Origin of the sequence: Pseudomonas sp. Ps21-P2 (assembly GCF_039672565.1) — a bacterium.
Lineage (GTDB): Bacteria > Pseudomonadota > Gammaproteobacteria > Pseudomonadales > Pseudomonadaceae > Aquipseudomonas.
In genome coordinates this window covers 286602-344272 of the sequence record NZ_JBDFPL010000002.1, presented here as the reverse complement: position 1 = coordinate 344272, position 57671 = coordinate 286602, and the positions used below count along the sequence as shown (strand labels likewise).

At 60.6% G+C, this 57671-nt stretch carries 50 protein-coding genes, 2 tRNA genes and 1 pseudogene (2 of these 53 cut by a window edge); 35 read left to right on the top strand and 18 right to left on the bottom strand.

The annotated features are described in order from the left end of the window. The 12 genes from ABEH28_RS05460 to ABEH28_RS05405 form a co-directional block, all read left to right on the top strand. A protein-coding gene (locus ABEH28_RS05460) for an NAD(P)H-hydrate dehydratase (protein WP_346629339.1) crosses the window boundary here: on the top strand, positions 1 to 48 show its end. The gene continues 1449 nt to the left of window position 1, outside the view; only the last 48 of its 1497 coding nucleotides appear in the window; the start codon falls outside the window, past its left edge; its stop codon occupies positions 46 to 48. After that, complete coding sequence (gene tsaE, locus ABEH28_RS05455; RefSeq protein WP_346629338.1) at positions 36 to 506, top strand: tRNA (adenosine(37)-N6)-threonylcarbamoyltransferase complex ATPase subunit type 1 TsaE; 471 nt, start codon at positions 36 to 38, stop codon at positions 504 to 506. Before ABEH28_RS05460 ends, tsaE begins: the two co-directional genes overlap by 13 nt. A gap of 13 nt (positions 507 to 519) precedes the next feature. Next, positions 520 to 1959: an N-acetylmuramoyl-L-alanine amidase gene (locus tag ABEH28_RS05450; RefSeq protein ID WP_346629337.1), complete on the top strand. Its 1440-nt coding sequence runs from the start codon at positions 520 to 522 to the stop codon at positions 1957 to 1959. Positions 1960 to 2009: 50 nt separating this feature from the next. Next, positions 2010 to 3941: a DNA mismatch repair endonuclease MutL gene (gene mutL, locus ABEH28_RS05445; protein WP_346629539.1), complete on the top strand. Its 1932-nt coding sequence runs from the start codon at positions 2010 to 2012 to the stop codon at positions 3939 to 3941. Next, complete coding sequence (miaA, locus tag ABEH28_RS05440; protein ID WP_346629336.1) at positions 3941 to 4912, top strand: tRNA (adenosine(37)-N6)-dimethylallyltransferase MiaA; 972 nt, start codon at positions 3941 to 3943, stop codon at positions 4910 to 4912. Before mutL ends, miaA begins: the two co-directional genes overlap by 1 nt. Before the next feature lie 105 nt (positions 4913 to 5017). Then, positions 5018 to 5278 carry an RNA chaperone Hfq gene (gene hfq / locus ABEH28_RS05435; protein ID WP_019691505.1) on the top strand — a complete coding sequence of 87 codons (261 nt, stop codon included), beginning with the start codon at positions 5018 to 5020 and terminating at the stop codon, positions 5276 to 5278. 12 nt (positions 5279 to 5290) lie between these two features. Continuing rightward, the gene (gene hflX, locus ABEH28_RS05430) at positions 5291 to 6592 is read left to right on the top strand and encodes a ribosome rescue GTPase HflX (protein ID WP_346629335.1); all 1302 of its coding nucleotides are present in this window, start codon (positions 5291 to 5293) and stop codon (positions 6590 to 6592) included. Positions 6593 to 6688: 96 nt separating this feature from the next. Next, a complete protein-coding gene (gene hflK / locus ABEH28_RS05425; protein WP_192171092.1) occupies positions 6689 to 7870 on the top strand; it encodes an FtsH protease activity modulator HflK in 1182 nt (393 codons plus the stop codon). Beyond that, entirely contained in the window at positions 7870 to 8739 is an 870-nt protein-coding gene (hflC, locus tag ABEH28_RS05420; protein WP_122533818.1) for a protease modulator HflC, read from the top strand. The genes hflK and hflC overlap by 1 nt, the downstream gene beginning before the upstream one ends. Before the next feature lie 290 nt (positions 8740 to 9029). Continuing rightward, entirely contained in the window at positions 9030 to 10217 is a 1188-nt protein-coding gene (locus ABEH28_RS05415) for an ATP phosphoribosyltransferase regulatory subunit (RefSeq protein ID WP_346629334.1), read from the top strand. A 54-nt stretch (positions 10218 to 10271) separates the two neighbouring features. After that, the gene (locus ABEH28_RS05410) at positions 10272 to 11564 is read left to right on the top strand and encodes an adenylosuccinate synthase (RefSeq protein WP_122533816.1); all 1293 of its coding nucleotides are present in this window, start codon (positions 10272 to 10274) and stop codon (positions 11562 to 11564) included. A 161-nt stretch (positions 11565 to 11725) separates the two neighbouring features. Beyond that, complete coding sequence (locus tag ABEH28_RS05405) at positions 11726 to 13660, top strand: methyl-accepting chemotaxis protein (RefSeq protein WP_346629333.1); 1935 nt, start codon at positions 11726 to 11728, stop codon at positions 13658 to 13660. A gap of 74 nt (positions 13661 to 13734) precedes the next feature. Here the strand turns inward: ABEH28_RS05405 and ABEH28_RS05400 are convergent. Further along, positions 13735 to 13821: transfer RNA gene (locus ABEH28_RS05400), tRNA-Leu, on the bottom strand. Between the two features lie 195 nt (positions 13822 to 14016). Continuing rightward, positions 14017 to 14103 (bottom strand) — tRNA-Leu (locus ABEH28_RS05395). A 213-nt stretch (positions 14104 to 14316) separates the two neighbouring features. Between ABEH28_RS05395 and rnr the strand changes: the two genes are divergently transcribed. The 11 genes from rnr (at position 14317) to ABEH28_RS05340 (ending at position 31070) form a co-directional block, all read left to right on the top strand. Then, positions 14317 to 16935, top strand: a complete 2619-nt coding sequence (rnr, locus tag ABEH28_RS05390) for a ribonuclease R (protein ID WP_346629332.1) — start codon at positions 14317 to 14319, stop codon at positions 16933 to 16935. After that, the gene (rlmB, locus tag ABEH28_RS05385; protein ID WP_346629331.1) at positions 16932 to 17681 is read left to right on the top strand and encodes a 23S rRNA (guanosine(2251)-2'-O)-methyltransferase RlmB; all 750 of its coding nucleotides are present in this window, start codon (positions 16932 to 16934) and stop codon (positions 17679 to 17681) included. The genes rnr and rlmB overlap by 4 nt, the downstream gene beginning before the upstream one ends. A 258-nt stretch (positions 17682 to 17939) precedes the next feature. Further along, positions 17940 to 18362, top strand: coding sequence for a 30S ribosomal protein S6 (rpsF, locus tag ABEH28_RS05380; protein WP_065987796.1), 423 nt, complete (start codon positions 17940 to 17942; stop codon positions 18360 to 18362). A gap of 28 nt (positions 18363 to 18390) precedes the next feature. Then, complete coding sequence (rpsR, locus tag ABEH28_RS05375; protein WP_037015707.1) at positions 18391 to 18621, top strand: 30S ribosomal protein S18; 231 nt, start codon at positions 18391 to 18393, stop codon at positions 18619 to 18621. Positions 18622 to 18659: 38 nt separating this feature from the next. Next, complete coding sequence (locus ABEH28_RS05370; RefSeq protein WP_346629330.1) at positions 18660 to 19556, top strand: hypothetical protein; 897 nt, start codon at positions 18660 to 18662, stop codon at positions 19554 to 19556. A gap of 19 nt (positions 19557 to 19575) precedes the next feature. Beyond that, on the top strand, positions 19576 to 20022 hold the full coding sequence (gene rplI, locus ABEH28_RS05365; protein ID WP_065987794.1) for a 50S ribosomal protein L9: 447 nt from the start codon (positions 19576 to 19578) through the stop codon (positions 20020 to 20022). A 149-nt stretch (positions 20023 to 20171) separates the two neighbouring features. Further along, the gene (gene dnaB / locus ABEH28_RS05360; RefSeq protein ID WP_065987793.1) at positions 20172 to 21569 is read left to right on the top strand and encodes a replicative DNA helicase; all 1398 of its coding nucleotides are present in this window, start codon (positions 20172 to 20174) and stop codon (positions 21567 to 21569) included. Between the two features lie 127 nt (positions 21570 to 21696). After that, the gene (locus tag ABEH28_RS05355; protein WP_346629329.1) at positions 21697 to 23997 is read left to right on the top strand and encodes a YgiQ family radical SAM protein; all 2301 of its coding nucleotides are present in this window, start codon (positions 21697 to 21699) and stop codon (positions 23995 to 23997) included. Positions 23998 to 24244: 247 nt separating this feature from the next. Beyond that, complete coding sequence (locus ABEH28_RS05350; protein WP_346629328.1) at positions 24245 to 27538, top strand: transglutaminase family protein; 3294 nt, start codon at positions 24245 to 24247, stop codon at positions 27536 to 27538. A 134-nt stretch (positions 27539 to 27672) separates the two neighbouring features. Further along, a complete protein-coding gene (locus tag ABEH28_RS05345) occupies positions 27673 to 30174 on the top strand; it encodes a circularly permuted type 2 ATP-grasp protein (RefSeq protein ID WP_346629327.1) in 2502 nt (833 codons plus the stop codon). Further along, positions 30174 to 31070 carry a transglutaminase family protein gene (locus ABEH28_RS05340; RefSeq protein WP_192171084.1) on the top strand — a complete coding sequence of 299 codons (897 nt, stop codon included), beginning with the start codon at positions 30174 to 30176 and terminating at the stop codon, positions 31068 to 31070. Before ABEH28_RS05345 ends, ABEH28_RS05340 begins: the two co-directional genes overlap by 1 nt. A 147-nt stretch (positions 31071 to 31217) precedes the next feature. Here ABEH28_RS05340 and ABEH28_RS05335 read toward each other — a convergent pair whose 3' ends face one another. Together ABEH28_RS05335 and ABEH28_RS05330 are read right to left on the bottom strand one after the other, a co-directional pair. Beyond that, positions 31218 to 31448: a hypothetical protein gene (locus ABEH28_RS05335; protein WP_346626834.1), complete on the bottom strand. Its 231-nt coding sequence runs from the start codon at positions 31446 to 31448 to the stop codon at positions 31218 to 31220. Positions 31449 to 31558: 110 nt separating this feature from the next. Next, complete coding sequence (locus ABEH28_RS05330; RefSeq protein WP_346629326.1) at positions 31559 to 31687, bottom strand: hypothetical protein; 129 nt, start codon at positions 31685 to 31687, stop codon at positions 31559 to 31561. A 186-nt stretch (positions 31688 to 31873) separates the two neighbouring features. Between ABEH28_RS05330 and azu the strand changes: the two genes are divergently transcribed. Further along, positions 31874 to 32320 (top strand): azurin, encoded by a 447-nt coding sequence (azu, locus tag ABEH28_RS05325; RefSeq protein WP_346629325.1) that lies wholly within the window; start codon positions 31874 to 31876, stop codon positions 32318 to 32320. Here the strand turns inward: azu and ABEH28_RS05320 are convergent, their stop codons facing one another. The 4 genes from ABEH28_RS05320 to ABEH28_RS05305 all read right to left on the bottom strand — a co-directional run bounded on the left by ABEH28_RS05320 (position 32321) and on the right by ABEH28_RS05305 (position 36795). Beyond that, complete coding sequence (locus tag ABEH28_RS05320; RefSeq protein WP_346629324.1) at positions 32321 to 33349, bottom strand: DUF1338 domain-containing protein; 1029 nt, start codon at positions 33347 to 33349, stop codon at positions 32321 to 32323. A gap of 151 nt (positions 33350 to 33500) precedes the next feature. Further along, positions 33501 to 34328: an ammonia-dependent NAD(+) synthetase gene (gene nadE / locus ABEH28_RS05315; protein ID WP_192171080.1), complete on the bottom strand. Its 828-nt coding sequence runs from the start codon at positions 34326 to 34328 to the stop codon at positions 33501 to 33503. Between the two features lie 60 nt (positions 34329 to 34388). Beyond that, positions 34389 to 35588 (bottom strand): nicotinate phosphoribosyltransferase, encoded by a 1200-nt coding sequence (gene pncB / locus ABEH28_RS05310; protein WP_192171079.1) that lies wholly within the window; start codon positions 35586 to 35588, stop codon positions 34389 to 34391. A 301-nt stretch (positions 35589 to 35889) separates the two neighbouring features. Next, on the bottom strand, positions 35890 to 36795 hold the full coding sequence (locus tag ABEH28_RS05305; RefSeq protein WP_282367779.1) for a LysR substrate-binding domain-containing protein: 906 nt from the start codon (positions 36793 to 36795) through the stop codon (positions 35890 to 35892). 156 nt (positions 36796 to 36951) lie between these two features. On the opposite strand from ABEH28_RS05305, the gene ABEH28_RS05300 reads away from it, so the two are divergent. The 8 genes from ABEH28_RS05300 (at position 36952) to ABEH28_RS05265 (ending at position 46914) form a co-directional block, all read left to right on the top strand. After that, a complete protein-coding gene (locus ABEH28_RS05300; protein ID WP_346629323.1) occupies positions 36952 to 38442 on the top strand; it encodes an aldehyde dehydrogenase family protein in 1491 nt (496 codons plus the stop codon). A gap of 169 nt (positions 38443 to 38611) precedes the next feature. Next, complete coding sequence (locus ABEH28_RS05295) at positions 38612 to 39895, top strand: FAD-binding oxidoreductase (protein ID WP_192171076.1); 1284 nt, start codon at positions 38612 to 38614, stop codon at positions 39893 to 39895. Positions 39896 to 40251: 356 nt separating this feature from the next. Next, positions 40252 to 41388 (top strand): ABC transporter substrate-binding protein, encoded by a 1137-nt coding sequence (locus ABEH28_RS05290; RefSeq protein WP_192171075.1) that lies wholly within the window; start codon positions 40252 to 40254, stop codon positions 41386 to 41388. Positions 41389 to 41572: 184 nt separating this feature from the next. Beyond that, positions 41573 to 42487, top strand: coding sequence for a branched-chain amino acid ABC transporter permease (locus ABEH28_RS05285; RefSeq protein WP_037015668.1), 915 nt, complete (start codon positions 41573 to 41575; stop codon positions 42485 to 42487). A gap of 2 nt (positions 42488 to 42489) precedes the next feature. After that, a complete protein-coding gene (livM, locus tag ABEH28_RS05280) occupies positions 42490 to 43785 on the top strand; it encodes a high-affinity branched-chain amino acid ABC transporter permease LivM (RefSeq protein ID WP_192171074.1) in 1296 nt (431 codons plus the stop codon). Continuing rightward, positions 43785 to 44660: an ATP-binding cassette domain-containing protein gene (locus tag ABEH28_RS05275; RefSeq protein WP_192171073.1), complete on the top strand. Its 876-nt coding sequence runs from the start codon at positions 43785 to 43787 to the stop codon at positions 44658 to 44660. Before livM ends, ABEH28_RS05275 begins: the two co-directional genes overlap by 1 nt. Beyond that, positions 44657 to 45373, top strand: a complete 717-nt coding sequence (locus tag ABEH28_RS05270; RefSeq protein ID WP_065987777.1) for an ABC transporter ATP-binding protein — start codon at positions 44657 to 44659, stop codon at positions 45371 to 45373. The genes ABEH28_RS05275 and ABEH28_RS05270 overlap by 4 nt, the downstream gene beginning before the upstream one ends. Positions 45374 to 46143: 770 nt before the next feature. Then, entirely contained in the window at positions 46144 to 46914 is a 771-nt protein-coding gene (locus ABEH28_RS05265; protein ID WP_192171072.1) for an SDR family oxidoreductase, read from the top strand. 335 nt (positions 46915 to 47249) lie between these two features. Here the strand turns inward: ABEH28_RS05265 and ABEH28_RS05260 are convergent, their stop codons facing one another. From ABEH28_RS05260 to ABEH28_RS05230, 7 genes are all read right to left on the bottom strand, one after another. After that, positions 47250 to 48386, bottom strand: a complete 1137-nt coding sequence (locus tag ABEH28_RS05260) for an AGE family epimerase/isomerase (protein ID WP_346629322.1) — start codon at positions 48384 to 48386, stop codon at positions 47250 to 47252. A gap of 276 nt (positions 48387 to 48662) precedes the next feature. Beyond that, positions 48663 to 49235: a HupE/UreJ family protein gene (locus tag ABEH28_RS05255; RefSeq protein ID WP_346629321.1), complete on the bottom strand. Its 573-nt coding sequence runs from the start codon at positions 49233 to 49235 to the stop codon at positions 48663 to 48665. Between the two features lie 33 nt (positions 49236 to 49268). Continuing rightward, entirely contained in the window at positions 49269 to 49883 is a 615-nt protein-coding gene (gene ureG, locus ABEH28_RS05250; RefSeq protein ID WP_037015648.1) for an urease accessory protein UreG, read from the bottom strand. A 58-nt stretch (positions 49884 to 49941) separates the two neighbouring features. Continuing rightward, entirely contained in the window at positions 49942 to 50616 is a 675-nt protein-coding gene (locus ABEH28_RS05245) for an urease accessory protein UreF (RefSeq protein WP_346629320.1), read from the bottom strand. Next, the gene (gene ureE, locus ABEH28_RS05240) at positions 50613 to 51113 is read right to left on the bottom strand and encodes an urease accessory protein UreE (RefSeq protein WP_192171068.1); all 501 of its coding nucleotides are present in this window, start codon (positions 51111 to 51113) and stop codon (positions 50613 to 50615) included. The genes ABEH28_RS05245 and ureE overlap by 4 nt, the downstream gene beginning before the upstream one ends. 208 nt (positions 51114 to 51321) lie before the next feature. Further along, positions 51322 to 51954, bottom strand: a complete 633-nt coding sequence (locus tag ABEH28_RS05235; protein ID WP_192171470.1) for a TetR family transcriptional regulator — start codon at positions 51952 to 51954, stop codon at positions 51322 to 51324. 250 nt (positions 51955 to 52204) lie between these two features. Next, entirely contained in the window at positions 52205 to 52426 is a 222-nt protein-coding gene (locus ABEH28_RS05230) for a hypothetical protein (RefSeq protein WP_122533791.1), read from the bottom strand. A gap of 315 nt (positions 52427 to 52741) precedes the next feature. Here ABEH28_RS05230 and ABEH28_RS05225 point away from each other — a divergent pair, with 315 nt between their 5' ends. Then, on the top strand, positions 52742 to 54811 hold the full coding sequence (locus ABEH28_RS05225; RefSeq protein WP_346629319.1) for an AsmA family protein: 2070 nt from the start codon (positions 52742 to 52744) through the stop codon (positions 54809 to 54811). Between the two features lie 330 nt (positions 54812 to 55141). Here the strand turns inward: ABEH28_RS05225 and ABEH28_RS05220 are convergent, their stop codons facing one another. Next, positions 55142 to 55675 (bottom strand): ferritin-like domain-containing protein, encoded by a 534-nt coding sequence (locus tag ABEH28_RS05220; protein ID WP_065987767.1) that lies wholly within the window; start codon positions 55673 to 55675, stop codon positions 55142 to 55144. 289 nt (positions 55676 to 55964) lie between these two features. Next, on the bottom strand, positions 55965 to 56303 hold the full coding sequence (osmE, locus tag ABEH28_RS05215; RefSeq protein WP_346629318.1) for an osmotically-inducible lipoprotein OsmE: 339 nt from the start codon (positions 56301 to 56303) through the stop codon (positions 55965 to 55967). Between the two features lie 174 nt (positions 56304 to 56477). Here osmE and ABEH28_RS05210 point away from each other — a divergent pair. Both ABEH28_RS05210 and ABEH28_RS05205 read left to right on the top strand, forming a co-directional pair. Beyond that, positions 56478 to 56677: pseudogene (locus ABEH28_RS05210) on the top strand (triacylglycerol lipase); the annotation flags it as partial. 58 nt (positions 56678 to 56735) lie between these two features. Next, entirely contained in the window at positions 56736 to 56972 is a 237-nt protein-coding gene (locus ABEH28_RS05205) for a hypothetical protein (RefSeq protein WP_037015625.1), read from the top strand. A gap of 26 nt (positions 56973 to 56998) precedes the next feature. Here ABEH28_RS05205 and ABEH28_RS05200 read toward each other — a convergent pair whose 3' ends face one another. Then, positions 56999 to 57671: the 3' portion of a DMT family transporter gene (locus ABEH28_RS05200; protein ID WP_346629317.1), read on the bottom strand. The gene runs 212 nt beyond the window's last position; the window shows 673 of its 885 coding nt (coding positions 213-885); its start codon lies off the right edge, out of view; the stop codon is at positions 56999 to 57001.

Here is a 57671-nt window from a genome sequence, read left to right as displayed (position 1 = left end):
CCTGTTATTCGCCAGCTTCTGGAGGAGCACCAACCGTGTCTGAGCTAACCCTGGAGCTCATGGGTGAACAGGCCATGACCCACTTCGGCGCACGTATTGCCCAAGTGACTGAAAGCAATGGGATTATTTTTCTGGAGGGCGACCTGGGGGCGGGCAAGACCACGCTGTCCCGAGGGATCATCCGAGGTCTCGGCCATACTGGCGCGGTTAAAAGTCCGACGTTTACGCTGGTAGAACCTTACGAAATTGGGAGAAACCGCGCGTATCACTTTGATCTCTACCGACTTGTTGATCCAGAAGAGCTAGAATTCCTCGGCATCCGGGACTATTTCGAAGGCAATGCCCTTTGTCTCATCGAATGGCCCAATCTTGGTGCAGGCTTTTTGCCAAAGCCTGACCTGATCATTACCATAAGGCCGCTCGATCAAGGTCGAGCGCTGACGCTGAGCCCTAAAAGCTCCCGTGGTGAGCAGTGGTGTGCCGCTTTGGCGCCGTCGTTTAAATAGAAATTCATTAGATATGGGGTTTGGTATGCGCATGCGCGCGCTGGTTACTGTGATTGGACTGCTGCTGGCGACACTGGCTGTCGACGCGTTGGCCGCTTCACAGGTACGAAGTGTCCGCTTATGGCGTGCTCCGGATAACACTCGGCTGGTTTTCGATCTGTCTGGCCCCGTTCAGCACAGCGTCTTCACGCTGCAGTCCCCTGATCGTTTGGTCATTGATATCAATGGCGCCACCCTGGGTGGGCCGCTGAACGTGCCGACAGCCAACACGCCGATCACCAGCATGCGCTCGGCGCAGCGCACGCCTGACGACCTGCGCGTGGTCATCGACCTGAAAAAGGCGGTAACACCAAAGAGTTTCACCCTCGCGCCGAACCAGCAATACGGCAACCGTCTGGTCGTCGACCTGTACGACAACGCTGCCGATGCCAATCCGCCGCCATCGGTTGCCGATACCCCGGCCACCGCTGCTCCGGCGACGCCTGCGGTCCCGGTCAGCCCGTCCAAGCCTGAAATCAAACTCACCCCTGTGCCGAATGGCAAGCGTGACATCGTCGTCGTCATCGATGCCGGTCACGGCGGCGAAGACCCAGGCGCGTCCGGCGGCCGCGGTGAGAAAGAAAAGAACGTCGTGCTCGCGATTGCCAAGGAGCTGCAGCGCCAGATCAACGGCGAGAAGGGCTATCGCGCCGAGCTGACGCGTACGGGCGACTACTTCATCCCGCTGCGTAAGCGCACGGAAATCGCACGCGCCAAGGGCGCTGATCTGTTCGTCTCCATTCACGCCGACGCGGCGCCTTCCTCGGCGGCGTTCGGGGCTTCGGTGTTTGCTTTGTCCGAGCGCGGCGCGACTTCTGAGACCGCACGCTGGCTGGCGGACAGTGAAAACCGTTCCGACTTGATCGGGGGCGCCGGGGCCGTGAGCCTTGATGACAAAGACCGCATGCTCGCCGGCGTACTGCTTGATCTGTCGATGACCGCGTCGCTGACCTCAAGCCTGAACGTTGGCCAGAAGGTTCTGACCAACATCGGCCGCGTGACCTCGTTGCACAAATCCCGCGTCGAGCAGGCCGGCTTCATGGTGCTGAAGTCGCCGGACATTCCGTCGATTCTGGTCGAGACCGGCTTTATCTCCAACGCGGCGGAAGCGAACAAGCTGGAAGGTGCAAGCCACCAGCAAGCGTTGGCGCGTTCCATCACCGCCGGCGTGAAGCAATTCTTCCAGCAGAATCCGCCGCAAGGTACGTATATCGCCTGGCTGCGGGACAACGGCAAACTCGCGATGGGTGCGCGCGAGCACACGGTCCGTCCCGGCGAATCGCTGAGCATGATCGCGGCGCGCTACGACATGACCATGCCGATGCTTCGCACCGCCAATCATCTGAGTTTTGACGAATTAAAAGTCGGCCAGCAACTGAGAATCCCCAGCGCAGAACTGGCAGGTGAGCCGTGACTGACCTGTTGCTCGGTGATCAGGAACTGGATGTCAGCGTAAGCGCGGATTTGCCTGCGGCAGAAGCCGCGCGTATCCAGCTGCTCAGCCCACGGCTTGCCAACCAGATTGCTGCGGGCGAGGTCGTCGAGCGACCGGCATCAGTAATCAAGGAACTGCTCGAAAACAGCCTCGATTCCGGCGCGCGTCGTATCGATGTCGACGTTGAGCAGGCCGGCATCAAGCTGCTGCGTGTTCGCGACGACGGTGGCGGCATTTCTTCGGATGACCTGCCCCTGGCGCTGGCCCGACATGCCACCAGCAAGATCCGCGAGCTGGAAGACCTTGAGCGCGTCATGAGCCTTGGTTTCCGGGGTGAGGCGCTGGCCTCGATCAGCTCCGTGGCCCGTCTGACCCTGACGTCGCGCACCCGCGATGCTGATCAGGCGTGGCAGGTCGAGACCGAAGGCCGCGACATGGCTTCTCGCGTTCAGCCTGCTGCGCACCCTGTCGGCACCTCCGTGGAAGTGCGCGACCTGTTCTTCAACACTCCTGCGCGGCGCAAGTTTCTCAAGGCTGAGAAGACCGAGTTCGATCATCTCCAGGAAGTCATCAAGCGCATGGCGCTGGCGCGGTTTGACGTGGCCTTTCATTTGCGCCACAACGGCAAGACGGTCCTGAGCCTGCACGAGGCGCGGGATGACGTATCGCGTGCGCGGCGGGTGTCGGCTATTTGCGGTCCCGGGTTTCTGGAACAGGCGCTGCCGATCGAGGTCGAGCGCAATGGGCTGAGGTTATGGGGTTGGGTCGGACTGCCGACGTTCTCCCGCAGTCAGGCCGATCTGCAGTATTTCTTCGTCAACGGCCGCGCGGTCCGCGACAAACTGGTTGCCCACGCGGTGCGTCAGGCTTATCGCGACGTATTGTTCAACGGCCGGCATCCGACCTTCGTGCTGTTTTTTGAAGTCGATCCGGCGGTCGTCGACGTCAACGTTCACCCGACCAAGCATGAAGTGCGGTTCCGAGACGGGCGCATGGTTCACGATTTCCTCTACGGAACGCTGCATCGGGCGCTCGGCGATGTACGGCCTGAGGATCAGCTTGCAGGTACGACCTCGGTCACCGCGCTGGTGAGACCAAGCGGGCCGGATGCCGGCGAGTTCGGGCCCCAGGGCGAAATGCGCCTGGCCAATAACGTGCTCGAGACGCCGCAGGGTCAGGCCTGGAACCCGCCCGCCGGAGCCGCCCCCGGCTCTGGCAGCGGCGCAGGTTATCAGTATCAGTACACGCCGCGGCCGTCGTCGGTGCTTCCGGCTGAAGAGGCGCGTGCCGCTTACAGCGAATTCTTTGCCCCGCTGCCCGGCGCACAGGCTCCGGTGGGTGCAGGCAGCGTCGCGTTGCCCGACTCCCAAGGCGATGTGCCGCCGCTGGGTTATGCCCTCGCTCAGCTCAAGGGCATTTATATCCTCGCGGAAAACGCCCACGGCCTGGTGCTGGTGGACATGCACGCCGCCCATGAGCGGATCATGTATGAACGTTTGAAGATCGCCATGGCCAGCGAAGGCCTGAGCGGTCAGCCGCTGCTGGTGCCGGAGTCCATCGCGGTCAGCCAGCGAGAGGCCGACTGCGCCGAAGAGCATATGACGACCTTCCAGCAACTGGGCTTCGAATTACAGCGCCTGGGGCCAGAGACGCTCGCGATACGGCAGATACCTGCACTGCTCAAGCAGGCTGAGGCGAATCGACTGGTGCACGACGTGCTGGGCGATCTGATGGAGTACGGCACCAGCGACCGCGTTCAGGCGCACATGAATGAACTGCTGGGCACCATGGCGTGCCACGGCGCGATTCGCGCCAACCGGCGTCTGGCCATTCCGGAAATGAACGGCCTGCTGCGTGACATGGAAAACACCGAGCGCAGCGGTCAATGCAACCACGGACGGCCCACCTGGACCCAGCTGGGTCTGGATGATCTGGACAAACTATTCCTGCGCGGTCGCTGATGAGTGCTCTTCCTCCGGCCATCTTTCTGATGGGGCCGACCGCCGCCGGGAAAACCGATCTCGCCATCGAGCTGACCAAGGTGCTTCCGTGTGAGCTGATCAGCGTGGATTCCGCGCTGGTGTATCGCGGCATGGACATCGGCACCGCCAAGCCATCAAAGGCACTTCTGGAAAAGTATCCGCACCGGCTCATCGATATTCTCGACCCCGGCCAAAGCTACTCTGCGGCGGATTTTCGAACCGATGCCTTGCAGGCGATGGGGGAAATTACCGCCCGGGGAAAAATTCCCCTGCTGGTGGGCGGCACGATGTTGTATTTCAAGGCTCTACTGGAAGGCCTGGCCGATATGCCGGCGGCTGACGCCGAGATTCGTGCGCAGATTGAGGCGCAAGCGGCCAGTCAGGGTTGGCAGGCACTGCATGATGAGCTGGCGAGCGTCGATCCGGTGTCGGCAGCGAGAATTCACCCCAACGATCCTCAGCGGCTGGTTCGTGCGCTGGAAGTCTTTCGGGTGAGCGGAATGAGCATGACCGCGCACCGTGAACAACAAAGTGCGCAAAGTGCTCAAGCGAGCGCTTCGGGGCGTCATCAATTGCCCTATACTGTCGCAAATCTCGCGATCGCACCGACGGATCGCAAGGTGCTCCACGACCGAATTGCTGTGCGTTTCAGGCAAATGCTTGATGAAGGATTCGTTGAAGAAGTCGTAGCGCTACGTTCGAGGGGTGATCTGCACTCGAATTTACCGTCTATAAGAGCTGTAGGGTATCGCCAGGTCTGGGATCATCTGGACGGCAAGCTGACTCGGGATGAGATGCGGGAGCGCGGCATCATTGCCACGCGCCAGCTGGCCAAGAGGCAGTTCACCTGGTTGCGCAGCTGGCAGGATTTGCACTGGTTGGACAGCCTGGCTAGCGACAATCTGTCACGCGCCTTGAAATACCTGGGGTCGGTCTCCATATTGAGCTGAGTCCTTGCAATAGCCGTCTATCCTTGGGGGATAGCCTTCGGGAGGTAGCGGCCCAAGCCAACGTTTTCGAAATTTATTCTATTGATCCTTAAAGGAGTGCGGCACATGTCAAAAGGGCATTCGCTACAAGACCCTTACCTGAACACTTTGCGTAAAGAAAAGGTTGGGGTTTCGATCTATCTGGTAAACGGCATCAAGCTGCAAGGCACTATCGAATCTTTTGACCAGTTCGTTATTTTGCTGAAGAACACTGTCAGCCAAATGGTCTACAAACACGCCATCTCGACTGTCGTTCCTGTCCGCCCGATTCGTCTGCCTAGCGCTACCGAATCCGAGCAGGCTGACGCCGAGCCAGGTAACGCCTGATAGGAGTCTGCTTTGTTCTTTGAGCGCCACAGTGGTGGTGAGCGGGCGATCCTCGTTCACTTGGATGGTCAGGACCCTGAGGCGCGCGAAGATCCGCAGGAGTTCAGGGAACTGGCGCTGTCGGCCGGTGCCGATATTGTCTCGTTCGTCAACGTGCCAAGACATCGACCTACGGCCAAGTATCTGGTGGGCAGCGGCAAGGTCGAGGAATTACGCGACCTGGTCAAAACCGAAAAATCAGATATCGTCATCTTCAATCATGTCCTTACCCCCAGTCAGGAACGTAACCTCGAACGTGTTTTCGAGTGTCGCGTGCTTGACCGTACGGGCCTGATTCTCGACATCTTCGCCCAACGGGCGCGCACCCACGAAGGCAAGCTGCAGGTCGAACTGGCCCAGCTTGAACACATGAGTACGCGGCTGGTCCGTGGCTGGACTCACCTTGAGCGTCAGGGCGGCGGTATCGGTCTGCGCGGCCCGGGTGAAACCCAGCTTGAAACGGACCGACGTCTGTTGCGCGTGCGCTTGCGTCAGATCAAGGGCCGGCTTGAAAAAGTCCGCAGTCAGCGTGATCAGGCTCGTCGTGGCCGGTCCCGCGCCGATATCCCTACGGTGTCGATCGTCGGCTATACCAACGCCGGCAAGTCAACGCTGTTCAATGCGGTGACTGACTCCGACGTCTACGCGGCGGATCAACTGTTCGCGACCCTCGACCCGACCCTGCGCCGCCTTGAAGTCAAAGACCTCGGGCCGATTGTGCTGGCCGATACGGTGGGTTTTATCCGCCATTTGCCGCACAAGCTGGTCGAGGCCTTTCGGGCTACGCTCGAAGAATCGAGCAACTCCGATCTGCTGCTGCATGTGATCGACGCTCACGAGCCCGATCGCCTTGAGCAGATCGAGCAGGTCATGGTGGTGCTGGGCGAGATTGGCGCCCAGGACTTGCCGATGCTCGAGGTCTATAACAAACTCGATCTGCTCGAAGGGGTGGAGCCGCAGATTCAACGCGATGCTAATGGCAAGCCGCAGCGGGTCTGGGTTTCTGCCCGTGACGGACGCGGTCTGGATTTGCTCAGGCAAGCCATCGCCGAAGTATTGGGCAATGATCTCTTTGTGGGGACGTTGCGCCTGACGCAGGAGTTCGCCCGGTTGCGTGCCCAGTTTTTCAACTTGGGCGCGGTGCAGAGCGAAGAACACGACGAAGAAGGCCAGAGTCTTCTGGCTGTTCGGTTACCCCGAGTTGAATTCAATCGCCTGGTGAGTCGCGAAGGACTGCAGCCGCTCGAATTCATCGAGCAACACACTTTGCAATAAAAGCCTGACAAAGCGGTTGTACCGCTTTGACGGGCATTCTGTAGCATTGGTCGGCGCGCCGCGGGCGCGTCTTTGCTTTATCAGATGGAGAGCGCTATGGCTTGGAATGAGCCGGGTGGCAACTCGAATAATCAGGATCCTTGGGGTGGTAAGCGCAAGGGCGGCGACCGCAAGGGGCCACCGGATCTCGACGAGGCCTTCCGTAAGCTGCAGGAAAGCCTGAATGGGTTGTTCGGTGGTGGCAAGAAACGCAGTGGCGATGGCGGCGGCAGCGGCGGTGGATCGAGCAAGGGCGGTGGCCTTGGCCTGCTCGGCATCGGTCTGGTCGTGCTGCTCGCCATCTGGCTGTACAACGCAATCTATGTGGTCGACGAGCAGGAGCAGGCCGTTGTGCTGCGCTTCGGCAAGTACTACGAAACCGTCGGGCCGGGTCTGAACATCTATTTCCCGCCGTTCGATCGCAAGTACCTCGAAAACGTGACGCGCGAACGTGCGTACAGCAAGCAGGGCCAGATGCTTACCGAAGACGAGAACATTGTCGAAGTGCCACTGACCGTGCAGTACAAAATTACCAATCTGCAGGATTTCGTGCTGAACGTTGATCAGCCTGAAGTCAGCCTGCAGCATGCGACCGAAAGTGCCTTGCGCCATGTGGTCGGTTCAACCGCCATGGATCAGGTGCTGACTGAAGGTCGTGAGTTGATGGCCAGCGAAATCAAGGAGCGGCTGCAGCGCTTCCTCGATACCTATCGCACCGGCATCACCGTGACTCAGGTCAACGTGCAGAGCGCTGCGGCGCCACGCGAAGTTCAGGAAGCGTTCGATGACGTGATCCGCGCCCGTGAAGACGAGCAGCGCTCACGCAACCAGGCTGAAACCTACGCCAACGGTGTGATTCCGGAAGCGCGCGGTCAGGCTCAGCGTATCGTCGAAGACGCCAACGGTTATCGCGATGAAGTGGTCTCTCGGGCCAAGGGTGAGGCAGATCGCTTTACCAAGCTTGTCGCCGAGTACCGCAAGGCACCGGAAGTCACGCGTGAGCGTCTGTATCTGGACACCATGCAGGAAGTCTTCAGCAACACCAGCAAGGTACTCGTGACCGGCGACAAAGGTCAGAACAACCTGCTTTACCTGCCGTTGGACAAAATGATCGATAGCAGCCGTAACGGTTCCAATTCGTCTACCGCCGGCGGCGCTGCTGCTGCACCGGCAGACCCGGGCTCACGGGCAGCGGACATGCAACAGCAGCGTGACACGCGCACTAGGGAGACTCGCTGATGAGCAATAAATCTCTGGTTGCCCTGATTGTCTGCGTCGTGTTGGCCGTGGTCGCATGGAACAGCTTCTACATCGTCGCTCAGACCGAGCGCGCGGTGCTCCTGCAGTTCGGTCGCGTGGTTCAGGCGGATGTTTCGCCAGGTCTGCATGTGAAGATTCCTTACGTGAATCAGGTGCGCAAGTTCGATGGTCGCTTGATGACCCTCGATGCGCCGACTCAGCGTTTCCTGACGCTCGAAAAGAAAGCCGTGATGGTTGATGCCTATGCCAAGTGGCGTGTGAAGGACGCTGAGCGTTTCTACACCGCGACATCCGGCCTGAAGCAGATCGCCGATGAGCGCCTTTCCCGTCGTCTCGAGTCTGGTTTGCGCGACCAGTTCGGCAAGCGCACCCTGCACGAGGTGGTTTCAGGTGAGCGTGACGCGTTGATGGCTGACATCACTGCGTCGCTTAACACCATGGCCGGCAAAGAGCTGGGCATCGAAGTGGTCGATGTTCGGGTCAAGGCCATCGATTTGCCGAAGGAAGTGAACCGCAGCGTGTTCGAGCGCATGAGCACCGAGCGTGAGCGTGAAGCCCGCGAGCATCGCGCCAAGGGTAACGAGCTGGCTGAAGGCATCCGTGCCGACGCCGATCGTCAGCGCCGCGTTCTGTTGGCTGAAGCGTATCGCGAGTCTGAAGAGGCCCGCGGTGATGGTGATGCTCAGGCGTCCGCCATTTACTCCAAAGCCTACGGTCAGGATCAGGAGTTCTATGCGTTCTACCGTAGCCTGCGTGCCTACCGTGAAAGCTTCGCCAACAAAAGCGACGTGATGGTGCTTGACCCAGGCAGCGAGTTTTTCCGCTATCTGCAAAAGTCCAAGCCGTAATCGCATCAACACTTGATCACTCCGCCGGGCGGCAAAACTGCCCGTCGGGGTGATCGCGCGACAAAACGTGTGTATGATGCGGCAGCCGGGAAATTCCCGGCTTTTTTGCGTCTGCACGATTGATTGGCCGTGGCGTGTTCCGTGCGCGGCAGTTTTTTCGAGGACAGTGTTCACGCTATTGCGGCGCATCAGGCAGGGGAGGTTTCCTTGTCCTGCGCCCGTAGAACGCTGTCTGCTTCACTCAAGGCTTGCCCAAGGGCCGGCCGCCCGGATCATAGGGGAAAGGCGTAATGGCAACGGTTGACCGCTGGCTGCTGCCGGATGGCATCGAAGAAGTACTGCCGCCGGAAGCTGCGCGTATTGAAGTCGCGCGTCGTCAGGTGCTGGATCTGTGTCAGAGCTGGGGCTACGAGTTTGTCGTCACCCCGCACATCGAATACCTCGAATCGCTGCTCACCGGTGCGGGCCAGGATCTGGATCTGCGCACCTTTAAAGTCGTCGACCCGCAATCGGGTCGGCAGATGGGGTTCCGCGCGGACATCACGCCGCAGGTCGCCCGCATCGACGCACACACTTTGCGCCGTGAAGGCCCGAGCCGTCTCTGCTACGCAGGCAGCGTGCTGCATGCCCAGCCGCGTGCGTTGTCGTCCTCGCGCAGCCCGATCCAGCTGGGTGCCGAGCTGTACGGCGATGCGAGCCCAAGCAGCGACGTCGAAGTCATCAGCCTCATGTTGGCGATGCTGCAACTGGCTGACGTGCCGGACGTCCATATGGACCTGGGCCATGTCGGGATTTACCGCGGTCTCGCCCGCGCTGCCGGGTTGTCCGGCGAAGTAGAACAACAGCTGTTTGATGCACTTCAGCGCAAAGCCATCGACGAGGTCATTGCGTTGACCGAAGGTCTGTCGGCGGATCTGGCCAGCATGCTGCGCGCGCTGGTGGATCTGTGTGGCGACCGTAGCGTGTTGGCGCAGGCTCGCGACCGTCTGGCGAATGCGCCGGCGCCGGTCATCGAAGCGCTGGATGATCTGCAGGAAATCGCCGAACGTCTGTCGGCCCGGTTTCCTGAGCTACCGTTGTATTTTGACCTCGGCGAGTTGCGCGGCTACCACTACCACACCGGTGTGGTGTTTGCGGTGTTCGTGCCGGGTGTTGGCCAGTCGATCGCCCAGGGTGGTCGGTATGATGACATTGGTGCCGACTTCGGTCGCGCCCGCCCGGCGACGGGGTTTTCCACCGATCTGAAAACCCTGGTGACACGCGGTCAGGCGCAGATCGAGCTACCGTCAGGCGGTATCTGGATGCCGGACAGCACTGATGCGGTGCTGTGGCAGAAGGTCTGTCAGCTGCGCGCAGAAGGTCAGCGTGTGGTTCAGGCCTTGCCAGGCCAACCGGTTTCAGCGGCGCAAGACGCCGACTGCGATCGGCAATTGATTCAGCAGGGCGAGCGTTGGCAGGTAATGCCGCTGGCCTCTTGAGTTTCCCCGCCGGCCGCTGCCGGTACCAAGTTTGCGCGAATGAGGACAAGTGTTATGGGTAAGAATGTCGTAGTCCTGGGCACCCAATGGGGTGATGAGGGCAAAGGCAAGATCGTTGATCTGCTGACCGAACATGCAACCGCGGTAGTGCGCTATCAAGGCGGCCACAACGCTGGCCACACGCTGGTGATCGACGGCGAGAAAACCGTCCTGCACCTGATTCCGTCCGGCGTTCTGCGCGAAGGCGTGCAGTGCCTGATCGGCAACGGTGTGGTTGTTGCGCCTGATGCACTCATGCGCGAAATCACCAAGCTGGAAGAGAAAGGCATTCCGGTGCGCGAGCGTCTGCGCATCAGCCCGTCCTGCCCGCTGATCCTGTCCTATCACGTGGCCCTTGATCAGGCCCGTGAAAAAGCCCGTGGCGAGCACAAGATCGGCACGACCGGTCGTGGCATCGGCCCGGCTTACGAAGACAAGGTTGCGCGTCGTGGCCTGCGCATTGGTGATCTGTTCCACCGCGAACGCTTCGCCGCCAAGCTGGGCGAGCTGCTGGATTACCACAACTTCGTTCTGGTGAATTACTACAAAGAGCCGGCCATCGACTTCCAGAAGACACTCGACGAGTGCATGGAATACGCCGAGCTGCTCAAGCCGATGATGCTCGACGTGACCGCTACGCTGCACGAAATGCGTCGCGCCGGCAAAGACATCATGTTCGAAGGTGCCCAGGGTTCGTTGCTGGACATCGACCACGGTACCTACCCGTACGTCACCAGCTCGAACACCACTGCCGGCGGCATCGCCACCGGTTCGGGCATGGGTCCGATGTACCTGGATTACATCCTGGGCATCACCAAGGCCTACACCACTCGCGTGGGTTCGGGTCCGTTCCCGACTGAGCTGTTCGACGACGTCGGCGCATTTCTGGCCAAGCGTGGCCACGAGTTCGGTGCAACCACCGGCCGTGCCCGCCGCTGTGGCTGGTTCGACGCCGTTATCCTGCGCCGCGCCATCGACGTCAACAGCATCTCGGGCATCTGCCTGACCAAGCTGGACGTGCTTGACGGTCTCGAGACCATCAACATCTGCGTGGGCTACAAGAACGAGAACGGTGCAGTGATCGACGCCCCGACCGACGCTGACAGCTACATCGGCCTGGAGCCAGTGTACGAAGAAGTGCCGGGCTGGTCCGAGTCGACCCTGGGTGCCAAGACCCTGGAAGAGCTGCCTGCCAACGCTCGCGCCTACATCAAGCGCCTTGAAGAACTGGTTGGCGCACCGATCGACATTATTTCGACGGGCCCTGATCGCAACGAGACGATCGTTCTGCGTCACCCGTTCGATTGATAAGTCGTTGAAACATAAACAAAGGGTCGCTTCGGCGGCCCTTTGTTTTACCCGTTGGCTTGCACCTCAATCAAACCCGCCACTGCGGCACGACCCTTGCTGTGATTCCACGTGTTACGCGATGCCATCATTTTAATGGCGTGTGTTGTGGGGGATTTCCTGTGTCGGCTGTTACTTCTCTTCTACGCAGCCGCTTGCTGCGGCCCGTATTCATTGCTCTTGGTATTGCCCTTGTGGTGCAGGTGCTGGTTGCCGTCGCCCTCACTCGGAGCACCGTTACTGCGCTCGAGGCTGAACTGGCGGCGCGGCTGAGTGTAGATTCGCAACACTTGACCGGCGAACTGGAACAGGCAAGCCGCGACGTAACGTCCAGTCTGGACAGTCTTTCGCAAAATACACGTCAGCGCCTGAGCGCGGGCCTGTCGACGCGTCTGAAAGATGAACAGAAGCAACTGCGTGCGACGCTGGAGAAAGACCTGCGGGATTCAGCGACGGACATGGCCGAGCTGCTGGCTGCTGTCGCGCCACGGGCAATGTGGGATGGCGATACGCCGACGCTGTCGGAGTTCGCGCGCCGTGCGCAACGCAATCCGAACGTGCTTTTTGTGGTCTACGACGATGCTCAAGGTGAGCACCTGACGCGTTATCTGAACCGCGAGAACGAATCGATCAAGGCCCTGCTGGCGAAAGGCGAGGGCGAGCGTGCCATGGACAAGGTCCTGAATGCGGCGCAGAAGGATCCTTCGGTTTATTACGTCGAGGCGTCGATCAGCCCCAACGGCGTAGAAATCGGCAAAGTACGCATGGGCGTATCGACCACGTCGGTGGAAGAGAATCTGGCGGCGCTGGACAAACGCTTCGTTGCGTTGATCGGCAGCGGTGATCAACTGGTTTCGGAAAGTCTGGGCGGCGCTGCGGCCGAGAGTTCTGCCGCATTGCGCTCGCGTCTGCAAACGGCGCAATCGTCGGCCACTGCGATGGCAGCCAATACCAGTTCCGCTGTACAGGAGGCTGCGTCCACGTTGCGCTGGAGAATCGGCGTCGGGCTGTCTCTGGTGGGACTCGGTGTGCTGGTGGTGTTGGCCATCGTGCTGGGGCGCCGCGTCGTGTTGCGCTTGCAGCTGCTCAATCGTGCGCTGGATGATCTGGCAGCAGGCGAAGGCGATCTGACCAAGCGCGTCAAACTCAACAGCAACGATGAGATAGGCGATATGGCTGCGGCGGTGAACCGCTTCGTCGACAAATTGCAGCCGATCGTTCGAGAGGCGGGCGATGTGGCGCAACAGACGGGGGTTGAGATCGGCGCCATGAGCAAACGCAATGCGGGCGCCGGCGCTGCCGCCGAGTTGCAGCGTGATGAAGTGGCTGCCAGCCTTCAAGCGCTGGCGCAGATGGCTGACGAGGCGCAGGCCGAGAGCCAGGCGATGCAGGCAGCATTGCGGCAGGTGGTGGACATCCGTCAGGCGACCGATGAAAACACACGCACCTCCAATCAGGTGGGCAGCCTGATTGAGGCGCTGGCCGGGCAGGTGGAGACCGGCTCCCAGGTCATCGAGCGGCTGGCGCAGCAAAGCCAGCAGATTGAAGTGGTGCTGGAAGTGATCCATGGCATCGCCGAGCAAACCAACCTGCTTGCCCTCAACGCGGCCATTGAGGCAGCGCGTGCGGGCGAGACCGGTCGAGGTTTCGCCGTTGTCGCCGATGAAGTGCGCGCGTTGGCGAGCAAGACGCAAAGCTCAACGGGCGATATTCAGGAACACATCGCCAAGCTGCAGTCCGGGGCACGCGAAGCGGTGGCAACGATTGGTCTGGCCGGGCGTCAGGCCAAAGAAGGCTTGGCGGTATTGAAGGACAGCGCGCGGCTACAGCAGTCGGTGCAGTTGTCTGTTGAGCAGGTTCATGCGGCGATTGGCTTAGCGACTCGTGCGGCAGAGCATCAGGCTCAAGGCGCGCAAGCAGTACGCGGGCGCGTAGAAGTCATTCACGCTCAAGCCGAGAAGGCTGCGCAGGCCGTGGTGGAAACAACCGCCAGCGGCAAGACGCTGGACAGGCTTGCTGCTCAGCTCAAGGCGAGTCTTGGGCAGTTCCGGGCGTAGTCGCCTGTACGGACGGGGGTATTGCAGCCCCCCAGAAAGCACAAAACCGAGCACTTGGCTCGGTTTTGTTTGTTTGGTGCCCAGAAGAAGACTCGAACTTCCACGACCTTGCGGTCACCAGCACCTGAAGCTGGCGTGTCTACCAATTTCACCATCTGGGCATGGCGCTGATTTAATTAGATTTTTCGTGGGAGTGCAACTGAATTTTTGAATTTCTTCGGGAGGCGGTTGAGCGATTCATTTGCCGAGTGGGACAGGGCAGGGAGAAGTGATCTACGCTGAGGGCAGTTTTGCCAGGCTTGACTTTTCAAACCGCAAAATGCACAAAACCGAGCCTAAGCTCGGTTTCGTTGAATTGGTGCCCAGAAGAAGACTCGAACTTCCACGACCTTGCGGTCACCAGCACCTGAAGCTGGCGTGTCTACCAATTTCACCATCTGGGCAGTTCGTTGATTTCATTCGATATTTCGTTTGATTTCAACTACAACTTGGCAGTGCCGTCGTTGTGGGGCGCATCTTACGGAGGAGATTGAAGGCTGTAAAGCCCCCGTGCAAAAATAATTTGAAATAGCGAAAAGTCCCAGCAAATGCTGTCTTCGCGTTTCAATCTGGTATATGCCAAACTAATTACATCCAGATAAGGTGAACTCATTCTAATGGCCGATTGGCAGTCCCTCGATCCCGAGGCCGCTCGTGAAGCGGAAAAATACGAAAACCCCATCCCTAGCCGTGAGCTGATTCTGGCGCACCTTTCCGAGCGCGGTTCGCCCGCCGCCCGTGAGCAGTTGGTGGAAGAGTTTGGCCTCACGACTGAAGATCAGATCGAGGCCTTGCGGCGTCGGCTCCGCGCCATGGAGCGCGATGCGCAACTGATTTACACCCGCCGCGGCACGTACGCACCGGTCGACAAGCTGGACCTCATCCTGGGCCGCATCAGCGGTCACCGTGACGGTTTCGGCTTCCTGGTGCCGGATGACGGCTCCGACGACCTGTTCATGAGCCCTGCGCAAATGCGTCTGGTGTTCGACGGCGACCGTGCACTGGCGCGCGTCTCGGGTCTGGACCGTCGCGGTCGCCGGGAAGGCGTGATCGTCGAAGTCATTTCCCGTGCACACGAAACCGTGGTGGGTCGCTACTTCGAAGAAAGCGGCATCGGTTTCGTCCAGCCGGACAACCCAAAAATCCAGCAAGAAGTGCTGATCACCCCAGGCCGTAACAACGGCGCCAAGATCGGTCAGTTCGTCGAGGTGAAAATCACCCACTGGCCGACACCGCGCTTCCAGCCCCAAGGTGACGTGGTTGAGGTGGTGGGCAATTACATGGCGCCCGGCATGGAGATCGATGTCGCGCTGCGTACCTACGACATCCCTCACGTCTGGCCTGAGGCTGTGCTGAGAGAAGCCGCCAAGCTCAAGCCAGAAGTGGAAGAGAAGGACAAGGAAAACCGCGTCGATCTGCGTCACCTTCCGTTCGTGACCATCGACGGTGAAGATGCTCGCGACTTCGACGATGCCGTTTTCTGCGAAGCCAAGCCCGGCAAGCTGCGCCTGTTCTCCGGCGGCTGGAAGCTCTACGTGGCGATCGCCGACGTATCGAGCTATGTGAAGCTTGGCTCGGCACTCGACGCTGAGTCTCAGGTGCGCGGCAACTCGGTGTACTTCCCCGAGCGCGTGATCCCGATGCTCCCTGAGCAGCTGTCCAACGGCCTGTGCTCGCTGAATCCGCTGGTTGATCGTCTGGCAATGGTTTGCGAGATGACCATCTCCAAAACCGGCGAGATGACTGACTACGTTTTCTACGAAGCCGTGATCCACTCCCATGCGCGTCTGACCTACAACAAGGTCAGCTCGATGCTGGAGCATCCAAAAGCCGCCGAAGCCAAGCAGCTGCGCGAGCAATATGGCGACGTCGTGCCGCACCTGAAGCAGCTTTATGCGCTGTACAAAGTGCTGCTGGGCGCCCGGCACGTTCGCGGTGCCATCGATTTTGAAACCCAGGAAACCCGGATCATTTTCGGGACCGAGCGCAAAATCGCCGAGATCCGCCCGACCACTCGCAACGATGCGCACAAGCTGATTGAAGAGTGCATGCTTGCGGCCAACGTAGCGACTGCAGCGTTTCTCAAGAAACACGAGATCCCTGCGCTGTATCGCGTCCACGACGGTCCGCCGCCCGAGCGTCTGGAAAAGCTGCGTGCCTTCCTCGGCGAGCTGGGTCTTTCCCTGCACAAGGGCAAAGACGGCCCGACGCCGAAGGATTATCAGGCGCTGCTCGAAACCATCAAGGACCGTCCGGATTACCACCTGATCCAGACTGTCATGCTGCGCTCGTTGAGTCAGGCGGTGTACAGCTCTGATAACCATGGCCACTTCGGCCTGAATTACGAAGCGTATACCCACTTCACCTCGCCGATTCGTCGCTACCCGGACTTGCTGACTCACCGGGCGATCCGCAGCGTGATCCGCTCCAAGCAGGAAACGCCGCACGTTCGTCGTGCCGGTGCTCCCGTCATTCCGAAAGCGCGCATCTACCCGTACGATGAAGCAATGCTCGAGCAGTTGGGCGAGCAGTGCTCGATGAGCGAACGCCGTGCCGATGAGGCCACCCGCGACGTCACGAACTGGCTGAAATGCGAGTTCATGAAAGACCGCGTTGGCGAGTCGTTCCCGGGCGTGATCACGGCTGTCACCGGCTTTGGTCTGTTCGTCGAGCTGACCGATATCTATGTCGAAGGCCTGGTTCATGTCACCGCATTGCCGGGTGATTACTACCACTTCGATCCGGTCCACCATCGTCTGGCCGGCGAGCGCACAGGCCGCAGCTTCCGCCTGGGCGACACCGTTGAAGTGCGTGTCATGCGTGTTGATCTTGACGAGCGCAAGATCGACTTCGAAATGTCCGAGAAAACCACCAGCGCGCCGATCGGCCGCAAAGGTCGGACGTCAGAGCCTGCCGCTGCAGAGAAGGGCAAGGATTCCAAGCAGTCCTCGTCTGCTTCCAAGTCCGGTCGCCGGACCGCGAAAGAGCCTGTTGCCGAGGCTTATCGGCCAAGTGATGCGGCTGCCAAGAACGCTGAAGTGCGCAAAAGCCGTGAAATGAAAAAAGCGCTGCTGACTGAAGCCAAGGGTGGTAGCAAGGCATCGTCGGGAAAGTCGACGAGTGATTCCGCTGGCGCCTCCGGTAAGTCCAGCAAGCACCGCAAGGGTTCGTCGAAATCGGGCTCGGCTTCTTCTGCAAGCAGTGGCAGCGTTCGCAAACCTAAGGCAAAGTCATGAGTCAGCTGGAAAAAATCTACGGTGTTCATGCCGTAGAGGCGCTGTTGCGTCATCACCCGAAGCGGGTCAAGCAGATCTGGCTGGCTGAAGGGCGCAGCGATCCGCGGGTTCAGGTGCTCATCGAGCTCGCTGCGCAGAACCGCGTGTCGGTGGGGCAGGCCGAGCGCCGCGAGATGGATGCCTGGGTTGAGGGCGTTCACCAGGGCGTGGTGGCGGATGTGAGTCCGAGCCAGGTCTGGGGCGAGGCGATGCTCGACGAGCTGCTCGACCGCACCGAAGGTCCTCCGCTGATCCTGGTCCTGGATGGCGTCACCGATCCGCATAACCTGGGCGCCTGCCTGCGGACTGCCGATGCGGCCGGTGCGCTGGCGGTGATCGTGCCGAAAGACAAGTCCGCGACTTTGACGCCGACCGTGCGAAAAGTGGCGTGCGGCGCGGCCGAGGTTATTCCTCTCGTGGCCGTGACCAACCTGGCGCGCACGCTGGAAAAACTTCAGCAGCGCGGCCTGTGGGTTGTCGGTACCGCAGGTGAGGCCGAACAGGAGTTGTATCAGCAGGACCTGACTGGCCCGACCATCCTGATCATGGGGGCTGAAGGCAAAGGCATGCGCCGCCTGACCCGCGAGCATTGCGATTATCTGGTACGTCTGCCGATGGCGGGCAGCGTCAGCAGCCTCAACGTTTCGGTCGCGACAGGCGTCTGCCTGTTCGAAGCCCTGCGCCAGCGCGCGGCTGCCATGAAGTAGTTGTCAGTAGCGAGCTGCAAGCTGCAAGCCTCAAGCTCGAGCCAGTCACGCTCCGGCTTGTAGCTTGTAGCTTGTAGCTCAAAGCCATTGTTCAAATATTCACCAATCTCCTTGCGCCCCTCCAACCCCTTCTCTACAATCGCGTCCCTTGCTGTCATGGCAGGTGCTCATGTGCCTGTTCCTGTGCAAGATAAACCAGTGTTATTCACTCCTTGTCTGACCGCTTTGGCGGCAGGCTACAACCCGTAAGGAGCATTCATGCGTCATTACGAAATCATCTTTCTGGTTCACCCGGACCAGAGCGAGCAAGTCGGCGGCATGGTAGAGCGTTACACCAAGCTGATCGAAGAAGACGGCGGCAAGATCCACCGTCTGGAAGATTGGGGCCGTCGTCAACTGGCCTACGCAATCAACAATGTTCACAAGGCTCACTACGTGATGCTGAACGTTGAGTGCACTGGCAAGGCTCTGGCCGAGCTGGAAGACAACTTCCGTTACAACGATGCCGTGATCCGTAACCTTGTCATCCGTCGCGACGAAGCTGTTACTGGCCAGTCCGAAATGCTCAAGGCTGAAGAAAACCGCAGTGAGCGCCGTGAGCGTCGCGACCGTCCTGAGCACTCCGACGCCGATGGCGCCGATGGTGATGACAGCGACAACAGCGATAACGCTGACGAGTAATCCACGGACCTTTTGAGGAGCCCATTACATGGCACGTTTCTTCCGTCGTCGTAAATTCTGCCGCTTCACAGCTGAAAATGTGAAGGAGATCGATTACAAAGATCTCAACACCCTGAAAGCCTACGTATCTGAAACCGGCAAGATCGTTCCTAGCCGCATTACTGGTACCAAAGCTCGTTATCAGCGTCAGCTGGCTACCGCTATCAAGCGCGCCCGCTTCCTGGCCCTGTTGGCCTACACCGACAGCCACGGCCGCTGAGACCAGGTAGTCGACAAACGCAGTAAGGGATAGATCGCATGCGTGCCATGGCTGAATTCATCATGCGCGGCCGCATGCAGGCCACTCTCGTAGTGGTTGGATGTGCGGCATTGCCGCTGTTGTTCTGGTTGAGTGCTGCCGCAGGTTGCCTTGTGCTCCTGCGACGCGGAATGAGTGACGCCTTAGGCGTACTCGCCTGGGCTCTGCTGCCGGCTTTGGTCTGGTGGTATTTCGGTGAACCCCGCACCCTGATGGTGTTGCTGGGTTCTTGGGGGTTGGCCGCCGTGTTGCGTGCCAGCGAGTCCTGGGTCCGCGTGCTGCTGGTCAGCGTAGCGGTTGGATTGTTGTATGCAGTGGTTCTGGGCGCGGTGTTTCGCGAGCCCATCGAGGCCATGGCGGGAGAGCTGCAAAAGCTCTTGCCCCACGTCTTCGGTGATGTCTACCAGCAGATGTCGGTAGAAGAGCGAGCGCGTCTGGGGGCACTGATTACACCCGTCCTCAACGGCCTGATTGCAGCGTTGTTGCAGATCGTCAGCGTGGTATGCCTGATCCTTGGGCGGTACTGGCAGGCGTTGTTGTATAACCCGGGCGGTTTCGGGCGCGAATTTCGCAGCCTGAAACTCCCGCGGGCACCGATGCTGGTGCTGCTGGTGTGCATGTTGGTGGGGCCGAACTTCGGTCCTCAACTGGCGATGCTGACACCGTTGTGCAGCGTACCGCTCATGTTCGCGGGCCTGGCCCTGATTCACGGTCTGGTGGCTGCAAAGCGCCTGACACGGTTCTGGCTGGTGGGGTTGTACGTCACGCTGTTGCTGTTCATGCAGCTGATCTATCCGTTGCTGGTGGTGATTGCCATTGTCGACAGCCTGATTGATTTTCGCGGCCGTCTGGCGTCGAAAGATGCCGATAACGGTTCTGCGAACGGTGAAGGTTAAAGTTAAGAGGTTTTACCAAATGGAACTCATCCTGCTGGAAAAAGTCGCCAACCTGGGCAACCTGGGCGATAAAGTAAACGTTAAGGCTGGCTACGGTCGTAACTTCCTGCTGCCTTTCGGCAAAGCAACCGCTGCAACCGCTGCCAACGTGGCCGCGTTTGAAGAGCGTCGTGCAGAGCTGGAAAAAGCTGCCGCCGAGAAGAAAGCTTCTGCTGAAACTCGTGCTGCTCAACTGGCTGAGCTGGAAGTGACCATCACTGCCACCGCTGGTGACGAAGGCAAGCTGTTCGGTTCGATCGGTACTCACGACATCGCTGACGCACTGACCGCCTCTGGCGTTGAAGTGGCTAAAGCTGAAGTTCGTCTGCCGAACGGCACCATCCGTAACGTTGGCGAATACGACGTAGCCGTGCACCTGCACAGCGATGTTGAAGCTACCGTTCGCGTTGTTGTTGTAGCTGCTTAAGCAGTATGGTTTCTGCGCTTCGGTGCAGAAGTCTGACCGACTGACGACTCGCTCCTCGGTCGGTTAGCATTGGGCACGTTCCTGTTCGCAGGTCGTGCCCTTTGTCATTTCTGAGTATCCTGATTCAACCCCCTGATTTCCGTGTGGCCATGAACGACATCTCCGCTCCCGAGCAATATGATCTGCAAACCGCTGCCCTGAAGGTGCCGCCGCATTCCATCGAGGCCGAACAGGCCGTGCTCGGTGGTTTGATGCTGGACAACAACGCCTGGGAGCGCGTGCTTGATCAGGTGTCGGATGGCGATTTCTATCGTCATGACCACCGTCTGATATTCCGCGCCATCGCCAAGCTGGCCGATCAGAACCAGCCGATCGACGTCGTCACCCTGGCCGAGCAGCTCGACAAGGAAGGCCAGACCTCCCAGGTCGGTGGCCTGGGTTACCTGTCGGAACTGGCGAAGAACATTCCGTCCGTCGCGAACATCAAGGCCTATGCCCAGATCGTTCGTCAGCGCGCAACGCTGCGCCAGTTGATCGGCATCAGCACCGAGATTGCCGACAGTGCGTTCAACCCGGAAGGGCGCACCGCTGAAGAGATTCTCGACGAGGCCGAACGGCAGATCTTTCAAATTGCCGAAGCGCGGCCCAAAACGGGCGGCCCGGTCAGCGTCAACGACCTGCTGACCCGTGCGATTGACCGCATCGATACGCTGTTCAATATCGGCGACGGCATCACTGGCCTTTCCACGGGCTACGCCGACCTGGATGAAAAGACCAGCGGTTTGCAGCAGTCTGACCTGATCATCGTTGCAGGCCGTCCGTCGATGGGTAAGACCACCTTCGCGATGAACCTTGTGGAAAACGCGGTGCTCCGCAGCGACAAGGTGGTTTTGGTCTACTCGCTGGAGATGCCAGGCGAATCGCTGATCATGCGTATGCTTTCGTCGCTGGGCCGTATCGACCAGACCAAGGTGCGTTCCGGTCAGCTGGATGACGATGACTGGCCGCGCCTGACGTCGGCGGTCAACCTGCTCAACGATCGCAAGCTGTTCATCGACGACACGGCCGGCATCAGCCCGTCGGAGATGCGTGCGCGTACGCGGCGTCTTGTCCGCGAGCACGGCGACATCGGCCTGATCATGATCGACTACCTGCAGCTGATGCAGATCCCGGGCTCGAGCGGGGATAACCGGACGAACGAGATTTCCGAGATCTCCCGTTCCCTCAAAGCGCTCGCCAAGGAATTCAATTGCCCGGTGGTCGCGCTGTCCCAGCTGAACCGCTCCCTCGAGCAACGTCCCAACAAGCGCCCGGTGAACTCCGACTTGCGGGAATCCGGAGCGATCGAGCAGGACGCCGACGTCATCATGTTCGTGTACCGGGATGAGGTGTATCACCCCGAGACCGAACACAAGGGCATCGCTGAAATCATCATCGGCAAGCAGCGGAACGGCCCGATCGGGTTCATTCGGCTTGCGTTCATCGGCAAGTACACCCGCTTCGAAAACCTCGCGCCGGGTAGTTACAACTTTGATGATGATGAGTAGGTAGCCGGTTCAGGGCTAACCACTAATCCGACCTGTGCCGTCGGATTTGATCAAAATTTGTGCTATTCTCCGCGCCCGCGAATTTCCAAGCGAAAATCGCCCCCAGACACGAACACTGGTCATCGATATGCAAGCAGCCAAGCCGTTATTTGACTATCCGAAGTACTGGGCCGAATGTTTCGGACCAGCGCCTTTCCTGCCCATGAGCCGGGAAGAAATGGATCAGCTTGGCTGGGATTCCTGCGACATCATCATTGTCACGGGTGATGCCTACGTCGATCACCCGTCGTTTGGCATGGCAATCATCGGCCGGCTGCTGGAGTCCCAGGGCTTCCGCGTCGGGATCATTGCGCAGCCTGACTGGAAGTCAAAAGACGACTTCATGAAGCTCGGCGAGCCGAACCTGTTCTTCGGCGTCGCGGCCGGCAACATGGATTCGATGATCAACCGTTACACCGCCGACAAAAAGATTCGCTCCGACGATGCGTACACGCCGGGCGGTATGGCGGGCAAGCGTCCGGACCGTGCGAGTCTTGTCTACAGCCAGCGTTGCAAGGAAGCCTACAAGAACGTGCCGATCGTTCTGGGTGGCATCGAAGCATCGCTGCGCCGCATCGCTCACTACGACTACTGGCAGGACAAGGTTCGCAACTCGATCCTGATCGACGCGTGCGCCGACATCCTGTTGTACGGCAACGCCGAGCGCGCCATTGTCGAAGTGGCCACCCGCCTGTCCTATGGCGAAACGATCGAAAGCATCACTGACGTGCGCGGCACGGCATTCATTCGTCGTGATACGCCGGAAGGCTGGTACGAAGTCGACTCCACGCGTATCGACCGTCCAGGCAAGATCGACAAGATCATCAACCCGTACGTGAACACTCAAGACACCCAGGCCTGCGCCATCGAGCAGGAAAAGGGTGACGTCGAGGATCCGAATGAAGCGAAGGTCGTGCAGATTCTGGCGAGCCCGCGCATGACCCGCGACAAGACGGTCATCCGGCTGCCGTCGATGGAGAAAGTCCGCGGCGACGCGGTGCTCTATGCCCACGCCAACCGCGTATTGCACCTGGAAACCAACCCGGGCAACGCCCGCGCGCTGGTCCAGAAGCACGGCGAAGTCGACGTCTGGTTCAATCCGCCGCCCATTCCGATGACCACCGAAGAAATGGACTACGTGTTCGGCATGCCTTATGCGCGCATCCCGCACCCGGTGTACGGCAAGGAGAAGATCCCGGCCTACGACATGATCCGTTTCTCGGTGAACATCATGCGCGGCTGCTTCGGCGGCTGTACGTTCTGCTCGATCACCGAGCACGAAGGCCGGATCATCCAGAACCGTTCCCACGATTCGATCATTCGCGAAATCGAAGAGATCCGTGACAAGGTCCCCGGCTTCACCGGCGTGATTTCCGACCTCGGCGGTCCGACGGCGAACATGTATCGCATCGCCTGCAAGAGCCCGGAAATCGAATCCGCGTGCCGCAAGCCGTCGTGCGTGTTCCCTGGCATCTGCCCGAACTTGAACACCGATCACTCGGCATTGATTCAGCTGTACCGCAGCGCCCGTGAACTGCCCGGCGTGAAGAAGATTCTGATCGCCTCCGGTCTGCGTTACGACCTGGCTGTCGAATCGCCCGAGTACGTCAAGGAGCTGGTCACCCACCACGTCGGCGGTTACCTGAAGATTGCGCCTGAGCACACCGAAGAAGGTCCGCTCAACCAGATGATGAAGCCGGGCATTGGCAGCTATGACAAGTTCAAGCGCATGTTCGAGAAGTACTCCAAGGAAGCGGGCAAAGAGCAGTACCTGATTCCTTACTTCATCGCGGCCCACCCGGGCACGACCGACGAGGACATGATGAACCTCGCGCTGTGGCTCAAGGGCAATGGCTTCCGTGCGGATCAGGTGCAGGCGTTCTATCCGTCGCCGATGGCCAGTGCGACGGCCATGTACCACTCCGGCAAGAACCCGCTGCGCAAGGTCACGTACAAGAGCGACTCGGTCACCATCGTCAAGAGCGAAGAGCAGCGCCGTTTGCACAAGGCGTTCCTGCGCTACCACGATCCGAAGGGCTGGCCGATGCTGCGTGAAGCGCTGGAGCGTATGGGCCGTGCCGATTTGATCGGGCCGGGCAAGCATCAGCTGATTCCGCTGCACCAGCCGGAAACCGACACCTATCAGAGCGCGCGCCGCAAGAACTCGACGCCGGCCGGTAGCCACAAGGTTGCCAGGACCACCAAGATCCTGACGCAGCACACCGGCTTGCCACAACGCGGCAGCGACGGCAGCAAACCTTGGGACAAGCGCGAAGAGGCCAAGGCCGCGGCGGCTGCTCGTAACAAGCAGGCAGCCAAGGATCGCTCGGATGCGGCCAAACCCGGCAAAGGCAAGAAGCCAACGCGTCAGCCGGTCTTTCCACGCTAACGCCCTCGCGCCAACGCTTCTTCGCTCCAACAAAACGCCAGCTTTCGAGCTGGCGTTTTGCATTCCGGTGCAAATAACCCCACCCGCCTCATTTCCGTGCGACCCTTGCACCATTCGTTGAAGCGGGCGCGATTTTGGTGCTGTGCTTGGCTGAACAAGCTACCTCCACGCCGGAGGCGCCTGATTTGCCGGGGTGGCATAAGTCTTGCGCAGCTCCGTTACCGTCCAGGCTCGCAGGAGGCACGCCGTGTCGATTCACATTGCCTTGCACCATGTCACGCATTACCGCTACGAACGCGCGGTTGAGCTGGGTCCGCAGATTGTCCGCTTGCGCCCGGCGGCCCACAGCCGCACGCGCGTGTTGTCGTATTCGCTGAAAGTCCTTCCTAAAAACCATTTCATCAACTGGCAGCAGGATCCGCAGGGTAATTACCTGGCGCGGTTGGTGTTCCCGGAAAAGACTGACGAGTTGCGCATCGAGGTGGATCTGGTCGCCGAAATGGCGGTGTTCAACCCCTTCGATTTCTTCCTTGAGCCCTACGCCGAGAAGATCCCGTTCACTTACGCCCGCGAAGAGCATCACGAGCTGCAGCCCTATCTGGAAAAGCTGCCGCTGACCCCAAGATTCCAGGCGTATCTGGACAGCATCGACCGCACGCCGATTCCGGCGATCGACTTTCTGGTCGGCCTCAACCAGCGTCTGGCCAATGACATCGGTTACCTGATTCGTATGGAGCCGGGCATTCAGACGCCCGAATACACCCTGGAAAACGCTTCCGGTTCCTGCCGCGACTCCGCCTGGTTGCTGGTGCAGTTACTGCGACATCTGGGTTTGGCTGCGCGGTTTGTGTCCGGGTATTTGATTCAGCTCAAAGCCGATGTGAAGGCGCTGGATGGACCGTCCGGCACCGACGTTGATTTCACGGATCTGCACGCCTGGTGCGAGGTGTATCTGCCCGGCGCTGGCTGGGTGGGCCTTGACGCTACGTCCGGCTTGTTTGCCGGTGAGGGTCACATTCCGCTGGCGTGCAGCCCCGAGCCGTCTTCGGCGGCGCCGATCAGTGGCATGGTCGAGCCCTGCAACACCGAGTTCACCCACGAGATGTCGGTGCAGCGTATCTGGGAGGCGCCCCGCGTCACTAAGCCCTACACCGAAGAGCAGTGGCAGGACATTCAGGCGCTGGGCCGGCAGATTGATAACGACCTGATGGCACACGACGTGCGCCTGACCATGGGCGGCGAGCCGACCTTTGTGTCCATCGACGACCGTGACGGGGATGAATGGAACACCGCCGCACTGGGGCCGAAGAAGCGTCTGCTCTCGGCCGACCTGTACCAGCGCATGCGAGATCATTACGCGCCCCAGGGCATCGTTCATTTTGGTCAGGGCAAGTGGTACCCCGGTGAGCAATTGCCGCGCTGGTCGCTGAACTGTTTCTGGCGCCGGGACGGGCAGCCGGTGTGGCGCAACAACGCGCTGGTCGCTGACGAAACCCGTGACTATGGCGCCGACAGCGAGATGGCGGGCAGTTTCCTGCGTAGCGTGGCCGAGCGGCTGAAGCTGCCGGCGCGCTACGTTTTCCCGGCCTACGAAGACCGTTTCTATTACCTGTGGCGTGAGGGCGCGCTGCCCAAAAACGTCAGCGCCGAAGCGTCGCGTCTTGAGGACCCCCTTGAACGCGAGCGCCTGCGCAAAGTGTTTTCCCAAGGGCTGGACACCATCATCGGCCACGTGCTGCCGCTGGCGCGAACCGCCGCCGACGATCATTGGCAGAGCGGTCGCTGGTACCTGCGCGACGAGCATTGCCGTCTGGTGCCGGGGGACTCCGCGCTGGGCTATCGCCTGCCACTGGCTTCCCAGCCTTGGGTCAAGTCTGCCGAGTATCCCTACATCCACCCGACCGACCACAATCAGACATTTGCCGAGTTGCCCGACCGCGACGAGGTTCAGTCGCGACTGGACGGCTTGGCAGAGCAGAGCGACCCGGGCGTCGAGCGCGAACCCGAGATCGACGAGTCCGCCGATTGGCTGACCCGCACCGCCTTGAGTGCCGAGGCGCGGGGCGGGCGGTTGTATCTGTTCATGCCGCCGCTGCAATCCCTTGAGGCCTATCTGGAACTGGTCGCCGCCATCGAAGCGACGGCCGAGGACATGCGCTGCCCGGTGTTGCTGGAAGGGTATGAGCCGCCGAGCGATCCGCGTCTGGCGAACTTCCGCATTACCCCGGATCCGGGCGTGATCGAAGTGAACGTGCAGCCGTCGTCCACCTGGGATGAGCTGGTCGAACGCACCGAGTTTCTCTACGAACAGGCGCGCCTGACCCGGCTGACCACCGAGAAATTCATGATCGACGGGCGCCACACCGGCACCGGCGGCGGCAACCATTTTGTCCTCGGTGGCGCGACGCCGGGCGACTCGCCCTTCCTGCGCCGACCGGATCTGCTGCGCAGCCTGTTGAGTTACTGGCATAACCACCCGTCGTTGTCCTACTTGTTCTCCGGATTGTTCATCGGCCCGACCTCCCAGGCGCCGCGGGTCGACGAAGCGCGCAACGACTCGTTATACGAGTTGGAAATCGCCTTCTCGCAAATGCCCGCGCCGGGCGAAGAATGCGCGCCGTGGCTGGTGGACCGGCTGCTGCGCAATCTGCTGATCGACGTGACCGGCAACACCCACCGCGCGGAATTCTGCATCGACAAGCTGTACTCGCCCGACGGCGCTACTGGCCGCTTGGGCCTGCTGGAATTGCGCGCATTCGAGATGCCGCCCCACGCACGCATGAGTCTGGCGCAGCAGCTGTTGCTGCGGGCACTGGTCGCGCGTTTCTGGCGCGAACCCTATGCACCGGCGAAACTGGCGCGCTGGGGTACCGAGCTGCACGACCGCTTCATGCTGCCGCATTTCATTGAGCAGGATTTCGCCGACGTCATCGCCGAGCTCAACAGCGCCGGTTATCCCGTGCGCGCGGAGTGGTTCGCGGCGCATCTGGAGTTTCGCTTTCCGAAGGTCGGCGATTACACCGTCAGCGGTATCGAGCTGGAGCTGCGCCAGGCCCTGGAGCCTTGGCACGTGCTGGGCGAGGAGGGTGCAGCGGGTGGCGCGGTTCGTTATGTGGACTCATCCCTTGAGCGCTTGCAGCTGAAGGTCACCGGCCTGCCGCCGCAGCGTTACATGCTCACCTGCAACGGTGTGCCGGTGCCGCTGCGACCGACCGGGCGCGTAGGCGAGTTCGTCGCGGGGGTGCGTTATCGCGCCTGGCAGCCGACCAATGCCTTGCAGCCGACGATCCCGGTGCATGCGCCGCTGGTTTTCGACATTCTCGACACCTGGATGCAGCGTTCGCTGGGGGGCTGCGAGTATCATGTCGCCCACCCTGGCGGGCGCAATTACGAAACCCTGCCGGTGAACGCCAACGAAGCGGAAAGCCGACGTCTGGCGCGGTTCTTCCGGGTCGGACACAGTCCCGGCAAACTGGACGTCCCCACGCTAACCCTCAACGATGAACTGCCGATGACCCTGGATTTGCGCCTGCATCGGTAATCGCGCCGGCGGCCTGACGTGGGTCAGGTCGCCGTGCCGCACGTCTAAAAATGGAAAGCGCCCTGCGCGTCATGTTGTCTGCGCTACTCTGAGCGCAGTTGATTCGAGTCCTTTTGTTGTCTGCCGAGCCTTCCATGCCTGACCTGCTTGACCACTATCCGCTCACCCCGGGTACCTACCACGAGATGCTGGATGCCAGCGGCGCCGTTCGGCCCCATTGGCAGCGGCTGTACGAGCATCTCCAGCGCAGCACACCTGCGCAGCTCATCCAGCGTCAGGCGCTGCTCGCCAGGCAGATTCAGGAAAACGGCGTCACCTATAACGTCTATGCCGACCCCAAGGGCGCCGATCGTCCCTGGGAACTGGACATGCTGCCCCACGTGATTCCACTGGAAGAGTGGCAGCCACTGGCGGCCGGTATCGCCCAGCGCGCGCGTTTGCTCAATGCCGTGCTGGCTGATCTCTACGGCCCGCAGGAACTGATCGCCGAAGGTCTGCTGCCGGCGGAGCTGGTGTTCGGCCACAACAACTTTCTCTGGCCATGCCAAGGCGTAAAGCCGCCTGAAGGCACTTTTCTGCATGTGTACGCGGTTGACCTGGCGCGCACGCCCGACGGTCGCTGGTGGGTCACCGCCGACCGGACTCAGGCGCCGTCGGGTGCCGGTTACGCGCTGGAAAACCGGCTGATCGTGTCGCGGGCGTTTCCCGAGTTGTACCGGGATCTGCAAGTCCAGCACCTCTCGAATTTCTTCCGGTCGCTGCAGGAAACCCTCGCGCGCCAGGCACCCACCAGCCACGAAGCCCCGCTGGTGGTACTGCTAACACCTGGGCGTTTCAACGAGAGCTATTTCGAGCATCTGTATCTGGCCGGTCAGTTGGGTTATCCACTGGTGGAAGGCAGCGACCTGACCGTGCGCGACGCGACGGTGTACCTGAAAACCCTCAGCGGGTTGCGTCGTGTTCACGCGATCATGCGCCGTCTGGACGACGATTTTTGCGACCCACTCGAACTGCGCACGGATTCCGCGCTGGGCGTGCCGGGCCTGCTTCAAGCGGTGCGACAGGGCCGCGTGCTGGTCGCCAATGCCCTGGGCAGCGGCGTGCTGGAATCACCGGGGCTGCTCGGGTTTCTCCCGAAGATCAACGAGCATCTGTTTGGCGAAGAGCTGCTGCTGCCGTCGATCGCCACCTGGTGGTGCGGCGAGCCGCCGGTGCTGGCCCAGGCGCTGGAGAAGATGCCGGAGCTGCTTATCAAGCCTGCGTTCCCGTCCCAGAGTTTCGCCCCGGTCTTCGGCCGCGATCTCAGCGACGATGACCGCCAGGCCCTGGCCGCGCGTATGCAAGCCCGGCCTTATGCCTACGTCGCGCAGGAATTGGCGCAGTTGTCCCACGCGCCAGTCTGGCAGGGCGAGGACAGTCAGCTGCAGCCCCGCGCTATCGGCATGCGCGTGTACGCGGTGGCAACGGCCGATGGCTATCGCGTCCTGCCGGGCGGCTTGACCCGCGTGGCGGCCGATGCCGACGCTGACGTGGTGTCGATGCAGCGCGGCGGCGCAAGCAAGGACACCTGGATTCTTGGCGAGCGACCCCTGGGTAGTGAACCGTGGAAAAACCGTCACTCGCTGGGCGTGCACGACTTGATCCGCCGCGATCCGTACCTGCCGTCGCGGGTCGTGGAAAACCTGTTCTGGTTCGGCCGTTATTGCGAGCGATGCGACAACAGCGCGCGCCTGCTGCGGATCATGCTGACGCGCTATGTCGACGGCGATGATCCAGTCGCTTTGCAAGCAGCGGTCGAGCTGGCCGAGCGACTTCATCTGCTGCCGCTCCAGGACGAAGATGAGCCGAGCGAGCTGCATGAGCGTCTGCTCGAAGCGCTGTTGGGTGATGACTGGCCGTTCAGCCTGCGCTCCAATTTGCAGCGCCTGCAATGGGCTGCGTCCCAGGTGCGCGGCAAGTTGTCCCGCGAGAACTGGCAGGCGCTGGTGGAATTGCAGCGTGAAGCCCTGAGCCTGGAGACCGAGAGCCCTGATTTCGGTGAGTTGCTGGATTTTCTCAACCGGCTGGTGATGTCGCTGGCGGCGCTGTCCGGTTTTGCCCTGGATGACATGACCCGCGACGAGGGCTGGCGCTTTCTGATGATAGGGCGGCGCATCGAGCGCTTGCAGTTTCTCTGTACGACGCTGGCGGCGTTCCTGCGCAGCGACGCGGTGTTTCACCAGGACGCCCTGGACGGGCTGCTGGAGCTGGGCAACAGCGGGATCACCTACCGCTCGCGCTATCTGGCCCTGCCGCAGTTGATCCCGGTGCTCGACCTGCTGGTGCTGGACGACCAGAACCCCCACGCGGTGTTGTTTCAGCTCAAGCTGGTGGCGCGCTCGGTGAAGCGCATGAACGAGGATTTCGGTGTGCCTCAAGACAACAGTCTCGCGACGCTGATTCAGCGGCTGGCGGTGTTCGATCTGGGTTGCCTTGAAGAAGGGTTGTTCGGTGAGAGCAGCATCAAGGCAGCACTGGATGGGCTGGCGGATCTGCTACAAACCATCGGCGAGACCAGCGGCCACGTTTCGGACCGGCTCGCGCTGCGTCATTTCGCCCACGTCGATGATGTCAGCCAGCGTACGGTGTCGGTCTGATGAACAGCGCCCAGTATCAAGTCCTCCACGACACCCACTACAAATACGACAGCCCGGTCTCCCTGGCCCAGCAGCTCGCCCATCTGTGGCCACGGCGCAGTCCCTGGCAGCGCTGCCTTGAGCAGCATTTGGTCATCAGCCCGACCCCGACCACCCGCCGTGATGAGCTGGACGTGTTCGGCAATCCGCTGACGCGGCTGGCATTCGAACGTCCCCATGATGAGCTGCAGGTCAACGCGCGCCTGCGCATTGAAGTGCTGGAACGACCGCAGCTGGATTTCAATGGGTCCGCTCCATGGGACGAGGCGCAGCATCGACTGACCTACAGCGCCTCGAGGATGGCGCCGGATATCCTTGACGCCTGCCGCTATCGCTTCGAATCGCCCTACGTGCATCTGAAGCAGACCTTCGTCGAGTTTTCCGCCAGTTGCTTTCCCGCCGGACGGCCGATGCTGCTGTGTGCGCAGGCGCTGATGGAGAAGATATTCGAAGAGTTCACGTTCGATGGCGAGGCGACTCAGGTGGCCACGCCGTTGGTGGAAGTGCTGGAAACCCGACGGGGTGTCTGTCAGGACTTCGCTCACTTGATGCTGGCCTGCGTGCGCTCGCGCGGTCTGGCGGCGCGGTATGTCAGCGGCTATCTGCTGACCCAGCCACCGCCCGGCCAGCCACGGCTGATCGGCGCCGACGCTTCCCACGCGTGGGTGTCGGTGTTCTGTCCGGTGTTGGGGTGGGTGGATTTCGATCCGACCAACAACGTTCAGCCTGCGCTTGAGCACATCAGTCTGGCGTGGGGGAGGGATTTTTCTGACGTGTCGCCATTGCGGGGGGTGATTCTGGGAGGCGGGAGCCACGATCCGGAAGTGCGGGTGACGGTGATGCCAATTACGGGTTAGGCGGGCGTTGGTATCGACGGGGCTGTGAGCGCGCTTGCGATATCGGGGTGTCAGCCAATGGATGGATCATGGCGAAAATCCCATCGTGAGCAAGCTCACTCCTACAGGTTTTCGCGTTCATCCATCCCATTGCGCTGAATCAGATGATCACTCAGCAGGCTTTTCTTCGGCGGAGCCTTTTACTTCGGTGGAGCCTTCAGCATCGGTAGAGTGCTCAGCTTCGGTGGCGCCTTCGGCGTTTTCGCCGTCTAGGACTGCACCTTCTCCAGCCTCTGCTTCAGCCTTCTCGGCCTGCTTGCGCTGTGCTTTTTCCTCTTTCTTTTGCTCTTTTGCCAGATCACGTTGGCGTTTGGCGAAGGAATAGTTGGGTTTGGCCATGGGCAGTCCTCGAGGCAGACGATAAGTCAGCACATTCTGCCTGAGAATGGTGCAAAACCGGCGTGGTATTTTTCCTCACCCGATCATCAATCACGGTCAGTCGCCCGCCATTACAGGTCGCAGCCGTTGAAAACCGCGCGTTTATAGACGCCGTAATCCTGGCTGGCGCGGTCGTAATTGCCCGATGCGCCGCAGGCGTAAGCGGCGAGCAAGCTGCGGAAAATGCTGGAAAGTTGCATGGGATCGTCCTGAAGGTGGGTGACAGGGCGATCTTATGCAGCCATCTTAGCGCTGACTGTTTGATTGTCTCGATGGCCCTGATAGAGGCCGTGCCGAGATGACCGGCAATAACGGTTGTTGAATTGTTCTAATTCAGGGCTGTCTTTGTATACGAAATCAAAGGCTACCCCACCTGGAGACGCACCATGATTCGCAAGCTTGTCGCTGCATCCGTTCTGACTTTGGCCAGTGGGCACCTGCTGGCGGCCGAATGCTCGGTCGAAGTCGATTCCACCGACCAGATGACGTTCACCACCAAGGCGATTGAAATCGACAAGAGCTGCAAGCAGTTCACCGTCAACCTGAAACATACGGGCAGCCTGCCGAAGGCGGTCATGGGCCACAACCTGGTCATCAGCAAATTCGATGACATGTCGCAGATCGCCACTGACGGCATGAGCGTCGGCATCGACAAGGATTATCTAAAGGACGGTGACGCGCGCGTTATTGCCCACACCAAAGTCATCGGCGGAGGCGAGTCGGATGCGGTCACGTTCGACGTATCCAAGCTGGATCCGGCCCAGGCATATGGCTTCTTCTGCTCGTTCCCGGGCCACATCGGCATGATGAAAGGCACTGTCACGCTGAAGTGATCATTGGGCCTGCTTCGAGTCGGTCATCTTGAAGATGCCCTGGGCGTTGCTGCTGTCGAAGTTGAGATCGATCTTGCCGTTGTCAGGGTCGATCTTGCGCTGAATGAACTCCACGAATGAGCCCGGCACCTTGTGCGTCACCGCGACGCCCTCGGCATTCAACAGCCCTCGGCTTACGGTGCAGGCCTTGTACGCGGTCTGCATGACCCTTCCCGAACCTGACACCTCGATGCTGTCCTTCATCGGCCGCTCGCGCCGATGCTGTTCGGCCACCGTCGCTTCCAGATCCACCACCCGATCGGTCAGGTGATTGAAGCTGTTGCCTTCGGTGGCGATCCACGCCATTTCCGCGCTCTCGCTGAGTAGCTTGCGATAGTCATCTTCCCGAACGACGCCGTGTTGGCGGCCAAACGCGCGATACAGCGCCGGTAGCAGCTGCGTGGCTTCGGAAACGCTGCAATGGCGGGTGGTGCGCAGGCGATTGAGGATGCTCAGGTCTTCCGGGCTCAACGGGTCGCGGCTCGAACCGACGACACGGCTGACCGCCTCTTGAAACGGCTGACTGAGTCGGCCGGGGTGCAGTTCGGAGACGAAGAACTGCGCGATGTCTTCCGGCAGGTCCATCTGGCGATAGCCCCAGCCGGTCATGTTCAGTTTGGTCAGCGGATAGGTGCGCACATCGGTGAAACCCAGCGGCTCCAGCAGGCGCGAGAAGGCCTGACGCCCGCGTGGCAATTCGCCGTTGTCCGCCCAGTCGACGGTGCGGATCGCGCCGTGGTCGAACACCACCTTGCGGCCGCCCTCGGATTGCTCGTCCACGTAGCGAAGTCCGTCAGGCACGGCCTCCACCAGCTTGTGGAACAGGCACAGGTTCAACGCTTCAGCGAGCCAGACCCGATGGACCGCCTCGTCAGACCATGAAAATCCGCTCAGCGCCTGAGGCACCTCGACGCGGTGTTCGAGCCATGCCGCAGCGGGCTGGCCGACGGTGGACGCAACGAGGGAGAAGAGGCCTTGGAAAGCAGTCATGGATAGCGGCTCTGGGCGGGGAAGTCAGAGCGCTATGTAAGCCGTGATGGCGAGCGCCATCAAGCGAAAAGAAATAACGGGTTCATTCCGTTTTTGAATGCTGCCCGATGGATTTTCATCCAAACCCATCGGGCATCTTCATTACCGAGCCTTATGGCGCGTACGGCAGATCCCGTTTGTGCTGGGTCTTGCGGTAGGTGCTGACAATGATCTCGGCGGTTTCCTGCTTCACCGGCTCACCGTGCAGGAAGGCGTCGATCTCTGCGTAACTGATGCCGTGGGCCGCTTCGTCCGGTTTGCCGGGGACCAGTTCTTCGAGGTCGGCGGTGGGGACTTTCTCGACGAGGTTTTGCGGCGCGCCGAAGCTGCGGGCGATCGCACGAACCTGGTTTTTCACCAGACCGCTCAGCGGCGCCAGGTCGCAGGCGCCGTCGCCGAACTTGGTGTAGAAGCCCATGACCGCTTCAGCGGCGTGGTCGGTGCCGATTACCAGACCGCCTTTCACGCCGGCAATGGCGTACTGCGCGACCATCCGCGTCCGGGCCTTGATGTTGCCTTTTACGAAATCCACGGCACTGGCGGCCTGGCCTTCGAAGGCTTTGATCTGATCAACCAGCGCTTTCACCGAGGGCGCGATGTCCACCGTGTGGCGCTCGTCCGGGTTGATGAAATCCACCGATGCCGTGGCTTCATGTTCGTCGTGCTGGATGTGGTACGGCAGGCGCACGGCGATGAAGGTGTAGGCATTGTCGCCGGTGCTCTCACGCAGCTCGCGGACGGCGCGTTGGGCCATCAAACCCGCTGTCAGCGAATCCACGCCGCCACTGATGCCGAGCACCAGCACTTTCAGGCGGGCGTTGTTCAGGCAGTCCTTGATGAATTGCACGCGGCGGCTGACTTCCGCCTGCAGCGCTTCGTCATTGGCGAAAGGCGGCTGGACGTTGAGCTGCCGGGCGATCTCGCGCTGTACGTCTTGCATGATTGACTCCTTGAGCAAAAAAGGAATGGCATGGAAAAGGGGCGGCGGTCGGTGCTCGACTCAGGCTGGCACCTTGAATACGTGGCGCAGATAGGACACGAACTCCGGGTCCTTGCACTGGGTTTTGCCGGGCTCGTCGGAAATCTTTGCCACGGGCTGGCCGGCGCAGGCGGTCATTTTCAGCACGATGCTCATCGGCTTGATCCCCGGAATGTCTGCCGTCAGGTTGGTGCCGATCCCGAAGCTGACGTTGATGCGACCCCGCAGCGCACGGAATATTTCCAGCGCCTTGGGCAGATTCAAGCCGTCGGAGAACACCAGCGTCTTGCTCATCGGCTCGATGCCCAGCTTCTGATAATGACGGATGCATTTTTCGGCCCACTGCACAGGATCGCCCGAATCGTGGCGCAGGCCGTCGAAGAGCTTGGCAAAGAACAGGTCGAAATCACCGAGGAAGGCATCGGTGGTGATGCAGTCGGTCAGCGCAATACCCAGCAGGCCACGGTACTCACGCACCCAGCAATCAAGCGCGGCGATCTGGCTGTCGATCAGGCGCGGGCCGAGTTGCTGGTGGGCCATGATCCATTCGTGGGCCATGGTGCCGAGAGGTTTGAGGTCGAATTTGCGCGCCAGGTGCACGTTGCTGGTGCCGACGAACTGGCCGGGGAAATCCTTTTTCAGCACTGAAACCACGTCTTCCTGCACCGCGTAGGAGAAGCGTCGGCGCGTGCCGAAGTCAGCCACTTTCAATTCCGCCAGTTCATCGGCGGTGGCGGTGGCGGTCAGCCAGTCGAACTTGCGGTACAGCTGATCGCGGGCCTGGCTGAGCAGGGTTTCCGGGTTGCGGTGGCGGTTGCGGACTTCGCTGACGATGGCCAGAACGGGCACTTCGAAGAGGATCACGTGCAGCCATGGGCCAGACAGGCGGATGCACAGTTCGTCGTTTTCGATGGTGGTCTGGACGTAGCGCAGGTTGAAGCGGAACAGCCCGAGGAAACGCAGGAAGTCGGGCTTCATGAAGTTGATGCGTTCGAGGAAACCGGTTTCCTCGATGCTCAGCGACAGTTCGCAGAGCTGCTCGATCTGATGGCGGATCTCGGCCAGATACGGCCTGAGGTCTTCACCGTTGCGGCAGCGAAACTCCCACTCGACTTCGACGTTGGGGTAGTTGTGCAGCACGGCCTGCATCATGCTCAGCTTATAGAGGTCGGTATCGAGCAGGTTCTGCACGATGCGGTCCGCGAAAGCGCTCTCACTCATTGTGTCGCTCCAGCCAGCAGCGGGCCGCCAAGGTGCGGCCCGGGATTCAATTGGGTGTCGCATACAACCTTGCGGTAGCGCTGTGGCGGTACGTCCGGTTTGTTATTGACGATGGCCGACATAATGCCAGTCGTCGTGGAAGAGGGGCAGAAATGTTTCAGCGATTGTGGGACCGGCTTTAGCCGGGAAGGCGTCGGTGGTCACGCCGCAGATGTGATCGTATGCAAAAGGGCCTCTTCCCGGCTGAAGCCGGTCCTACGAACACCGCGTGTATCCAGTGCGACAGGCGGGCCCCCCTAACTCACTGCGGCGTTGGCTCGTTGAGCTGTTCGAGCATCCATTCCACAAACACGCGAATCTTCGGCACTTCGGCCGCGTGCTCCGGATAGGCGAGGTAATAGGCGTCCTGACTCGGCAGGGCATGGGGCCATGGGATGATCAGTTTGCCGTCAGCCAGTTCTTCTTCGACCAGAAACCGGGGCAGCAGCGCGACGCCGCATCCCACTTGCGCCGCGCGAATGCACATGTAGATCGTTTCGAAACGCGGCCCGTGGTAGCTGTGTTCCGTCTGGTAGCCCTGACTCTCGAACCAGTCATGCCAGGCCTGTGGACGATGCGCATTTTGCAGCAGAACCAGATCGGTCAATTGCGTAGGATCTGTGAAGGGCTCAATCGGTAAACTGCCGGGGGCGCAGACCGGGATCAGCTCTTCGCTGAACAGCCTCACGCTCTCGGCGCCGGGCCGGGCGCCACCGCCGAAATAGAACGACAGGTCGCAGCGGCTCTGGGCCAGGTCATCGCTTTCCTGTTCGTTGACCAGATCCAGATGAATGTGCGGATGACGCATGCGCCAGCCCTTCAGGCGCGGCACCAGCCAGCGAGCACCGAAGGTCGAGGGTGTCGACACCCGCAGGACTTCGGTTTCGCCGCCGTAGGAACGCAGGAAGTGCGTCGACATTTCCATCTGCGTGAGCACTTTGCGCACTTCGCCCAGGTACAGCGCACCGGCTGGCGTCAATTGCAGGCGCCGCCGAACCCTTCGAAACAACAGGTGTTGCACCAATTCTTCCAACTGGGCGACCTGCTTGCTGACCGCGCTCTGGGTGAGGTTCAGCTCCTCGGCCGCGCGGGTAAAACTCAGGTGACGGGTCACCGCTTCAAAACATTGCAGCGCGGTGACCGACGGGAGATGGCGTTTGCTCAGCATATTCGGCTCGTTAAGCATCAGCATGAAAAAACGGAATGATATCTCGCTTAATCGTCGTTTGTTGCAGTGCCGCCCGCCAGCTATTACTAGAGGCTGACGAAATAACCCATATTTGGCATTCCGCTTTCGCGCTTACGATCAGTTCCAGGAGAAACCATGCTCAACGACCTGCTTACCCGACTCGGTGTCGATGCCGCGCTTTATCAACAGGGCGACAAGCCTGTTCACACGCCTATCGATGGCAGTCAGGTGGCGTCGGTGAACTGGGAAAGCGCCGCCGAAGTCGAGCAGCGCATCACCCGCGCCGACCACGCCTTCGAAGCGTGGCGCAAAGTGCCTGCGCCCCGGCGTGGCGAGCTGATCCGCCTGTTTGGCGAAGCGCTGCGCAAGCACAAGGCCGACCTGGGCGAGCTGGTGTCGTGGGAGGCCGGCAAGATCACACAGGAAGGGCTGGGTGAAGTGCAGGAAATGATCGACATCTGCGACTTCGCCGTCGGCCTGTCGCGTCAGATGTACGGCCTGACCATCGCTTCCGAGCGCCCGGGCCACCACATGCGTGAAACCTGGCACCCGCTGGGCGTCGTCGGCGTCATCAGCGCGTTCAACTTCCCCGTTGCGGTCTGGTCGTGGAACACCGCACTGGCGCTGGTCTGCGGTAACTCGGTGATCTGGAAACCGTCGGAAAAGACCCCGCTGACAGCGCTGGCCTGCCAGGCACTGTTCGATAAAGTCGCGGCTGAGTTCTCGGACGCTCCGCAGTACCTCACCCAATGCATCGTCGGCGGCCGCGAAGCGGGTGAGGCGTTGGTGGATGACGCCCGCGTCGCGCTGATCAGCGCCACTGGCAGCACGCGCATGGGCCGCGAAGTGGCGCCGAAACTCGCCGCACGTTTCGCCCGCAGCATTCTGGAGCTGGGCGGCAACAACGCGATGATTCTGACCCCGAGTGCCGATCTGGACCTGGCCGTGCGTGCCGTGCTGTTCAGCGCTGTCGGTACGGCGGGTCAGCGTTGCACCACCCTGCGTCGTCTGATTGCGCACTCGTCGGTCAAGGCCGAGTTCGTCGAGCGCCTGAAAGCGGCGTACGCCAAGGTGCGTATCGGGCATCCGCTGGAAGGCAATCTGGTCGGTCCGCTAATCGACAAGCAAAGCTATGAAAACATGCAGGAGGCGCTGGAGCAGGCGCTAAGCGAAGGCGGCAAGGTGTTTGGCGGCAAGCGCCAGTTGCAAGATAAATTTCCCAACGCTTACTACGTCTCGCCGGCCATCGTCGAAATGCCGGAGCAGAGCGATGTCGTGCGCAGCGAAACCTTCGCGCCGATTCTGTACGTCGTGGGCTACGAAGAATTCAGCGAGGCGGTGCGCCTGAACAACGACGTGCCCCAAGGTTTGTCGTCATGCATCTTCACCACTGACGTGCGCGAGGCCGAGCAGTTCATTTCGGCGTTGGGCAGCGATTGCGGCATTGCCAACGTCAACATTGGCCCGAGTGGTGCAGAGATTGGTGGCGCGTTTGGTGGTGAGAAAGAAACCGGCGGCGGTCGCGAGTCCGGCTCGGATTCGTGGAAGGGCTACATGCGTCGCCAGACCGCCACGGTGAACTACTCCCGCGAACTGCCGCTGGCGCAGGGGATTACGTTTGATTGATGCCATCTGGTCGAGCGCGTTCTGATAGATGATCGTGCCCACGCTCTGCGTGGGTACGCATCCCCAGGCGCTCTGCGCCCGGTTTCTGTGACGCGGAGCGTCATCGGCTGCATTACCACGCGGAGCGTGGGAACGATCAGGTCTGGCTGTCTCTTTCCGAGGGTTTGCGATGCCGTTACGCGAAGAATGTCTGTGGGAAACGCTGACGCCGCAAAGGCCGGAAGCGCCCGCGTTGCGCGGGGAAGTGACTGTCGATGTGTGCGTCATCGGCGCAGGCATCACCGGTTTGTCGGCGGCCATTCATCTGCTTGAGCAGGGCAAGACCGTCGCTGTCGTCGAAGCCCATCGCACCGGGCAGGGCGGGTCCGGCCGGAACGTAGGACTGGTCAACGCCGGCCTGTGGATTCCGCCTGACGAGATTGAAGCCGGCTTCGGCGAGAAAGTCGGCAGCCAGCTCAACACCATGCTCGGCAATGCGCCGTCGCTGGTGTTCAGTCTGATCGAAAAGTACGGCATCGAGTGTCAGGCGACGCGCAAAGGCACGCTGCACATGGCCCACAACGCCAAGGGTGAGCTGGACCTGCGCAGCCGTGAGGAACAATGGAAACGTCGCGGCGCGCCTGTGGAATTGCTCACTGGCAAGGCTTGTCAGGAAGCTACCGGCACCACCGAGATCACCTCCGCCTTGCTCGATCACCGCGCCGGCACCATCAACCCAATGGCCTATACCAGCGGGCTGGCGGCGGCCGTCGCGCAATTGGGCGGTCAGCGTTTCGATCACTCGCCGGTCAAACGCCTTGAACGTCAGGGCTCGCGCTGGTGCGTGATCACCCAAAACGGCGCGGTGCTTGCCGAGCAAGTTGTTATCGCGTCCAACGCCTACACCGAGGGCGAGTGGACCGAGCTGCGACGCAACTTCTTCCCCGGCTATTACTATCAAGTGGCCTCGGCGCCACTGACCGAAGACGCTGCCCGGCAGATTTTGCCAGGCGGGCAGGGTTCCTGGGACACGCGGCAGGTGCTCAGCAGCATTCGTCGGGATGCGGATGGTCGGCTGTTGTTGGGCAGTCTGGGCAATGGCAATCAGAAGCCCGGCTGGTTTTTGAAGGCGTGGGCCGATCGCGTACAACAGCATTATTTCCCGTACCTCAAACCGGTGGAGTGGGAATCCACATGGACCGGCTGCATCGCGTTCACGCCCGATCACTTGCTGCGAATGTTCGAGCCTGCACCAGGACTGGTCGCTGTCACCGGTTACAACGGACGCGGCAACACCACAGGGACGGTGGTTGGCAAAGCCTTCGCCGATTATCTGTGCAGCGGCAACGCCAGTGTCTTACCCATCCCCTTTGCGCAGATGCAGCCGCTGGCGGCCGTTGGACTGCGCAGTTCTTTGTACGAGGCTGGCTTTTCGCTATACCATGCGGGCCAGTGCCTCAGAATCGTGATCTGAGAAGAATTTTCTCTTCAAAACAACGATTTCTCCTACATCCACTACCCTCAAATGGTGCGTCCCGTAGCGGATTCGCACCGACGGTGTGCAGTTCGGTGACGCAGGCTGTAACAACAGGGTTGTACAGGTGAAGGCGGCGCGGTTGCGCGCCTGCTTCCCTGCGGTTGCTCTTTTAAAGTCGCAAGGTTGCACCTTGCGCGGTTTAGACGGTTGCACGCCCCGTGAAAAAGGGCAGAAATCAGTCGGATAGCGACAAAACGACGAGTTTCTCAAGAATAAAAAACCGATGGCACGCCACTTGCTCGCAGCAGCTTCGTGGTCGCAGTGCTAATTAAAAAACCCAGGAGCACCAACTCATGTCGCAGACGTTCTACAGAAAAGGCTTTCTTGCACTCGCCGTGGCTACTGCCATGGGTGCGGCTTCATTTGCGCAGGCAGCCGACATCAAGATCGGCGTTGCTGGCCCGATGACTGGCGCCAATGCCTCGTTCGGCGAGCAATACATGAAGGGCGCTCAAGCAGCTGCCGATGCCATCAACGCTGCGGGCGGCGTCAACGGCGATAAAATCGTCCTGACCGCCTACGACGATGCGTGCGAACCGAAACAGGCCGTTGCCGTTGCCAACAAGGCGGCGTCTGACAAAGTTGCCGGCGTTGTCGGTCACTTCTGCTCCTCCTCGACCATTCCGGCGTCGGAAGTCTATGACGAAGCCGGCATCATCGCGATCACCCCAGGTTCCACCAACCCGACCGTGACCGAGCGCGGCCTGAGCGCCATGTTCCGTATGTGCGGCCGTGACGATCAGCAAGGCATCGTGGCCGGCGATTACATCGTCGACGTGCTCAAGGGCAAGAAAGTCGCCGTCATCAACGACAAGGACACCTACGGCAAAGGCCTGGCAGACGCCACCGCCAAGCAGCTGACCGCTCGCGGCGTGAAGCCTGTGCTGGAAGAAGGTCTGACCCGTGGCGAGAAAGACTTCAGCGCCCTGGTCACCAAGATCCGTTCCGTTGGCGCTGACGTGGTTTACTTCGGCGGCCTGCACCCGGAAGCCGGTCCACTGGTTCGCCAGCTGCGTGAACAAGGCCTGAAAGACGTGAAATTCATGTCTGACGACGGCGTCGTGACCGACGAACTGGTGACCACCGCTGGCGGCGCGCAATACGTCGATGGTGTGTACATGACCTTCGGCGCCGACCCGCGCATGCTGCCGGACAGCAAGGCCGTGGTTGAGCAGTTCCGCAAATCCGGCTACGAGCCAGAAGGCTACACCCTCTACGCGTACGCTTCGGTTCAGGCCCTGGCCGCTGGCTTCAACGGCGCCAAGTCGAACAAAGGCGAAGACGCAGCCAAGTTCCTGAAAGCCCACCCGGTCAAAACCGTCATGGGCGAGAAAGCTTGGGACACCAAGGGCGACCTGAAAGTCTCTGACTACGTGGTTTACCAGTGGGACAAGGACGGTAAATACCACCAGCTCGAAAAGCAGAAGTGAGTTAAGCGCTTAGTCGGATCGGCTGTTTTCCGGGGGTGAGCCGGGAGACAGCCTGATCCGGTAATCGGCGCTGTCTGACGGCGGCGCCGGATTTCTTCTGTTGCCACTGTGTGCGCCGCTCTATTCCTCACGAGGGAATGGTCGCGCGCGCCAGGTCGGCCTTTCAAGTTCGTGAGCGTGCGTGATGGACGGTATTTTCCTGCAGCAAATGGTCAACGGCCTGACACTGGGCTCGGTCTATGGCCTGATCGCCATCGGTTACACGATGGTCTACGGCATCATCGGCATGATCAACTTCGCCCACGGCGACGTTTACATGATCTCCGCCTACCTCGCAGCCATCGGCCTTGCCGTGCTGTCGTTCTTCGGCGTTGAGTCATTCCCCTTTCTGATTCTCGGCACACTGATCTTCACCATTGTGGTGACCGGTGTGTACGGTTTCGTCATCGAGCGAGTGGCGTACAAACCGCTGCGTAACTCGACCCGTCTGGCGCCACTGATCAGCGCGATCGGCATCTCCCTGATTCTGCAGAACTACGCGCAGATCGCTCAGGGCCCACGCCAGCAAGGCGTTCCGACCCTGCTCGAAGGCGCCATGCGCTTCGATGTCGGCAGCGGTTTCGTACAGATCACCTACACCAAAATCTTCATCCTGATCGCTGCCTTCGTCGGCATGGGCGTACTGACCTACATCATCAAGTACACCAAGCTGGGCCGGATGTGCCGCGCCACGCAACAGGATCGCAAGATGGCCTCGATTCTGGGCATCAACACCGACCGGGTGATTTCCTACGTATTCGTCATTGGTGCGGCCATGGCGGCATTGGCTGGCGTGCTGATCACCATGAACTACGGCACCTTCGACTTCTTCGCCGGCTTCGTCATCGGCATCAAGGCGTTTACCGCAGCGGTACTCGGCGGCATTGGTTCGTTGCCGGGGGCCATGCTTGGCGGCCTGATCCTGGGGGTTGCCGAGTCGCAGTTCTCCGGGCTGATCAACTCCGACTACAAAGATGTGTTCAGTTTCGGCCTGCTGGTAGTGATTCTGATCTTCCGTCCCCAAGGCCTGCTGGGTCGCCCACTTGTGGCGAAGGTATAACCATGTCTGCACCTACTAAACCCATTGATATCAAACAAAGCCTGATCGACGCGGTGATCGCCGGGCTGCTGGCGCTGATCGTGTTCGGCCCGATTGTCGGCATCGTGCTGGATGGCTATGGCTTCAACCTGCAACCGGGCCGCGTCGCCGTGCTCGTCGGCGTTGTCGTTGTCGGTCGTTTCTTCATGAGCCTGTTCCTGCAGACGCCGAAGGGCGTGGCCATCGCGCAGAGTTTCGAAAGCTCGGGCTCCGGCGTGCACGTGCTGCCGCCGGGTTACAAGACGCGCCTGCGTTTTATCATTCCGCTGATGATTCTCATCGCAGTGATCTTCCCGATCTTCGCTGACAAGTACGTGCTGACCGTGGTGATCCTCGGCCTGATCTACGTGCTGCTGGGCCTGGGCCTTAATATCGTGGTCGGCCTCGCCGGTTTGCTCGATCTGGGTTATGTGGCCTTCTATGCGATTGGCGCGTACGGCCTGGCGCTGGGTTATCAGTATCTGGGCCTGGGGTTCTGGTCGGCGTTGCCGCTGGCAGCCATCGCCGCGGCGCTTGCCGGTTGCATCCTCGGCTTTCCGGTGCTGCGCATGCACGGGGATTACCTGGCCATCGTGACCCTCGGTTTCGGCGAGATCATCCGTCTGGTGCTCAATAACTGGCTGTCGTTCACCGGCGGACCGAACGGCGTGCCGGTGCCTTCGCCGACCTTCTTCGGGCTGGAATTCGGGCGTCGCGCCAAAGACGGCGGCATCCCGATCCACGAGTACTTCGGCTTCGAATACAACCCCGACCTGAAATTCATCTTCATCTACACCGTGCTGTTCCTGGTGGTGCTGGCTGTGCTGTACGTCAAACACCGCCTGACGCGGATGCCAGTCGGCCGCGCGTGGGAAGCGCTGCGTGAGGACGAAATCGCCTGCCGCTCGATGGGCCTGAACCACGTGCTGGTCAAGCTGTCGGCCTTCACCATCGGCGCGTCGACGGCCGGTCTGGCGGGCGTGTTCTTCGCCAGTTATCAAGGCTTCGTCAACCCGACCTCGTTCACCTTTTTCGAGTCGGCGCTGATCCTCGCTATCGTCGTGCTCGGCGGCATGGGCTCGACCGTCGGCGTGGTCATTGCGGCGTTCGTGCTGACCGTCGCACCGGAACTGCTGCGCAGCTTCGCTGAATACCGCGTCTTGCTGTTCGGCATCCTCATGGTGCTGATGATGATCTGGCGTCCGCGTGGCCTGATCCGCATCAGCCGTACCGGCGTGCAGCCACGCAAAGGCGTGCTGGCCAAAGTGGAGGGCGCGTGATGAGCGACGAAATCGTTCTGTCCGTCGAAAACCTGATGATGCACTTCGGCGGCATCAAGGCCCTCAGCGACGTCAGCCTGCAAGTGCGGCGCAACTCGATCTTCGCCCTCATCGGCCCGAACGGCGCCGGCAAGACCACCGTGTTTAACTGCCTGACCGGTTTCTACAAAGCCACCGGCGGGCGCATCGAGCTCAATGCGCGGGGCAAGAAAACCAACGTCATTCAGTTGCTCGGCGAGCAGTTTCGCGCCGCCGACTTCGCTTCGCCGAAGCGCTTCGGCAGCCGGCTGTACTACAAGATGTTCGGCGGCACACATTTGGTAAACCGTGCGGGGCTTGCGCGAACTTTCCAGAATATTCGCCTGTTCAAGGAAATGTCCGTCGTCGAGAACCTGCTGGTCGCACAGCACATGTGGGTCAACCGCAACATGCTCGCCGGCATCCTCAACACCAAGGCCTATCGCAAGGCCGAAGACGACGCCATGAACACTGCGTTTTACTGGCTCGAAGTGGTGGATCTGGTGGACTGCGCCAACCGTCTGGCTGGCGAGCTTTCCTACGGCCAGCAACGCCGTCTTGAGATCGCGCGGGCGATGTGCACGCGTCCGCAGGTCATCTGCCTGGACGAACCGGCAGCAGGCCTGAATCCTCAGGAAACCGAGGCGTTGAGCGGCATGATTCGCCACTTGCGCGACGATCACGACATGACCATCGTGCTGATCGAGCACGACATGGGCATGGTCATGGGGATTTCCGACGACATCGTCGTGCTCGACCACGGCAACGTGATCGCCAAGGGCAAACCGGAACAGATCCGCAACGATCCGAAAGTGATCGCGGCATATCTGGGCGCCGATGAAGAGGAGTTGGTATGAGTAAGCCGATCCTCGAACTGAAAGAGATCGACGTGTATTACGGGCCGATCCAGGCCCTGAAGAAAGTCTCGATGCACATTGACGAGGGCGAGACGGTCAGCCTGATCGGCTCCAACGGCGCGGGCAAATCCACGCTGCTGATGTCGATCTTCGGCCAGCCACGGGCGGCCAGCGGCCAGATCATCTATCAGGGCACCGACATCACCCACAAGTCGTCCCACTACATTGCGTCCAACGGCATCGCGCAATCGCCGGAAGGCCGCCGCGTGTTCCCGGACATGTCGGTGGAAGAGAACCTGATGATGGGCACCATCCCCATCGGCGACAAACACGCCAGCGAAGACATGCAGCGCATGTTCGAGATGTTTCCGCGGCTCAAGGAGCGTCGTAACCAGCGGGCAATGACCATGTCCGGCGGCGAGCAGCAAATGCTCGCCATCGCCCGCGCGCTGATGAGCCGTCCCAAGTTGCTGTTGCTGGACGAGCCGAGCCTGGGGCTGGCGCCGATCATCGTTAAGCAGATCTTCGCGACGCTGCGTGAGCTGGCGCAAACCGGCATGACCATCTTCTTGGTCGAGCAGAACGCCAACCATGCGCTGAAGCTGTCGGACCGCGCTTACGTGATGGTCAACGGCGAGATTCGTCTGACCGGCACGGGTAAGGAATTGCTCACCAACGAGGAGGTCAGGAACGCCTATCTCGGCGGTCATTGATTCCTGATCCTGCTGTTAAACCAAGCCCCGGGTGGATAACTCCCGGGGCTTTTTTGTGGGGAAGTCGAATTGTGGAAAACAATTTTGGGCAGTTGCGAAAACGCGACATATAGCCGCTGCAAATCGCTGTTTTGTCACGCTTTTGACTTGTTCAGTTTTACTGTGGAGGTGACTGTGAATAAGTTGTCAGCAGCTGGCTGCAGGCCTTTGTTTACGTGGCTTACAGCCTTCTGATCAATTTTTGACCAGTCGTTTCGGCCGGTATTTTGCGGGGGTTTGTCAACGTTGTTCTGGCTGGTTTTTTATACAGTCTTTAGGCAGCGCCTCCCTGTGGATAAGTCTGTGCGCAACCGTTGGAAAGACCGCCGCAGATAGCGCAATCTCTGGCCTCGACGCGTCATTCCTGTCCGCGCACCCAAGTCCTGGGGGAATTGGACGGCAGATGGCCCATGGCCGGTCAAGTAAAAACATCGTTCGAGTTACCCACACGCCCCGTATGCCGGGGCTTCCGGCGTTTCGAGTTGCCCCCAGAAAATGGTTGTCTGACTGTGGATAAGGTGGGCAAAAGTGTCTACAGGCCATATGGCATAAGGCCTTGGATTCATTGGTTGTTTTTTATACAGCAAAGCAGTTGTATGACGATGTTGCTGATGGTGCTTGATCCCGGCCTGTCTGCGCGGGCATTCTCCAGAACCTTCTTACACGCAACGCAGCTTGCGTGACATTCCCGCTTGGCTTGATAAGCCCGCATCTTTAGTCAGGAGAAAGAAATGACCTCTACCGTATTCATTACCGGGGCCACTTCCGGGTTCGGCGAAGCCTGCGCCCGTCGTTTTGCCGAGGCGGGCTGGTCACTGGTGCTGACCGGTCGCCGTGAAGACCGCTTGCAGGCGCTGAGCGCTGAATTGTCGAAACAGACCAAGGTGCACACGCTGACGCTGGACGTGCGCGATCGCGCAGGCGTGGAGCGCGCTGTGGAAAGCCTGCCGGCTGAATTCGCGAAGATTCGTGGCCTGATCAACAACGCTGGCCTGGCGCTGGGGATCGATCCTGCACCCAAGTGCGATCTGGATGACTGGGACACCATGATCGACACCAACGTCAAAGGGCTGGTTTACACGACGCGCACGCTGCTTTCACGCCTCATCGCTTACGGCCGCGGCGCCAGCATCGTCAACCTTGGTTCGGTGGCGGGGAATTATCCGTATCCGGGCGGTAACGTTTATGGCGGCACCAAAGCGTTCGTCGGACAGTTCTCGCTGAACCTGCGCAACGACTTGGTCGGCACCGGCGTACGCGTGACTAACCTTGAGCCGGGTTTGTGTGAAAGCGAGTTCTCGCTGGTACGTTTCGGCGGCGATCAGGCCAAGTACGACGCGACCTATGCGGGTGCAGAGCCTATCCAGCCCCAAGACATCGCCGACACTATCTTCTGGATCATGAACACCCCGGCCCACGTCAACGTCAACAGCCTGGAGCTGATGCCTGTGAGCCAGACCTGGGCCGGCTTTGCGATTGATCGCAGTCGTGGGGAGAAGTAAGTAGGGTTTTAGGTGATTAGCGCCGCCCGGCACGCGGCGCGTTTTAGAAAGCAGCGCCGTCCATGTGAGCGTGGGCTTGCTCACGAAGACGGCATTTCAATCGCTGAATCTTTAGCGGATGTACCTGCCCATTCGCGAGCAAGCTCGCTCCCACGGGTTTGAGTAAGGCGCAGAATCAGGTGCCGAGCGCGGTCAAATTGTGGGAGTGAGCTTGCTCACGAAGACGGCATTTCAATCGCTGAATCTTTAGCGGATGTACCTGCCCATTCGCGAGCAAGCTCGCTCCCACCGGGGGAGTCGCCAATCTCTGATGGGATCTCCATCAGGGAATCAGTTCAGCCGCTGAAATACTCGGCCAGCCCGATATAGCAGGTCGCCAGGTGATACGGCGTCGTCGACGGCATGTCGCTGCGGCTGATCTGCCCACGGCTGTCGAGGCACTCGTTCCAGCCGGTGGGGTGCAGGAACTGTGCTTGCAGCGCTCTCAACTGACGCGCCAGCAGGTACTCGCTATCAGGCCGTAACGTCAACGCGCGCAGGTATTCAGCCTGGGCCCAGATGCGCTGCGTGCCGTCTTTCACGGAACCGTCCACATCCAGCATCGCCGCGACGGCGCCAGTGGTTTGATCGACGCCCTGAGCCTCGGCGTGGGCGAACGCGGTCTCCAGCGAGCGATACAGCGGCGTGCCCCGCAGCCGCGCGGAAGACGCCAGCAAGTAGAACCATTCGAACTGGTGACCCGGCTCGGACCAGTTATCCACAGCGTCCAGCGGTTTCTCCAGCATCACCCCATGCTCAACATCGACAAAGCGTCGTTGCATGGCGTCCACCAACCCATCCAGCGCCGCCCGCGTGTCAGCGTCGTCGCGCACGGCCAGTGTGCCGAGAAAGGCTTCGGCCAGATGCATCAGCGGGTTCTGCAGCGGGCCGGCGTTCAGCGAAGACCAGTCTTCGGCCAGCACGGATTCATACAAGCCATCGCCGTCGGCAAAGCGCTCGGCGACCACGTTCAGGGCGGCATTGAGCACCGACTCCACCAGCGGCTCACGGACCTTGCCCCAGTAATGCGCGCAGGCGAAGACGATGAAGGCGTGGGTATAGAGGTCCTTGCGGCGATCCAGCGGCGCGCCCTGTGGATCAATGCTGTAGAACCAGCCGCCGTGCTCGGCATCGTGAAAGTGCTGCTGCAACGAACGAAACAGCGCGGTTGCTCGGGTAGCGGCGTCGGGGACGTCGGGGTGATCGATCAGGCTTGAAAACAGGAACAGCTGGCGCGCACAGGCCATGGCCCGGTAGCGCTGTGGCGGCAGAGGCCGATGCTGAGCGTCGAGCGCCTCGAACGGCAACGCCATCTCGGCATTCCACCCCGGGCCTTGCCACAACGGCACGACCACGCCCATGAAGTGCTGCTGCAGCTCAGTGAACAGGGCGGACAGTTCAGACTTGGCGGTGGGGAGGGAAGCGTCAGGCATTGGATGGCGTCACGGCAGTGGCAAATTGCGCGACATGGTAGCAGGAGGTGAGACGAGCGGGGCAGCGGGGATCAATTGATCCCCGCCAAGCCCTATCGGAAATGCCTGCCGTTCAACGCAAAACGCGATCCCTGTAGGAGTGAGCTTGCTCGCGAAGACGGTATTTCAACCGCTGAAGATTGAGCGGATGTTCGGACCTCTTCGCGAGCAAGCTCGCTCCCACAATTGACCTGTCGGTAGACATATATCTGCGGTCTGGTTTTATCGCAGCGTGATTCAGCCCGCAAACAACCAGGCGCCGGTCGCCGCCGACAAGGCGCCTGCGATCCGCACGACCGGGGCCGCCGCCGTTGGCAGGAAGCGCACCACGGCGTAACCCGCTGCGTGCAGCGCAGCGGTCGCGCCGACGAAACCGAGGGCGTAACCCCAAGGGCTCGACATCTCCGGCAGCTCCAGACCATGGGCCACGCCGTGGAACAGCGCAAACAGCGCCGTCGCCGCCACGGCCACGAACAGTGGCGGACGCACCGCCAGCGCCACCGCCAGGCCCAACGCAAACACCGAGGCCGCAATACCGCTTTCCAGTGCAGGCAGCGCCAGCCCTTCAAACCCGAGCAAGCCGCCGAGCAGCATGGTGCCGACAAACGTGCACGGCAGCGCCCAGCGCGCGGCGCCTTTTTGCTGTGCAGCCCAGAGCCCGACAGCAATCATCGCCAGCAGGTGATCGATGCCGCCCAATGGATGGCTGATGCCTGCCGCAAGACCGCTTTCGTCGTGGCCGGGGTGGGCGAAGGCCAGCGCCGGAACGAGGAGCAGCGCCAACGCGCCGAATACTTTTTTGCCGTTCATGAATGAATTCCTTGAGTCCTTAAGATGTACGAATCAGGCCGCAGTCAGCAGGCCCTGGCGCTCGATGAACGCGACGATCTGTTCCAGCCCGTGACCGGTTTTCTGGTTGCTGAACACGAACGGCTTGTCGCCGCGCATCTTCTTCGTGTCGCGGTCCATCATCTCCAGCGAGGCCCCCACCAGCGGCGCGAGGTCGATCTTGTTGATCACCAGCAGATCGGATTTGCAGATGCCGGGGCCACCCTTGCGCGGCAGCTTGTCACCCGCCGACACGTCGATCACATAAATGGTGAGGTCCGACAGCTCCGGACTGAACGTCGCGGACAGGTTGTCGCCACCGGATTCGACGATGATCAGGTCCAGACCCTCGAAGCGCCGATTGAGCTGGTCGACGGCTTCCAGATTGATCGACGCGTCTTCGCGGATCGCCGTGTGCGGGCAGCCGCCGGTTTCCACGCCGATGATGCGCTCAGGCGCGAGTGCTTCGTTGCGCACCAGAAAATCAGCGTCTTCACGGGTGTAGATGTCGTTGGTGACCACCGCCAGGTTGTAGCGATCTCGCAGGGCCAGGCACAGCGCGAGCGTCAGGGCGGTCTTGCCGGAACCGACCGGACCGCCGATGCCGACGCGCAAAGGTTGGCTGTTCATTCGTTCTCTCCGTTAAGCATGTTGTGCGGTTCGAGGCGCTGCGCCGATGGCGGCCACCTCATGATCGGAACAGGCGGCTGTACTGCCGCTCATGGTTCATGCTCGCCAGCGCCAGACCGAATGGCGCGCTGCCGATGTGTTCAGGATTCAGCGCGGTCGCGTGTTGCTGGGCGTTCTGCAGCAGCGGCAGCAACTCGCTGGTCAGCCGCTGGGCGGCTTGCTGCCCCAGTGGCAGGGTTTTCATCAGCACCGCCAGCTGGTTTTCCAGCCAGCTCCAGAGCCAGGCGGCGAGCGCGTCCTGAGGACTGATCTGCCAGGCGCGCGCAGCCAGTGCCCAGCCCAGCGCCAGATGCGGCTCGCCCATGCGCTGCAGAAAATCCCGTGCGGGCTGATCCATTTCCGGCAGGCCGTTGAGCAATTGCTGCAGCGAGTAACCCATCTGCCGACTCTCCAGATGCAGCTCGCGGGTTTCGCGGCTGGCGCGGTGTGCGTCGCTCAATTGCAGCAACGTCGCCCAGTCGTCTTCGGCAGCCGCCGTGCAGTGCGCCAGTAAAAGCGGCGCTTCGAATCGCGCAAGGTTGAGCAGCAATTGGTCGCCAATCCAGCGGGCGGCGCTGGCCGAGTCGTGAACGGTGGATTGCTCGACCGCCATTTCCAGTCCCTGGGAATAGCTGTAACCGCCGATCGGCAGTTGCGGGCTCGCCAGACGCAGCAGCGCCCAGGCAGCGTTCACGTGCGCACGCCGAATTGATGAATGCGCGGCGCGTAATTGAAGTCTTCTTCACCGGCGCGGGAGTGGTGATGGCCGCCACCGTAGGCCCCGTGCTCGGGCTGGAAGGGCGCTTCGATGGATTCGGTGGTGGCGCCCAGTTGATCGAGCATGGCCTTGAGCACGTAGTCGTCAAGCAGACGCAGCCAGCCGTCGCCCACTTGCAGCGCCACATGGCGGTTGCCCAAGTGATACGCCGCGCGCGTTAGTTCGAACGCGTTGCTACACGTCACGTGCATCAGTTGTTCAGGGCGAGCGCAGACGCGCACGATCCGGCCGTCTTCAGCCTTGAGGAAATCTCCGTCACGCAACGGCGGCTGACCCCGTTCAAGGAAAAGCCCGACGTCTTCACCTTCGGCACTGAAACAGCGCAGCCGGCTTTTGCTCCGGGCCTCGAAAATCAAATGCAGCTCTGCGGCCCATTCAGCCTGAGGTTCGGTTCTTTGATGAATGACGAGCATCAGAAAGCTTCCAGCAATGTGCGATGCAAGGGCTAGAGCAAGTGCCTTGCCAACAGGCGTGCAGCGCAGAAATTGCCTGAATACGGTGCAGCGATGGATGGGCCGAGCCATCGGTTGCGTCTTACCGGTGCATCAATCGCAGCGATGCACTTCGGTGGTGCAGGGTGGTGGGGGGATGGCGTGATGCACAGCAGTGAGCGCTCGCGGTTCACTCGGTGCTGCCCAGTCCCTGCCAGCGCTTGGCGCCGATAAAGATGAAGCGCAGTTGCTGGGTGATTTTCGCGCGCGGGGTCAGGTGTGCGGCCAACGCCGGGGGCGGCGGGTCGATCAGCTCGGGGAGCATGGCGAACACGCTCTTGACCACAAGGTCGGCCATGACCGAGAGGTCGTCGGTGTTCAGGTGCTGGAATTTGGGCATCGACGCCAGGTCGGTCGCGAGGTCGGCGATGATGCCTTCGCGCAGTGCACCAAGCGCCTGACGGACCTTCAACGAGCCGCCGTATTGCTCGCGCGCCAGAAACAGAAACTGCGAGCGGTTGGCGGCCACGACATCCAGAAAGATGCGGATAGAGGCGTCGATGATGCCGCTGTCGATGTTGTGGTTGTGGCGCACGCGGCGGATGGTTTCACGGAAGGTCTGACCGACTTCGCTGACCAGCGCCAGGCCCAGGTGGTCCATGTCATCGAAATGCCGGTAGAAACCGGTGGGCACGATGCCGGCGGTTTTCGCCACTTCGCGCAGGCTCAGGCTGCCAAAACCACGTCCGCTCTCCATCAGGCCTCGGGCTGCATCGAGCAGGGCATGGCGGGTCTGCTGTTTCTGTTCGGCGCGGGGCAGCATGGGGCGTGTATCTGATGAAGGCATGGGCTGCAACTCTAGCAAATGCATTTGCGTGGCGTCGAACCCGGTTTCACGTCGGGCAATAAAAAGCCCGGCGATCAAGGCCGGGCGGTTCTCGCGCTTATGCTGGCGGATTGAGGGTGCTCAAACCGGCCTCTTCCCGGCTAAAGCCGGTCCCACTAATCCAGCGCCGCGTTGTTTCCGTAGGACCGGCTTTAGCCGGGAAGCTTTTCGATGCAACGGGTAAGAATCAGGAAACCCGCTGATACTGCTGAATCAGCCGATCAGGGCCGTTGTCGGCAACGCGCTGGTATTGATTGATCAATCGATCCGGGCCGTCCTGCGCAACGGTCGGCAAACCGGAATGCTGCGTCGCCTTCGCTTCGCCAAGGATCGCTTGTTCGCTGGCAGGCATCGCAAACGCGCTCGAGGCAAGTAGGGAAAGGGTCAGGGCAATCAATTGGCGTTTCATGGAAGGATGCTCGGGTGTAAAGGGTTGTGTGAACGTGCTGGCGATTTTACCGCTGACCTGTGGATAAAGAAGTTCAGCGGGCTGATGGTGACCATCGACAGAAATGATGCGGCTGCGGACCCCTTGCCGGGCGGGCTTCTCAGCGCGTTTCGGATCAACAGTGGCGCTCGTCTGGACGTACGGTATGGGCGGGGGGCGGAACTTTTCTGACCCTGAATACAGATTTCATCAAACCGACGCGGCTTTTCTCAGTCGAACCGTTACGACGTACGAGACGCGCCCTGGACGGCGCGTCGGTTTTGGGGAGATGACGCAATGACGCGAGGCCGTAAAATTTTCGCCTGGACAGCCGCAATCCTGCTGCTGTTGCTGGTGATTCTGATCATTGTGATCGCCACGTTCGACTGGAACCGGCTCAAGCCGACCATTAACGAGAAGGTGTCTGCAGAACTGCATCGCCCCTTTGCCATCAACGGCAATCTGGCCGTGAACTGGCACCGTGAGCCCGACGAAGGCGGCTGGCGCGCCTGGGTGCCGTGGCCGCATATGTCGGCGGAAGACATCGCATTGGGCAACCCGGAATGGTCGAAGACGCCGCAGATGGTCACGCTCAAGCGCGTCGATCTGCGCTTGTCTCCCTTGCCGCTGCTGGCCCAGCGCGTGGTCATTCCACGTATCAACCTGACCGAGCCCAACGCCAAGATCGAGCGCCTGGCCGATGGCCGCGCCAACTGGGTGTTCGATCTGCCCAAGAGCGACCCGAACGCCAAACCCTCTAGCTGGGTGGTGGACATCGGCTCGATCGGCTTCGACAAAGGCTTCGTGAGCTACAACGACCAGAAGATCAACACGGCCGTTGACGTGGTCATCGACCCGCTGGGCAAGCCGATTCCCTACAGCGACATCGTCGGCAGCAGCGAGGCGAAGAAGGTCCAGGACAAGGGCGCTTCGGCTCAGGATTACGCTTTCGGCTTTACCGCCAAAGGCCAGTATCACGGCCAGAAACTCAACGGCAGCGGCAAAGTGGGTGGTCTGTTGGCGCTGAAAGACGCCGCGCTGCCATTCCCGGTACAGGCCGACGTCAGTGCGGGCGCCTTGCGTGTCGCCATCGCGGGCACCGTGACCGATCCGCAGAACCTCGGTGAACTGGACCTGCGCCTGAAACTGTCCGGCGACAGCCTCAGCAACCTGTATCCGTTGACCGGCGTGACCCTGCCGGATTCCCCGCCGTACTCCACCGATGGCCGCCTCGTCGCCAAACTGCATGACCCGGCCGGTGCGTCGTTTCAGTACAAGGGTTTCAACGGCAAGATCGGTGACAGCGATATCCATGGTGATCTCGGCTACGTGGCGAGCGAACCGCGTCCCAAGCTGACCGGCGCGCTGGTGTCCAATCAGTTGCTGATGACTGACCTCAAGCCGCTGATCGGCGCCGATTCCAACGCCGAGCAGAAGACCCGCGGCGGCGAGAGCAAACAGCCGACAGGCAAAGTGCTGCCGGTCGAGGAATTCAAGACCGACCGCTGGGCTGCCATGGACGCCGACGTTGAGTTCACCGGCAAGCGCATCGTGCAGAGCGCCGACCTGCCGTTCACTGATCTTTACACCCATGTAGTGCTCAACGATGGCGTACTGAGCCTGCAGCCGCTGCGCTTCGGTGTCGCCGGAGGCAAGCTCGACGCCGATATCAAGCTCAACGGTCACACCCAGCCGCTGGAAGGCCGCGCCAGGTTGTCGGCTCGAGGTTTCAAGCTCAAGCAGCTGTTCCCGACCTTCGAACCGATGAAAACCAGCTTTGGTGAGCTCAACGGTGATGCCGATCTCAGTGGCCGCGGCAACTCGGTCGCTGCCTTGCTGGGCACCTCCAACGGCGAGCTGAAAATGCTGGTGAACGACGGCGCTGTCAGCCGTGGCCTGATGGAGATTGCCGGGCTGAACGTGGGTAACTACGTGGTCGGCAAGCTGTTTGGCGACAAGGACGTGAAGATCAACTGCGCGGCCACTGATGTGGGCTTCAAGGACGGCCTGGCGAGCACCAAGGTGTTCGTGTTCGATACCGAGAACGCGATCATTTACGTCGACGGCACGGCGAACCTGAAGACCGAACAACTGGACATGAAGATCACGCCGGAATCGAAAGGCTTTCGGGTCTTCTCCCTGCGTTCGCCGCTGTACGTGCGCGGGCCGTTCAGCAAGCCCAATGCGGGTGTGGAGTCGGGTCCGCTGTTGCTGCGTGGCGCGGGAATGGTGCTGCTGGGCGCGGCAGTGGGGCCGGCGGCGGGATTGCTGGCACTCGTAGCGCCGAGCAGCGGGGACGCGCCTAACCAGTGCACCGCGTTGCTGGAACAAATGCGCTCGGGCAAGGCGCCGAAAACGGTGAAGTGAGTTCGGCAGAGGATTCTGTGCCGTCTTCACTTCCACAATATGCCCGGCTTCGGCGCGGGCTTGCGTTGTACCCGGTCCTGTAGGAGTGAGCTTGCTCGCGAAGGCGGCATCACGGCCGCCTGACATGCGTCGGATGTGAGGGCCTTCTTCGCGAGCAAGCTCGCTCACACATAACCGGGTTCGGCGCCTGATTCAGCGTCTGGTTGATCTGGCCCTTGTGGGAGCGAGCTTGCTCGCGAATAGCTCGGTATACCCTAAACATCCCGCCTGAAAGTTATCCACAAAAAAGCCAGGGCATGTGCCCTGGCTTTTTGCATTGCGTGTTGCGTATCAGAGGCCGTCGAGCAGGTCGGCCATGTCGTCGGCGTGCTCCTCTTCCTGCGCCAGGATCTCTTCAAAGATGCGGCGGGTGGTTGGATCTTGGTCGCCGATGTACTGAATGATTTCGCGATAGCTGTCGATCGCGATGCGCTCGGCCACCAGGTCTTCAGTGATCATCTCTTTCAGCGTGTTGCCGGCCACATATTGCGCGTGGGAATTCTTGCTCAGCAGGTCCGGGTTGAATTCCGGCTCGCCGCCCAGCTGCACGATGCGCTCGGCCAGCTTGTCAGCGTGTTCGAGTTCTTGATTGGCATGTTCTAGAAACTCGTCAGCCGCGGCGTGAGACTTGATGCCCTTGGCCATGAAGTAATGGCGTTTGTAACGCAGGGTGCAGACCAGTTCAGTGGCCAGCGACGAGTTCAGCAAACGCAGGACTTCATCACGATCACCGTTGTAGCCTTCAGTGACGGCGCCGTCTTCAACGTTTTTGCGCGCGCGCTCTCGCAGGGTGGCGACGTCGGTCATTGGGTGCAGATTGATCATCAGATTTCTCCAGGGCTGTTCCGGTTTTTTTCCGTCGCGCTCTGTTGCGCCATGCCTGAAGCAGGCGCCCGGCAGGATCGGGGTCTTAAGGTGTGAGTGGTGGGCACTGGCAAAAGTTTGATTTTTGTTGAGGGACTTTTTGACGCGGGGGCTTTTCAGCGTGGGGCAAAGCAGGGCGAGCGTGCTTCAGGACGAATCCCCCGCGATCACGGCAGTGCCGGGCATCCTTGCGATGCACCGGCGCCAGTGATTGCGAGAGGACTCATCCATTCAAACCAATGGCGTCAGATCACATGGCGCGTTCGTTGGCGTCACGCTGTTCGCACGTCATGAAGCCCTTGCTGTTGACGCGGCCATTGTTGTCGAAGGTGACGTAGTAAGCCTGCTGATGGCCTTCGCGATTCAGCACGTAGTTGTTGCAAGTGCCGGGGTGGGCGCGACGCTGAACAGTTGTGGAAGGCGTGCCGCCGATGGTCAGGACTTGTTCCTTGGTCATGCCTTCTTCGGCTTGCTTGACCAGCCGCTCATTGCGATAGGTCGCGTAATCAACCGGGTTGGGCAGGGTGGTCGATGCGCAACCAGCCAATGCGGCCATGGAAATCACTACTGCCAGGGATTGCTTGAACATTCGAATCGCTCCGCGAAAAAGGCCATTGTTGGCCCGTTGCTCTTAGGAGCATTGGAGAGGCAAAAGAGTTCGATCAAATTGATGGCGATGGGGCATTACCCGCACCTGTCGCGCTTAGGGACAATTCCGGGCCATCCTGGGCTGATTATCGTCAAATCTCACCTGCCGAAAATTGCTCGCACGTTCGCGAAACAGCGAGGTCAATCTGATGGCATGGTCGGGAGATGCAGTTCTCACCTGGTTTAAATCAGCGATGACTACCCGCTCGACCATTTCGACATCGTCAACCAGCACTTCGGTCTGGTGGGCAAGGGAGCCAATCCCCTGGGTGGTTCCTGAAACACGCCGCGCGTCTCAAAGCCGCCGGTCTTTGACTTATTTGGCCGTAGTTCGTGATCAGTCGACCCGTGAGGTCGCGTAGGAAGAGATGCGATGAGCGATAAAGAGCTTTATGAAATCGAGTACACGCTGGCCGGTGAGCACCATGTCGATCTGATTGAAAACCTCGACGTGCCGATCATCGAGGTTGTGCACGAGCTGGCGCTCAAGCACAACGTGGCCGTTGAAGATGACCCCTTCGATACCGGCGAAGACACCATCGGTCTGCCCCATGTGCTGGGCATTACCGATGTGTCGATTCACGCTGCGGAGGATCACGACAAAGCCTGACTGCCGGGTTCATCCGACAGACAGGTTTAACCGATCGCGGCCTTGCGCAGCGGTGTGGTCCAGCGTTCTGCCAGGATCACCCCGCCCAGCGTCAGGGCACCGCCGATAAAGTGATACGACGCCAGCTGCTCGCCCAGCGCGAGCGCGGCAACCAGCGCCGTCAGGATCGGCACCAGGTTGAAAAACAACGTGGTACGGCTGGGTCCGAGGATGGAAATCGCTTTCATCCACAGCAGCGGCGCGAGCATTGAAGTCGGAATGCACGCATAGAGCACCAACGGAATGTTGCTCGCATTCAATCCAGTCTTCGGTGAAATCACGAACAGTGGAAACAGCGCAATGATCGCCACCAGAATCTGCATATAGAGCAGCTGCAATGGCGGCATGCGCAACTGCCATTTCTTCAGCAGCGTGCTGTAGGTCGCGTAGGCCAGCGTTGCGACGAGCATCATCACGTCGCCGATGTTGATGCCATGGGCAACCAGCAAGCTCCAGCTCCCTTGTGACACCACCCATAAGACGCCGGCAAACGACACAATTGCACCGACCAGTGCGCCTGCAGTCAGCCGCGTGCCGAGGCTGGCGATCGACATGCCCAGCGTCATCACCGGCACCAGCGACAGAATGATGCCCATGTTGGTGGCCGTCGTGATATTCGCCGCGTAGTACGCCAGACTCTGATAAATCGCCATGCCCAGC

Excerpts from the sequence above, each read along its gene's own strand:
- ABEH28_RS05450 (WP_346629337.1), top strand. The coding sequence starts at position 520 with ATGGGGTTTGGTATGCGCATGCGCGCGCTGGTTACTGTGATTGGACTG.
- miaA (WP_346629336.1), top strand. The coding sequence starts at position 3,941 with ATGAGTGCTCTTCCTCCGGCCATCTTTCTGATGGGGCCGACCGCCGCC.
- hfq (WP_019691505.1), top strand. The coding sequence starts at position 5,018 with ATGTCAAAAGGGCATTCGCTACAAGACCCTTACCTGAACACTTTGCGT.
- hflK (WP_192171092.1), top strand. The coding sequence starts at position 6,689 with ATGGCTTGGAATGAGCCGGGTGGCAACTCGAATAATCAGGATCCTTGG.
- hflC (WP_122533818.1), top strand. The coding sequence starts at position 7,870 with ATGAGCAATAAATCTCTGGTTGCCCTGATTGTCTGCGTCGTGTTGGCC.
- ABEH28_RS05415 (WP_346629334.1), top strand. The coding sequence starts at position 9,030 with ATGGCAACGGTTGACCGCTGGCTGCTGCCGGATGGCATCGAAGAAGTA.
- ABEH28_RS05410 (WP_122533816.1), top strand. The coding sequence starts at position 10,272 with ATGGGTAAGAATGTCGTAGTCCTGGGCACCCAATGGGGTGATGAGGGC.
- rnr (WP_346629332.1), top strand. The coding sequence starts at position 14,317 with ATGGCCGATTGGCAGTCCCTCGATCCCGAGGCCGCTCGTGAAGCGGAA.
- rlmB (WP_346629331.1), top strand. The coding sequence starts at position 16,932 with ATGAGTCAGCTGGAAAAAATCTACGGTGTTCATGCCGTAGAGGCGCTG.
- rpsF (WP_065987796.1), top strand. The coding sequence starts at position 17,940 with ATGCGTCATTACGAAATCATCTTTCTGGTTCACCCGGACCAGAGCGAG.
- rpsR (WP_037015707.1), top strand. The coding sequence starts at position 18,391 with ATGGCACGTTTCTTCCGTCGTCGTAAATTCTGCCGCTTCACAGCTGAA.
- ABEH28_RS05370 (WP_346629330.1), top strand. The coding sequence starts at position 18,660 with ATGCGTGCCATGGCTGAATTCATCATGCGCGGCCGCATGCAGGCCACT.
- rplI (WP_065987794.1), top strand. The coding sequence starts at position 19,576 with ATGGAACTCATCCTGCTGGAAAAAGTCGCCAACCTGGGCAACCTGGGC.
- dnaB (WP_065987793.1), top strand. The coding sequence starts at position 20,172 with ATGAACGACATCTCCGCTCCCGAGCAATATGATCTGCAAACCGCTGCC.
- ABEH28_RS05355 (WP_346629329.1), top strand. The coding sequence starts at position 21,697 with ATGCAAGCAGCCAAGCCGTTATTTGACTATCCGAAGTACTGGGCCGAA.
- ABEH28_RS05345 (WP_346629327.1), top strand. The coding sequence starts at position 27,673 with ATGCCTGACCTGCTTGACCACTATCCGCTCACCCCGGGTACCTACCAC.
- ABEH28_RS05340 (WP_192171084.1), top strand. The coding sequence starts at position 30,174 with ATGAACAGCGCCCAGTATCAAGTCCTCCACGACACCCACTACAAATAC.
- ABEH28_RS05335 (WP_346626834.1), bottom strand. The coding sequence starts at position 31,448 with ATGGCCAAACCCAACTATTCCTTCGCCAAACGCCAACGTGATCTGGCA.
- ABEH28_RS05330 (WP_346629326.1), bottom strand. The coding sequence starts at position 31,687 with ATGCAACTTTCCAGCATTTTCCGCAGCTTGCTCGCCGCTTACGCCTGC.
- azu (WP_346629325.1), top strand. The coding sequence starts at position 31,874 with ATGATTCGCAAGCTTGTCGCTGCATCCGTTCTGACTTTGGCCAGTGGG.
- ABEH28_RS05320 (WP_346629324.1), bottom strand. The coding sequence starts at position 33,349 with ATGACTGCTTTCCAAGGCCTCTTCTCCCTCGTTGCGTCCACCGTCGGC.
- nadE (WP_192171080.1), bottom strand. The coding sequence starts at position 34,328 with ATGCAAGACGTACAGCGCGAGATCGCCCGGCAGCTCAACGTCCAGCCG.
- pncB (WP_192171079.1), bottom strand. The coding sequence starts at position 35,588 with ATGAGTGAGAGCGCTTTCGCGGACCGCATCGTGCAGAACCTGCTCGAT.
- ABEH28_RS05305 (WP_282367779.1), bottom strand. The coding sequence starts at position 36,795 with ATGCTGAGCAAACGCCATCTCCCGTCGGTCACCGCGCTGCAATGTTTT.
- ABEH28_RS05300 (WP_346629323.1), top strand. The coding sequence starts at position 36,952 with ATGCTCAACGACCTGCTTACCCGACTCGGTGTCGATGCCGCGCTTTAT.
- ABEH28_RS05295 (WP_192171076.1), top strand. The coding sequence starts at position 38,612 with ATGCCGTTACGCGAAGAATGTCTGTGGGAAACGCTGACGCCGCAAAGG.
- ABEH28_RS05290 (WP_192171075.1), top strand. The coding sequence starts at position 40,252 with ATGTCGCAGACGTTCTACAGAAAAGGCTTTCTTGCACTCGCCGTGGCT.
- ABEH28_RS05285 (WP_037015668.1), top strand. The coding sequence starts at position 41,573 with ATGGACGGTATTTTCCTGCAGCAAATGGTCAACGGCCTGACACTGGGC.
- livM (WP_192171074.1), top strand. The coding sequence starts at position 42,490 with ATGTCTGCACCTACTAAACCCATTGATATCAAACAAAGCCTGATCGAC.
- ABEH28_RS05275 (WP_192171073.1), top strand. The coding sequence starts at position 43,785 with ATGAGCGACGAAATCGTTCTGTCCGTCGAAAACCTGATGATGCACTTC.
- ABEH28_RS05270 (WP_065987777.1), top strand. The coding sequence starts at position 44,657 with ATGAGTAAGCCGATCCTCGAACTGAAAGAGATCGACGTGTATTACGGG.
- ABEH28_RS05265 (WP_192171072.1), top strand. The coding sequence starts at position 46,144 with ATGACCTCTACCGTATTCATTACCGGGGCCACTTCCGGGTTCGGCGAA.
- ABEH28_RS05260 (WP_346629322.1), bottom strand. The coding sequence starts at position 48,386 with ATGCCTGACGCTTCCCTCCCCACCGCCAAGTCTGAACTGTCCGCCCTG.
- ABEH28_RS05255 (WP_346629321.1), bottom strand. The coding sequence starts at position 49,235 with ATGAACGGCAAAAAAGTATTCGGCGCGTTGGCGCTGCTCCTCGTTCCG.
- ureG (WP_037015648.1), bottom strand. The coding sequence starts at position 49,883 with ATGAACAGCCAACCTTTGCGCGTCGGCATCGGCGGTCCGGTCGGTTCC.
- ureE (WP_192171068.1), bottom strand. The coding sequence starts at position 51,113 with ATGCTCGTCATTCATCAAAGAACCGAACCTCAGGCTGAATGGGCCGCA.
- ABEH28_RS05235 (WP_192171470.1), bottom strand. The coding sequence starts at position 51,954 with ATGCTGCCCCGCGCCGAACAGAAACAGCAGACCCGCCATGCCCTGCTC.
- ABEH28_RS05230 (WP_122533791.1), bottom strand. The coding sequence starts at position 52,426 with ATGAAACGCCAATTGATTGCCCTGACCCTTTCCCTACTTGCCTCGAGC.
- ABEH28_RS05225 (WP_346629319.1), top strand. The coding sequence starts at position 52,742 with ATGACGCGAGGCCGTAAAATTTTCGCCTGGACAGCCGCAATCCTGCTG.
- ABEH28_RS05220 (WP_065987767.1), bottom strand. The coding sequence starts at position 55,675 with ATGATCAATCTGCACCCAATGACCGACGTCGCCACCCTGCGAGAGCGC.
- osmE (WP_346629318.1), bottom strand. The coding sequence starts at position 56,303 with ATGTTCAAGCAATCCCTGGCAGTAGTGATTTCCATGGCCGCATTGGCT.
- ABEH28_RS05205 (WP_037015625.1), top strand. The coding sequence starts at position 56,736 with ATGAGCGATAAAGAGCTTTATGAAATCGAGTACACGCTGGCCGGTGAG.